At 71.7% G+C, this 55,220-nt stretch carries 50 protein-coding genes, 3 tRNA genes and 1 other RNA gene (1 of these 54 running past the window's edge); 23 read left to right on the forward strand and 31 right to left on the reverse strand.

What is annotated here, in order from left to right:
- Positions 1 to 13 precede the first annotated feature (13 nt).
- Positions 14 to 841, forward strand: a complete 828-nt coding sequence (locus tag G495_RS17230; protein ID WP_051444986.1) for a glycerophosphodiester phosphodiesterase — start codon at positions 14 to 16, stop codon at positions 839 to 841.
- A 65-nt stretch (positions 842 to 906) separates the two neighbouring features.
- On the opposite strand, the gene G495_RS0102630 is transcribed toward G495_RS17230, so the two are convergent.
- The 3 genes from G495_RS0102630 to G495_RS0102640 form a co-directional block, all read right to left on the reverse strand.
- Positions 907 to 2,175, reverse strand: a complete 1,269-nt coding sequence (locus tag G495_RS0102630; protein ID WP_245588347.1) for a murein transglycosylase domain-containing protein — start codon at positions 2,173 to 2,175, stop codon at positions 907 to 909.
- A gap of 130 nt (positions 2,176 to 2,305) precedes the next feature.
- Positions 2,306 to 2,776 carry an HAD family hydrolase gene (locus G495_RS0102635; RefSeq protein ID WP_028586539.1) on the reverse strand — a complete coding sequence of 157 codons (471 nt, stop codon included), beginning with the start codon at positions 2,774 to 2,776 and terminating at the stop codon, positions 2,306 to 2,308.
- A gap of 8 nt (positions 2,777 to 2,784) precedes the next feature.
- Positions 2,785 to 3,099 carry a hypothetical protein gene (locus tag G495_RS0102640; protein ID WP_028586540.1) on the reverse strand — a complete coding sequence of 105 codons (315 nt, stop codon included), beginning with the start codon at positions 3,097 to 3,099 and terminating at the stop codon, positions 2,785 to 2,787.
- A gap of 270 nt (positions 3,100 to 3,369) precedes the next feature.
- On the opposite strand from G495_RS0102640, the gene G495_RS0102645 reads away from it, so the two are divergent.
- The gene (locus G495_RS0102645) at positions 3,370 to 4,596 is read left to right on the forward strand and encodes a M24 family metallopeptidase (protein ID WP_028586541.1); all 1,227 of its coding nucleotides are present in this window, start codon (positions 3,370 to 3,372) and stop codon (positions 4,594 to 4,596) included.
- 108 nt (positions 4,597 to 4,704) lie between these two features.
- Here G495_RS0102645 and G495_RS0102650 read toward each other — a convergent pair whose 3' ends face one another.
- Positions 4,705 to 5,613: a PhzF family phenazine biosynthesis protein gene (locus tag G495_RS0102650; protein ID WP_211234121.1), complete on the reverse strand. Its 909-nt coding sequence runs from the start codon at positions 5,611 to 5,613 to the stop codon at positions 4,705 to 4,707.
- Positions 5,610 to 7,508 (reverse strand): protein-disulfide reductase DsbD family protein, encoded by a 1,899-nt coding sequence (locus tag G495_RS17240; protein ID WP_051444987.1) that lies wholly within the window; start codon positions 7,506 to 7,508, stop codon positions 5,610 to 5,612. Before G495_RS17240 ends, G495_RS0102650 begins: the two co-directional genes overlap by 4 nt.
- Positions 7,509 to 7,595: 87 nt before the next feature.
- On the opposite strand from G495_RS17240, the gene G495_RS0102660 reads away from it, so the two are divergent.
- The 3 genes from G495_RS0102660 (at position 7,596) to G495_RS0102670 (ending at position 9,456) form a co-directional block, all read left to right on the forward strand.
- Positions 7,596 to 7,671 (forward strand) — tRNA-Lys (locus G495_RS0102660).
- A 165-nt stretch (positions 7,672 to 7,836) separates the two neighbouring features.
- Positions 7,837 to 7,912 (forward strand) — tRNA-Lys (locus tag G495_RS0102665).
- A 773-nt stretch (positions 7,913 to 8,685) separates the two neighbouring features.
- Complete coding sequence (locus G495_RS0102670) at positions 8,686 to 9,456, forward strand: hypothetical protein (protein WP_028586543.1); 771 nt, start codon at positions 8,686 to 8,688, stop codon at positions 9,454 to 9,456.
- 102 nt (positions 9,457 to 9,558) lie between these two features.
- Here the strand turns inward: G495_RS0102670 and G495_RS20120 are convergent, their stop codons facing one another.
- The 7 genes from G495_RS20120 to G495_RS20125 form a co-directional block, all read right to left on the reverse strand.
- A complete protein-coding gene (locus G495_RS20120; RefSeq protein ID WP_051444988.1) occupies positions 9,559 to 11,775 on the reverse strand; it encodes a sensor domain-containing diguanylate cyclase in 2,217 nt (738 codons plus the stop codon).
- 119 nt (positions 11,776 to 11,894) lie between these two features.
- Positions 11,895 to 13,739, reverse strand: coding sequence for an SGNH/GDSL hydrolase family protein (locus tag G495_RS22725; protein ID WP_028586544.1), 1,845 nt, complete (start codon positions 13,737 to 13,739; stop codon positions 11,895 to 11,897).
- A gap of 17 nt (positions 13,740 to 13,756) precedes the next feature.
- Entirely contained in the window at positions 13,757 to 13,939 is a 183-nt protein-coding gene (locus G495_RS0102685) for a hypothetical protein (protein ID WP_028586545.1), read from the reverse strand.
- Between the two features lie 2 nt (positions 13,940 to 13,941).
- Positions 13,942 to 15,633, reverse strand: coding sequence for a carbamoyltransferase family protein (locus tag G495_RS17250; protein ID WP_035250521.1), 1,692 nt, complete (start codon positions 15,631 to 15,633; stop codon positions 13,942 to 13,944).
- Between the two features lie 9 nt (positions 15,634 to 15,642).
- Positions 15,643 to 15,795, reverse strand: a complete 153-nt coding sequence (locus G495_RS21550) for a hypothetical protein (RefSeq protein WP_156939548.1) — start codon at positions 15,793 to 15,795, stop codon at positions 15,643 to 15,645.
- A gap of 116 nt (positions 15,796 to 15,911) precedes the next feature.
- On the reverse strand, positions 15,912 to 17,312 hold the full coding sequence (locus tag G495_RS0102700; protein ID WP_028586546.1) for a radical SAM protein: 1,401 nt from the start codon (positions 17,310 to 17,312) through the stop codon (positions 15,912 to 15,914).
- A complete protein-coding gene (locus tag G495_RS20125) occupies positions 17,309 to 18,175 on the reverse strand; it encodes a class I SAM-dependent methyltransferase (RefSeq protein WP_051444989.1) in 867 nt (288 codons plus the stop codon). The genes G495_RS0102700 and G495_RS20125 overlap by 4 nt, the downstream gene beginning before the upstream one ends.
- A gap of 222 nt (positions 18,176 to 18,397) precedes the next feature.
- Here G495_RS20125 and G495_RS0102710 point away from each other — a divergent pair, with 222 nt between their 5' ends.
- A complete protein-coding gene (locus G495_RS0102710; RefSeq protein ID WP_028586547.1) occupies positions 18,398 to 19,246 on the forward strand; it encodes a ribonuclease H-like domain-containing protein in 849 nt (282 codons plus the stop codon).
- 88 nt (positions 19,247 to 19,334) lie between these two features.
- Here G495_RS0102710 and G495_RS20130 read toward each other — a convergent pair whose 3' ends face one another.
- From G495_RS20130 to G495_RS0102730, 4 genes are all read right to left on the reverse strand, one after another.
- Positions 19,335 to 19,823 (reverse strand): MarR family winged helix-turn-helix transcriptional regulator, encoded by a 489-nt coding sequence (locus G495_RS20130; protein WP_051444990.1) that lies wholly within the window; start codon positions 19,821 to 19,823, stop codon positions 19,335 to 19,337.
- 92 nt (positions 19,824 to 19,915) lie between these two features.
- Positions 19,916 to 23,035, reverse strand: a complete 3,120-nt coding sequence (locus G495_RS0102720) for an efflux RND transporter permease subunit (protein WP_028586548.1) — start codon at positions 23,033 to 23,035, stop codon at positions 19,916 to 19,918.
- Positions 23,035 to 24,225, reverse strand: a complete 1,191-nt coding sequence (locus tag G495_RS17265; protein WP_035250524.1) for an efflux RND transporter periplasmic adaptor subunit — start codon at positions 24,223 to 24,225, stop codon at positions 23,035 to 23,037. Before G495_RS17265 ends, G495_RS0102720 begins: the two co-directional genes overlap by 1 nt.
- A gap of 178 nt (positions 24,226 to 24,403) precedes the next feature.
- Positions 24,404 to 25,417: a metal-dependent hydrolase gene (locus G495_RS0102730; protein WP_028586549.1), complete on the reverse strand. Its 1,014-nt coding sequence runs from the start codon at positions 25,415 to 25,417 to the stop codon at positions 24,404 to 24,406.
- A 123-nt stretch (positions 25,418 to 25,540) separates the two neighbouring features.
- On the opposite strand from G495_RS0102730, the gene G495_RS17270 reads away from it, so the two are divergent.
- The 8 genes from G495_RS17270 to abc-f all read left to right on the forward strand — a co-directional run bounded on the left by G495_RS17270 (position 25,541) and on the right by abc-f (position 34,259).
- Positions 25,541 to 26,191 carry an HAD family hydrolase gene (locus G495_RS17270; RefSeq protein WP_051444992.1) on the forward strand — a complete coding sequence of 217 codons (651 nt, stop codon included), beginning with the start codon at positions 25,541 to 25,543 and terminating at the stop codon, positions 26,189 to 26,191.
- 1 nt (position 26,192) lies between these two features.
- Positions 26,193 to 26,852, forward strand: a complete 660-nt coding sequence (locus G495_RS0102740; protein WP_028586550.1) for a phosphatidylserine decarboxylase family protein — start codon at positions 26,193 to 26,195, stop codon at positions 26,850 to 26,852.
- An 8-nt stretch (positions 26,853 to 26,860) separates the two neighbouring features.
- Positions 26,861 to 27,622, forward strand: a complete 762-nt coding sequence (gene pssA / locus G495_RS0102745) for a CDP-diacylglycerol--serine O-phosphatidyltransferase (RefSeq protein ID WP_028586551.1) — start codon at positions 26,861 to 26,863, stop codon at positions 27,620 to 27,622.
- A 184-nt stretch (positions 27,623 to 27,806) separates the two neighbouring features.
- Positions 27,807 to 29,327 carry a 2-isopropylmalate synthase gene (locus G495_RS0102750; protein WP_028586552.1) on the forward strand — a complete coding sequence of 507 codons (1,521 nt, stop codon included), beginning with the start codon at positions 27,807 to 27,809 and terminating at the stop codon, positions 29,325 to 29,327.
- Positions 29,328 to 30,587, forward strand: a complete 1,260-nt coding sequence (locus G495_RS0102755) for a 3-isopropylmalate dehydratase large subunit (protein ID WP_028586553.1) — start codon at positions 29,328 to 29,330, stop codon at positions 30,585 to 30,587.
- 15 nt (positions 30,588 to 30,602) lie between these two features.
- On the forward strand, positions 30,603 to 31,106 hold the full coding sequence (locus G495_RS0102760; protein WP_028586554.1) for a 3-isopropylmalate dehydratase small subunit: 504 nt from the start codon (positions 30,603 to 30,605) through the stop codon (positions 31,104 to 31,106).
- Positions 31,107 to 31,108: 2 nt separating this feature from the next.
- Positions 31,109 to 32,182, forward strand: coding sequence for a 3-isopropylmalate dehydrogenase (gene leuB, locus G495_RS0102765; protein WP_028586555.1), 1,074 nt, complete (start codon positions 31,109 to 31,111; stop codon positions 32,180 to 32,182).
- Between the two features lie 109 nt (positions 32,183 to 32,291).
- A complete protein-coding gene (abc-f, locus tag G495_RS0102770) occupies positions 32,292 to 34,259 on the forward strand; it encodes a ribosomal protection-like ABC-F family protein (RefSeq protein ID WP_028586556.1) in 1,968 nt (655 codons plus the stop codon).
- Between the two features lie 99 nt (positions 34,260 to 34,358).
- Here the strand turns inward: abc-f and G495_RS0102775 are convergent, their stop codons facing one another.
- Entirely contained in the window at positions 34,359 to 35,144 is a 786-nt protein-coding gene (locus G495_RS0102775; RefSeq protein ID WP_028586557.1) for a substrate-binding periplasmic protein, read from the reverse strand.
- Positions 35,145 to 35,327: 183 nt separating this feature from the next.
- Between G495_RS0102775 and G495_RS0102780 the strand changes: the two genes are divergently transcribed.
- From G495_RS0102780 to G495_RS0102800, 5 genes are all read left to right on the forward strand, one after another.
- The gene (locus G495_RS0102780; protein ID WP_169734344.1) at positions 35,328 to 35,747 is read left to right on the forward strand and encodes a (deoxy)nucleoside triphosphate pyrophosphohydrolase; all 420 of its coding nucleotides are present in this window, start codon (positions 35,328 to 35,330) and stop codon (positions 35,745 to 35,747) included.
- A gap of 12 nt (positions 35,748 to 35,759) precedes the next feature.
- On the forward strand, positions 35,760 to 36,632 hold the full coding sequence (locus G495_RS0102785; protein WP_028586559.1) for a methylenetetrahydrofolate reductase: 873 nt from the start codon (positions 35,760 to 35,762) through the stop codon (positions 36,630 to 36,632).
- Positions 36,633 to 36,686: 54 nt separating this feature from the next.
- On the forward strand, positions 36,687 to 37,721 hold the full coding sequence (locus tag G495_RS0102790; RefSeq protein WP_028586560.1) for an aspartate-semialdehyde dehydrogenase: 1,035 nt from the start codon (positions 36,687 to 36,689) through the stop codon (positions 37,719 to 37,721).
- A 23-nt stretch (positions 37,722 to 37,744) separates the two neighbouring features.
- The gene (locus G495_RS0102795) at positions 37,745 to 38,686 is read left to right on the forward strand and encodes an aminotransferase class IV (RefSeq protein WP_028586561.1); all 942 of its coding nucleotides are present in this window, start codon (positions 37,745 to 37,747) and stop codon (positions 38,684 to 38,686) included.
- A 61-nt stretch (positions 38,687 to 38,747) separates the two neighbouring features.
- Positions 38,748 to 39,821, forward strand: coding sequence for a glycosyltransferase family 4 protein (locus G495_RS0102800; RefSeq protein WP_028586562.1), 1,074 nt, complete (start codon positions 38,748 to 38,750; stop codon positions 39,819 to 39,821).
- A 151-nt stretch (positions 39,822 to 39,972) separates the two neighbouring features.
- Here the strand turns inward: G495_RS0102800 and G495_RS0102805 are convergent, their stop codons facing one another.
- Complete coding sequence (locus G495_RS0102805) at positions 39,973 to 40,704, reverse strand: Tim44 domain-containing protein (protein WP_028586563.1); 732 nt, start codon at positions 40,702 to 40,704, stop codon at positions 39,973 to 39,975.
- Between the two features lie 189 nt (positions 40,705 to 40,893).
- Entirely contained in the window at positions 40,894 to 41,292 is a 399-nt protein-coding gene (locus G495_RS0102810; protein ID WP_028586564.1) for a response regulator, read from the reverse strand.
- A 160-nt stretch (positions 41,293 to 41,452) separates the two neighbouring features.
- On the opposite strand from G495_RS0102810, the gene G495_RS0102815 reads away from it, so the two are divergent.
- On the forward strand, positions 41,453 to 42,019 hold the full coding sequence (locus G495_RS0102815) for a hypothetical protein (RefSeq protein WP_028586565.1): 567 nt from the start codon (positions 41,453 to 41,455) through the stop codon (positions 42,017 to 42,019).
- Between the two features lie 88 nt (positions 42,020 to 42,107).
- Here the strand turns inward: G495_RS0102815 and G495_RS0102820 are convergent, their stop codons facing one another.
- Together G495_RS0102820 and ffs are read right to left on the reverse strand one after the other, a co-directional pair.
- Positions 42,108 to 42,890 carry a DUF4198 domain-containing protein gene (locus G495_RS0102820; RefSeq protein ID WP_051444993.1) on the reverse strand — a complete coding sequence of 261 codons (783 nt, stop codon included), beginning with the start codon at positions 42,888 to 42,890 and terminating at the stop codon, positions 42,108 to 42,110.
- 685 nt (positions 42,891 to 43,575) lie between these two features.
- Positions 43,576 to 43,671: signal recognition particle sRNA small type (gene ffs / locus G495_RS20820), an RNA gene on the reverse strand.
- Between the two features lie 152 nt (positions 43,672 to 43,823).
- On the opposite strand from ffs, the gene G495_RS0102825 reads away from it, so the two are divergent.
- On the forward strand, positions 43,824 to 44,174 hold the full coding sequence (locus tag G495_RS0102825; RefSeq protein WP_028586567.1) for a hypothetical protein: 351 nt from the start codon (positions 43,824 to 43,826) through the stop codon (positions 44,172 to 44,174).
- A gap of 193 nt (positions 44,175 to 44,367) precedes the next feature.
- Here G495_RS0102825 and G495_RS17275 read toward each other — a convergent pair whose 3' ends face one another.
- The 3 genes from G495_RS17275 to G495_RS0102840 are packed head-to-tail and all read right to left on the reverse strand — an operon-like array spanning position 44,368 to position 46,482.
- A complete protein-coding gene (locus G495_RS17275) occupies positions 44,368 to 45,144 on the reverse strand; it encodes a sterol desaturase family protein (RefSeq protein WP_035250529.1) in 777 nt (258 codons plus the stop codon).
- The gene (locus G495_RS17280) at positions 45,134 to 45,775 is read right to left on the reverse strand and encodes a TIGR04282 family arsenosugar biosynthesis glycosyltransferase (RefSeq protein ID WP_084457789.1); all 642 of its coding nucleotides are present in this window, start codon (positions 45,773 to 45,775) and stop codon (positions 45,134 to 45,136) included. The genes G495_RS17275 and G495_RS17280 overlap by 11 nt, the downstream gene beginning before the upstream one ends.
- Entirely contained in the window at positions 45,772 to 46,482 is a 711-nt protein-coding gene (locus G495_RS0102840) for a TIGR04283 family arsenosugar biosynthesis glycosyltransferase (protein WP_028586568.1), read from the reverse strand. Before G495_RS0102840 ends, G495_RS17280 begins: the two co-directional genes overlap by 4 nt.
- 128 nt (positions 46,483 to 46,610) lie before the next feature.
- Between G495_RS0102840 and G495_RS0102845 the strand changes: the two genes are divergently transcribed.
- Entirely contained in the window at positions 46,611 to 47,279 is a 669-nt protein-coding gene (locus G495_RS0102845; RefSeq protein WP_245588348.1) for a TVP38/TMEM64 family protein, read from the forward strand.
- A gap of 9 nt (positions 47,280 to 47,288) precedes the next feature.
- The gene (locus G495_RS0102850) at positions 47,289 to 48,752 is read left to right on the forward strand and encodes a dihydrolipoyl dehydrogenase family protein (RefSeq protein WP_028586570.1); all 1,464 of its coding nucleotides are present in this window, start codon (positions 47,289 to 47,291) and stop codon (positions 48,750 to 48,752) included.
- A 4-nt stretch (positions 48,753 to 48,756) separates the two neighbouring features.
- Here the strand turns inward: G495_RS0102850 and G495_RS0102855 are convergent, their stop codons facing one another.
- From G495_RS0102855 to hisD, 7 genes are all read right to left on the reverse strand, one after another.
- Positions 48,757 to 49,764 (reverse strand): biotin synthase BioB, encoded by a 1,008-nt coding sequence (locus G495_RS0102855; protein ID WP_028586571.1) that lies wholly within the window; start codon positions 49,762 to 49,764, stop codon positions 48,757 to 48,759.
- 4 nt (positions 49,765 to 49,768) lie between these two features.
- Positions 49,769 to 50,401: a peptide-methionine (S)-S-oxide reductase MsrA gene (msrA, locus tag G495_RS17285; RefSeq protein WP_245588349.1), complete on the reverse strand. Its 633-nt coding sequence runs from the start codon at positions 50,399 to 50,401 to the stop codon at positions 49,769 to 49,771.
- Positions 50,402 to 50,735: 334 nt separating this feature from the next.
- Positions 50,736 to 50,827: transfer RNA gene (locus G495_RS0102865), tRNA-Ser, on the reverse strand.
- Between the two features lie 522 nt (positions 50,828 to 51,349).
- Entirely contained in the window at positions 51,350 to 52,453 is a 1,104-nt protein-coding gene (locus tag G495_RS17290; protein ID WP_035250533.1) for a DegT/DnrJ/EryC1/StrS family aminotransferase, read from the reverse strand.
- Between the two features lie 105 nt (positions 52,454 to 52,558).
- The gene (locus G495_RS0102880) at positions 52,559 to 53,635 is read right to left on the reverse strand and encodes an NAD(P)H-dependent flavin oxidoreductase (protein ID WP_035250809.1); all 1,077 of its coding nucleotides are present in this window, start codon (positions 53,633 to 53,635) and stop codon (positions 52,559 to 52,561) included.
- A gap of 167 nt (positions 53,636 to 53,802) precedes the next feature.
- The gene (locus G495_RS0102885) at positions 53,803 to 54,702 is read right to left on the reverse strand and encodes a phosphoribosylaminoimidazolesuccinocarboxamide synthase (RefSeq protein ID WP_028586573.1); all 900 of its coding nucleotides are present in this window, start codon (positions 54,700 to 54,702) and stop codon (positions 53,803 to 53,805) included.
- Between the two features lie 123 nt (positions 54,703 to 54,825).
- A protein-coding gene (hisD, locus tag G495_RS0102890; RefSeq protein ID WP_028586574.1) for a histidinol dehydrogenase crosses the window boundary here: on the reverse strand, positions 54,826 to 55,220 show its 3' end. Its footprint extends 910 nt past the window's final position; only the last 395 of its 1,305 coding nucleotides appear in the window; its start codon lies off the right edge, out of view; it ends in the stop codon at positions 54,826 to 54,828.

The following is a 55,220-nucleotide window of genomic DNA, read 5'->3' on the forward strand; positions in this document are numbered from 1 at the left end:
CCCGGGAGCCCCCATGTCCGCCCCGTTTTCCGCTGCCTCCGCCCCCCTGTGCTGGGCCCACCGCGGCCACAGCGCCGCCTTTCCCGAGAACACCCTGCCCGCCTTCGAGGCCGCCGTGGCCGCCGGGGCGGACGGCGTGGAGCTGGATGTGACCCTGTCTGCCGACGGGCGCCTGGTGGTCATCCACGACGCCACCCTGGAGCGGACCACCAACGGCCACGGCCCGGTGAGCGCCCGGCCCTGGGCCGAGTTGGCCGGGCTGGACGCCGGGGCGTGGTTCGGCCCGCAGTTCGCGGGGGTGCGCCTGCCGCTGCTGGAGGAGGTGCTGGAGGCCGTGGGCCGCCGGGTGCTGGTGAACATCGAGATCAAGCCCGAGGCGGCCTGCGTTCCGGCCTGGGCGCCGGGGGTGGAGCCCGTGGAGCGCCAGGTGGCGGCCCTGGTGCGGCGCATGGGCCTTGGGCGGCGGGTGGTGGTCTCCAGCTTCAACTACCAGAGCCTCATCACCCTGCGTTCCCTGGACGCGGAGCTGCCCCTGGGCGTGCTGTGCGAGGGCGAGGCCAATGTGGATTTCCTGGCCCTGCTGGGGGCCATCGGCGCCGCCTCGTTCCACCCCTGGCTGGACGCCCTGGACGCGGACCTGGCCGGGCGGGTGCGCGCGGCGGGCTATGGGCTGTTCCCCTGGGTCTACACCGCCGCCAACACCCCCGAGGGCATGGCCCGGGCCCTGGACCTGGGCGCCACGGGCTTTTTCGCCAACGACCCCGCGCTCTTCCTTGCGGCCAGGGCCACCCGGGCTGCCCGGCCCACCGGGACCGCCCCGGGCACGCGCGCGGGGCGCTGATACGCCGACGAATCCCCGGGCAAGGGGTTGGTTGGTCACCCGGGGCGGGCGCGCCGCGCGCTGACTCAGCCCCGGGCGCCCACGCCCACGAAGAGCTTCTTGGCTTCCATGACCTTGTGCAGGTAGCGCCGCGTCTCCTCGGCGGGCAGGCGGGTGCGCAGGTGCTCGTAGACCTGGGCCGGGCCCAGGGCGTTGATGCGCGCGGTGGCCCGGGCGCGGTCGGCGTCGAAGCTGCGCAGCACGGCGCCGGACCCGCCGTTGTACGCCGCGATGACGCAGTATTCGCGCGACACCGGGTCGGCCACGGCGTCCAGGTGGCGCGTGTCCAGCAGGTGCAGGTAGGCCGTGCCGTAGAGCACGTTGTTCTCCGGCTCGAAGAGGAATTCCTTGCTCGGCTGGCCCTTCTTGCCCGACAGGAACAGGGTCACGTCGGCCCCGGCGGTGCCGGGCACGATCTGCATCAGCCCGAAGGCCGGGGCGGAGCTGACGGCGAACGGGTTGAAGTCGCTCTCGGTCTTCATGATGGCGTAGACGAGGTTCTCGCTGACGCCGAAGCGCCGGGCGCGCTCGCGCACGGTGGCGGCGTAGCGCGCGGCGCGCACGTGCAGGTGGCCGGGCACCAGCTCGAAGCGCACCGCGCGCGCCGTGAGCGGGCCTGCGTCGCCCTGCACCGTGCGCGCGGTCGTGCCCCGGGCCACCAGCTCGCGGGCGAAGGCCTTGGCGCGCCATTCCCAGCGGATGTCCTGGCCCTGGAAGTCCTTGACCTGCCCGTAGAGGAAGGGCTCGTCGCCCAGGGTGATGTCCGAGGCCGAGTAGAGGTCCACGGCGCGCGGGTCCGCCGGGGCGAGGACGGTGGCCGTCACGGCGGCCTCCAGGCTGGCCTGGGGCGCCCGCTGGTCCACGGTCTCCACGGTCACGACCCCGGTGTCGAAGTCCACCATGGCCCGGCTCTTGTAGTCGCCGCTGTATTTGACGTAGCGGCGCGGGGTGGGCTCCTCGCGGTCCTTGGGCCCCCAGATGCCGTCCACGGCCTTGCGGAAGGCCGCCAGGCGGTCCTTGAAGGCCTTGAGGTCCCAGGCCAGGGCCTGGGGGTTGGCCGCGTAGCGCACGGCCTTTTCGGCGGCCAGGACCTGGGCCCCGGCCACGTCGCCCGTGGCCAGGATGCGTGCGGCGCGCACGGTGTCGCCGGCGCTGCATGCGGCCAGCAGCAGACACAGCGAGGCCAGGAGCAGGCGCAGCGGGCGCGGGCGGCCCGGGGGCAATGGCGCGTGGCGCCGGGCGGGGCCGGAGGGCATCGCGCGGCCCGGCGCCCCGGGGCTTTTGGAGCTCGGCATGGCCCGAACCTAGCCCAAAAAGCGGTGAACCGGAAGAGTGCCCCGGCGGGGAGTCCGCGACGGCGGAGGCAGGGCCGCCGGGGCCGACGAGAGGGAGGCGGCGCGGGGCGCGGGCCGGAGCCGCGCGCGTTCAGCTGCGCAGGGTGGCCGTCAGCCGTGCGGGCGTGAGCAGCAGGTCCAGGGCGTCGCAGATGTCGGTGCACACGGCGTCGGCGGCCAGCAGGGCCGCGCCCGCCGCGCCTTCGGCCAGGATCACCGCGATGCCCACCCGGGCCAGGGCCAGCATGGGCGCGTCGATGCGCCCGTTGCCCACGGCCACGCAGCCCGCCGGGCCCAGGCGGCGCACCAGGGCGGCCTTGGCCTCGGCCTGCCCCGTGGCGGGCAGGGGCTCCAGGGCCACGCCCAGCTCGCGGGCCAGCCGGGCGGCGTTGCCGCGCGTGTCGGCGCTGGTCAGATGGATGGACAGCTGCGCGCCCAGGGCCTCCAGGCGCCCGGCCACTCCCGGCAGCAGCGCGCCGTCCACGGTGAGCGTGCCGTTGAGGTCCAGCACCAGGTGGGTCAGCTCCAGGGCGCCGAAGCCCGGGATGTCCGCGCGCAGCATGGCTGTGCTCAGGCCCGGCCCTGTTCCAGGGTCTGTTGCAGGGCGGCCAGGGCGGCCTCGGCCTCGGCCTGCCCGGGGCCGAAGAAGGCGCGGACCTGCTCGTCGGGCAGGACCTGCGGGTCGTAGCGCAGGGTCACGGTCATGGCGAAGACGTTCACGTCCAGGCCCAGCACGCCCCGGGGCAGGGGCGTGGCGCCGCTGGCCAGGCCCTTGAAGCGCGCGTCGCCCAGGATGGCGGGGTTGACCCCCAGGCGCAGGGCGCCGGGGGCGTGGTCCTTGAGGGTCAGGTACTGCCGGGCCTGGAACAGGGTGGCGAGGTCCATGGGGGGTCCGTCCTTGGGGTGGAATGTGCCGCCGGGCGGCGCCCGATGGATAAACCATGCCCGGAGGCTTGGCAACCCGGGGCGCGCGCGTCGTGCACGGCCCCGGGCGGCCGCGCGGGTTGCCAGGTCCGGACAGGTCTCCCCGGCGCTTGCCCGGGGCACGGCCCCGGGCGGTCGCGCGGGTTGCCAAGGGGGGCGGTCTTTTCGTATGACCGTGGGCCCGGGGAATCGATTCCCCTTTCCTCTCCCCACCCGAACCCGGAGCGCCGCATGTTCGCCGCCGTCGAAACCGTTCCCGCCGAAGAACTGGCCCTGCGCTGGGCCCGCTGCCGCACCCTGCTGGACCGGCACCTGCCCGAGGCCGGGGGCCTGCTGGTCTTCTCGCGCGTGGCCATCTACTGGTTCACGGGCCACCTGGGCAACGGCCTGTTCTGGCTGCCCCGCGAGGGCGCGCCGGTGCTGCTCTGCCGCAAGGGCGCGGAGCGCGCGCGGCTGGAATCGCCCCTGGAGACCATTTTCCCCTTCCGCTCCTACCGCGACGTGCGCGGGCTGCTGGAGCAGGCGGGCTCGCCCCTGGCGCCGGTTGCGGCCTGCGAGATGTCCGGGCTGCCCTGGAGTTTCGGGCTCAAGCTGGAGCAGGAGCTGGACCACGGCACGCGCCTGGTGTCCGGCGACACGGTGCTGGCCCTGGGGCGGATGAAGAAGACCGCCTGGGAGCTGGACAAGCTGCGCCTGTGCGGCGAGCGGCACCACCTGGCCCTGCACGAGATGCTGCCCGGGGTGCTGCGCCCGGGCATGAGCGAGCGCGAGGTGGCGCATCTGGCCTGGGAGGCCTTCTTCGCCCTGGGCCACAGCGGGCCGCTGCGCATGGGCGCCTTTGGCGAGGAATGCTTCCTGGGGCATGTGGCGGCGGGCGACAGCGCCAACTACCCCAGCGTGTTCAACGGCCCGGTGGGCCTGCGCGGCGAGCATCCGGCGGTGCCCTTCATGGGCTACGCGGGCAAGCTCTGGCAGCCGGGCGAGCCCCTGGCCTGCGACATCGGCTTCTGCCTGGAGGGCTACCTGACGGACAAGACCCAGGTCTACTGGGCCGGGCCGGCCTCCAGCGTGCCCGACGCCGCGCGCCGGGGCCACGACTTCTGCGTGGAGGTCCAGGCCCTGCTGGCCGGGCGCATGGTGCCCGGGGCGCTGCCCGAGGAGCTCTACCGCGAGGTCATGGAGCTGGCCGCCGCGCGCGGGATGCAGGATGGCTTCATGGGCCTTGGCGCCAACAAGGTGCGCTTTTTGGGCCACGGCATCGGGCTGGTCATCGACGAGTTCCCGGCCATCGCCGCCAAGATCAAGACGCCCCTGGAAGAGGGCATGGTCATGGCCCTGGAGCCCAAGTTCGCCGTGCCCGGCCTGGGCATGGTCGGCGTGGAGAACACCTTCGAGGTCACGCCCACGGGCGCGCGCTGCATCACCGGCGACGAGTTCGACCTGGTGTGCGTGGAGTAGGGCGCGCGGCGCCCGGGCCTGCGGCCCGGCGCATGGGAAAGGGGGCGGCCCGGCGGGCCGCCCCCTTTCGCGTGGCAGACAGTTGCGCCCGGGTCGCAGCCCCGGGGCTCAGTCGAAGACCCCGCGCGCGGCCATGGCCACCTCGCCGCCCATGAGCACGCGCGCCGGGGCCTCGGGCGGCCCCTCCACGCGCACGCGGATTTCGCTGGGCCGGTGCACAAAGCGGCCCTGGCGGATGGTCAGCACGCGGCCCGGGGCGGCCAGGCCGTGGCGGACGAGGTAGGCCCCGGCGGGCCCGGCGGCGCTGCCCGTGGCCGGGTCCTCCAGCAGGCCGTGGTTGTCGAAGCTGCGGCCCTCGCGGGCGGCCACGTCCAGCGGATAGCAGAAATGGGCGCCCACGGCCCCGAGCAGGGCCGCGAAGTCCGCGCTGGCCGGGCGGGCGCGCTCCAGGCCCCGGCGCAGGGGCACCAGCAGATAGGGCAGCCCGGTGGAGACCATCTGCAGGGGCAGCCCGGGCACGAGGTCGTCCGCGTCCAGGCCCTGGGCGCGCAGCAGGGCCCGGGCCGTGTCCGTGTCCGCATCCAGGGGCGGGCCGAACTGCGGCGCGCCCTGGTCCATCTCGGCCTCGTACCAGCCCCCGAGCGGGCTCTGGGCCCGGCGCGTGGTCACGGCCACCGCGCGGGCGTTCAGGGCCAGGGTCCAGGTGGCGTCCTGCGGGGCGGCGGCGCCCAGGGCCTCGTGCAGCACGCAGGCCGCCCCGAGCACCGGGTGCCCGGCGAAGTCCAGCTCCTCCTCCACGGTGAACATGCGCGCGCGAGCGGTGCCCGGGCCCGGGCCCGGGGTCAGGAAGATGGACTCGAACTGGCGCAACTCGCGGGTCAGGGCCAGCATGCGCGGCGCGTCCAGGCTCCGGGCGTCGGGGAAGACCGCCAGCCCGTTGCCGCCCAGGGGCTCGCGGGAGAACACGTCCACCTGCCGCCAGGCGAGCCCCGGGGGCACGGGCGGGGCCGCGCTCACTGGGCGCCCGCTCCGGGTGCCAGCACCCGGGCCAGGGCGTCGTCCATCTGCCCGGCGGTGAACAGGTCGCGCAGCACCAGGGGCCGCAGGCTGTCCTGCCCGGTGGGGAACACGGCCACCACCGGGATGCTCTGGCTGCCCAGGGCGCGCAGCAGCTCCAGGTGGCCCGGGTTCTCGCGGGTCATGTCCACCTGCATCAGGCGCAGGCCCCAGCGCTTCTGCCAGCGGGCCAGATTGGCGGGGGCCAGGGCCGTGTGCTCCAGCAGCTTGCAGTTGGGGCACCAGTCGGCGGTGAAGTCCAGCAGCACGGGCTCGGTGCCCAGGGCGGCCCGGAAGGCGGTTTCGTCGTAGGGCTCCCACTGCGCCTTGGGCCCGGGGGGCGTGAGCAGCAGGAACCACGCCGCCACCACCACGGCCAGGGCCGCCGCGCGCACGACGGCGCGCCGCAGGGGCGGGTCGGACAACCCCGTCCAGCCGCCCCACATCCAGGCCGCCAGCCCCACGGCCCACAGCAGGGCCAGGGCGGGCACGAGCATGGCCCCGGGCAGGGTGGAGAGCAGGTACACGCAGGTGCCCAGCAGGAAGAAGCCCACGCCGCGCTCCAGATGGCGCATCCAGGCCCCGGGCCGGGGCAGCAGCCGCGCCAGCCCGGGCCGCGCGGCCATGACCAGAAACGGGCTGGCCATGCCCAGGCCGATGGCAAGGAACACGGCCAGGATGACCTCGGGCCGCTGGAGCAGCACCCAGCCGAGCACCCCGCCCAGGAAGGGGCCGCTGCACGGCGTGGCCAGCAGGGTGGCCAGCATGCCGGTGAACAGGGCCTGGGCCCGGGGGCTGCCCGGGCGCCCGGCCTTGAGGTCCACCACCGGCAGCGAATACAGCCCGAACAGCGACAGGGCCAGGGCGAAGACCACCAGGGTCAGCCCCAGCACGATGGCCGGGCTCTGGAACAGCTGGCCCCAGGCCAGGCCCAGGGCGGCCAGCACCCCGCCCAGCAGCAGGAAGTAGAGCAGCACGCCCGCCGAGAAGTACAGGTTGTGCTCGCGGAAGGCGCGCGCGCGGGCGCCCTGGTCGGCCTCGGCGGCCCCGGCCAGCAGCGAGGAGAGCTTCAGGCTGACCACGGGCAGCACGCAGGGCATGAAGTTGAGCAGCAGCCCGGCCAGGAAGGCCAGGGCCAGGGCCAGCCCCAGGCCCGAGACCTCCAGCCCGGGGTTGAAGAAGCGCGGCTCGAAGCGGGGCGCGGACGCCTCCTGCCCGGGCTGGCCGGGGCCGGGGGCCAGCTCCTGCACGGCGGCGGCCAGGGGGTCGCGGGCCTTGTCGTCAGCGGCGGCCAGGGTCGAGAACAGGGGAAACCAGAAGGTGAACTGGGCGTCGGGCAGCTCGGCCACGGGGCCGTCGTGGATCAGGGAGACCTCGGCGCGCAGGGGCCAGCAGTTCTTGTCCGAGCAGGCCGCCAGGGAGAGGGTGCCGCGCAGTTGGACGCGCTCGCCGGGTTCGGCGTCCAGCGGTACGAACAGGGGCACCGTGCCGTGGTAGGCGTTGACCGTGAGCTTGGGATCGAAGACGTCGGGCTCCTGGCTCCCCGGGGGGTAGAACACCGTCAGCGGCAGGAGCGATTCGCCCTCGCGCAGGCGCAGGGTGGTGGGCATGCCAGTTTCGCCCGGCGGGTTGGCGTAGGCGTGGAAGCCTTCCTCCAGGGTCAGCCAGAGCACGGCCACCAGCGGGGTGGGCCCGGACTGGGCCGCCTCGCCCACGCGAAAGAGCGCCCATTTGGTGGAGAAGGGTTCTGCGGCCCCCTGGGCCCGGGCGGGCGAGGGCGGCAGCACGGCCAGCGCGGCCAGAACCAGCAGCGCCGCCACGGCGGCGCGCGCAAGGCGGGAGTGGGTGACGGTCATGGCTCCGGGTATAAAGTTGAATTTTGCTGTTGACAAGGGCGGTCAGGATGCATAGGTACTTTTCCGCGCCACGAGCGCCAGGAACGTGGGTCATTAGCTCAATTGGTAGAGCAGTGGACTCTTAATCCATTGGTTCGGGGTTCGAGTCCCTGATGGCCTACCACGATTTCCGAAGCCGCCCTCCCGCCGGGGGCGGCTTCCCTTTTGGGGCGCTGGCGCCGGGAAGGCCCCGGCTGGCGTCGATTTTCAGAAAGTGACGGGACGGCGACTTTTCCTGTTGACTTCCTCGGCCCCGGGGGATATTCAGGGCGTCCCAAACGGGAAACGTGGGTCATTAGCTCAATTGGTAGAGCAGTGGACTCTTAATCCATTGGTTCGGGGTTCGAGTCCCTGATGGCCTACCACGATTTCGTAGCCGCCTCCGCAAGGAGGCGGCTTTTTTCGTGCCCGGCGCGGCGGGGGGCTGGCGATGCGGGCGGCCAGGGGCCACGGGCGAGGCCGGGGGCGCGGGTCGCCAGATGCCATGGGCGCGGGTGCGCGGGCGGCTGGGGCAAACCCAGCCGCGAGAGCCAGGCCGCCGGGGCGGGCGGCTGGCGCGGGTGCGCGGGGCGGCTGGCTGAGGCCATCGACACGGCCAGGAAGACCCTGCTCGGACGGCTGGCGCAGGTGGGCCGGGGCCGGGCGGCCACGCGGGGGCGGTGCGGTCCGCAGTGGCAGGGGCAGGGCGGGGGATGTCGGTGGTGCGGGGCGGCTGGCGCAGCCAGGCCGGGGGCCGTGCGGGCCGCGCGGAGGATGCGTTGCGGGCGCTGCGGGCCGCTGCGGGGTGGAAGGGGAAAACAATTTTTATCCAAAGGAGTTAGAAAGAGTCTAGACATTCTCGATATGCCTTGCTAGGTTCGGAAAACCTGCAAGCTCCACTCCCCGGGGGCCCGGGCCACGGCGCGAACGGCCTGCTTCCGGGCACCGCCCGCCCGGGCACCGCCGGGGCCGTGCCGTCGGCTGCCGGAGGGCCGGGGATGCCGGTGGCCGGGGAGGTGGCGGGGGCGATTGCCGAAGTCGCCAGAGGTGCCGCCGGATGCCGGACGCGGCGCCGATTGCCGGGGATGCCGGATGCTGCGCCAGGGAGACTTCGAAGAGAGCCAAACGCGGGCGGGCGCCGCCCCGGGAGGAACTGCGCATGGACGACCGCACCGTACACGCCGCCCGGGCCGGGCGCGAGGCCGCCGCGCGCTTCGGGCGCCATGCCGGGCCCCCGCGCGAGGGCGCCGCGCCCGCGCCGGGGCTGGACCCGGCCCTGCCCGGCGCCCTGGCCAGCGTCATGGACCGCGTGGCGGGCGTGCTCGAAGGCCAGGCCGTGTACCGCCGCGAGATCGCCGCCTTGCAGGACGAGGTGGCCGGGCTGCGGGCCGCCCTGGCCCGGGCCGACGAGGCCCGCCTCCTGGCGCTGGCCGCCCAGGCCCGGGCCCGCGACGAGGGCGAAGCGGCCCTGCGCGCCGAGGCCCAGGCCCTGCGCGCCGAGAACGCCCGCCTGCGCGAATACGTGCGCCAGCGCATCGAGAAGGACAACCCCCTGCGCGCCCGGCCCGGGGACGCCTTCCTGGACCTGCCCCTGGTCATCCGCAGCGGGCGGGGCGAGTTTTTGGGCGTGGCGGGCCGCCAGCACGGCGCCTTCACCCTGCGGGCCCTGCTGGCGCTCATGCGCTCGAGCCAGCGCGCCGGGCGCGACGTGCAGCTCGGCTGGGAGCGCGAGCAGGAGCACTGGGTCCTGCGCGTGGCCGTGTGCGAGGCCGGGCGCGAGCAGCATCTGGTGCTCATGCTGCGCGGGACCGTGACCCCCAGCGGCAACCGCGTGGCCCGGCTGGAGCACATGATCGTGGACGGCAACGAGGCGCCCGACGGCGTGCTGGTGTCGCTCTTCCGCCAGATCAAGGACAGCTTCGACGCCTGACGGCTCCCGGCGCGGCGCCCCGCCGCAGGAAGGCGCAGGCAGGGCAGGCCCCGGCATACCGCAATGGTATGCCGGGGCCTGTCTTGTCCGCTTCCGGCGGGCTCAGTCCGTCTCTGCCTCCGGGTCTGGTCCGGCCCCGCCCGGCTCCGGGGGGGCGGCCACCACGCGGTTGCGCCCCGTGCGTTTGGCTTCGTACAGGGCGTCGTCGGCCAGCTTGAACAGGTTGTCCAGGGCCAAGCTGCCCCGGGTGGTGGCCATGCCGATGCTGATGGTCAGGCGCAGCTCCAGCTCCTGGTAGCGGACCACGAGGCGCTCCACATCGCTGCGGATGCGCTCGGCGATCTGCCGGGCGCTGTCCTCGCCGGTTTCGGGCAGCAGCACGGCGAATTCCTCGCCGCCCACGCGCCCCAGGACGTCCGTGCCGCGCAGCGCCCCGCCCACGCAGGCCACCAGGGCGCGCAGCACCTCGTCGCCCGCCGGGTGGCCGTGGGTGTCGTTGATGCGCTTGAAGTGGTCGATGTCGAGCATGAGCAGGCTCACGGGGCGGGGGTAGCGCTGCGTACGCAACAACTCGCGCCCGGCCAGCTCCATGAACTGGCGGCGGTTGGCCGCCCCGGTCAGCGAGTCGTGCGTGGCCAGCCGGCGCAGCACCTCTTCCATCTCGCGGCGGCGCGTGGTGTCGTGGGCCACGGCGTAGACCAGGCCCTCGTCCAGCAGGGCCAGGGCGTTCCAGCTCACCCAGCGGAAGGAGCCGTCCTTGCGGCGGAAGCGGCTCTCCTGGCCGAGCATATTCCTGCCCCGGGCCAGCTGGGCGAAGGTCTGGCGCACGGCGTCGGCGTCTTCGGGATGGGCGAAGGCGGCCCAGGGCAGCCCGAGCAGTTCGTTGCGCTCCCAGCCCAGGATGCGCGTCCAGGCGTCGTTGACCTTGCGGAAGCGGCCGTCGAGCCCGGCGACGCAGAGCATGTCCAGGGACACCTCGAAGAAGCGCTGCTGCTCTTGCTCGGCGCGCCTGCGCAGGGTGGCGTCCTGGAGCATGAGCACCAGCCCGGCGACCCCCTCTGCGGTGCGGTGGGGGATGCAGGAGGCGTCGAAGTGGTGCGTCTCGCCCCGGGCCGAGGTGAAGGGCAGCTCGAAGCGCTGGGCCCACCCGGCCAGGGCCCGCTGGCAGTGGGGCAGCACCAGGGCGCTGGTCTGCTCGCCGAGAACGGCGCGCAGGGAGCGCCCGACGATGTCCTCGGGGGTCAGGCGGAAGACCTCGCCGTGGTAGGCGTTGGCGAAGCGGTAGCGCAGGTCCTGGTCCAGGTAGGCGATAAGCGCCGGAGTGTGGTCCATGACCATCTGCACCAGCTCGCGGCGGCGGGCGGGGGCGTCGGCGTGCAGCGGGCAGAGGGTGGCGGCCTGGTCGGTCACGTCGGCCAGCAGCACCAGCGCCCCGCCCACGGGCTCGTCGATGTCCAGCAGCCGAGCCAGGGTCAGGGTGTAGGTCCGCGACCCGGCGGGGTCGCCGGGCCGGATCTGCTGGCGCAGGACGCTGCGCTCTCCGGCCAGGAAGGCCGCCACGGGAGCGGCCAGCCAGGGAATCAGCGCCGCCAGGGGAATGCCCCGCAGGCTGCTGCGGGTGCGCAGGCAATGGGCGCCCTGGCCATCGTCCCGGCCCGGGGCGTCGCCAGCGTGCAGGCTCCCGGGGGCCAGGGGGATGCCCAGGCGGGCGGCGGCGGCCAGGTTCAGGTGGCGCATCCGGCCCTGGCCGTCCACCAGCAGCAGCGGGTCGGGCAGGCTTTCCAGGGCGCTCAGGTACAGGTCGGCCTGGCGGCGCAGCTCGCGGTTGCCCGCGTGCAGTTCGGCCAGGGCCTCGTCGCCGTCCGGGGCGGTCCATTCCGTGCACAGGGCGATTTCGAAGGCGTCGAGGCAGCGGTGGACGAACAGCGCCCCGGGATGGGCGGCGTCCATGGGCAGGGGGCGTTCCTGGAGCAGCTCAAGCAGGGCCTGGCGCAACAGCTTGAGCAGCCCGAGGTACAGGCCCAGGCGGGCGCCGCTCCCGCGGTGCTCGCGGGCCTGGCGCGCGGCCAGGGCTTCCAGGGGCCCGGAGGCCGGGGCGCCGGGCGGGGCCGGGGGCGGGGGTTGGCCGTCGTAGTGCCGCGCCGTTTCCACGAGACAGGTGCAGACCGCGGCCACGGCCCGGCGCCAGGTGTCGGCCAGGGGCGAGACGTGCCGCGCTAAACCCCGTGCTGCGGCGTGGTGCAGCAGGCGCTCCATGATCCAGCCCTGGCTGTCGGCGAGCAGGGCGGGCAGGGTTGTCGGCTCGGGCCGTTCGGGCATGGGCCGCCTCGGGTCTGGCGTCGCCGTGGATGCGCGGCCTGCGCGGGGCGACGCCTTTCCCTTGAGTCTACCATGGTTGCGCAGGAAAGAAAACTGCGCCAGGGGCGGCACCCGGCTGTTCAGACCCGGGCGGGGGGGTGCACCAGGGCCAGGTGGACGAGCATCCTGTCGGGCGACAGGATTTCGGCCTGGCCGGGGGTGATGGCAAGGGCTCCGGGGTGTCCTTCGTTGATGGTCACGCGGGTCAGCACCCCCTGGAGGGTCGCCCCGCCCCGGGTGCCCACCAGCTCCAGCAGCAGCGTGGCGTTGACCAGCAGGGGGAAGGCCCAGCGGCAGGTGTGTTCCCTGCCGTCGGGCACGCCATGGTGGTTGTCGCTCACCGGCTGGCGGAAGGGTTGGCGGTAGCTCACGGTGGCCCGCAGGGTGCCATGGGCGCCCTCGGGCATGACCAGGGTCGCGCTGATCAGGGTCATGGGCGCGGCGGGCAGGGGCGGGCGCATGGCCGCCAGACGCGCCAGGTGGAAGGATTCGCCGATGCCGCCCAGAGCCAGGACCAGCCCGCCCAGGTGTTCGCGCAGCAGGCCCACGCCGCGGCGGTGCTCCGGGCCCAGGCCGCGTCCGCTCCGGGCATGCTGCGCCGCCAGCCGCCGGGCCAGCCGCCGCACCCCCCGGGCGGCGAGGGCGAACTCTTCCAGGAACGCGCGCAGGGGCGCCAGGGTCTCGCCGGGCGGGGCGGGCAGCACCGACCAGGGGCCGGGCGCCGGGGCCGGGGCCCGCAGCGGTTCCAGCGCCCGGAGCGCCCGAGTCAGCAGGGCGTCGGCCCGGGCCAGGATGGCGTCCGGAGCCAGGAGTTCGCCACCGCCCAGGGGCTGCTGGCGCGTCAGCATATCCAGGGGCTCGGCCAGCAGGGGGGATTTTGGGGTGGCCTCCTCCAGCAGCAGGCAGTGCTTGTGCATCTGTTCCAGCCTGCCCAGGCAGGAGTTGAGCCGCAGGAAGGGCGTCTCGTCGATGAGCGCGGCAAAGCCCTCGTGCTGGCGCAGGCGGTACAGGCCCGCGAGTTCGTCCTCCACCCCGGCGACGATGGCCTCCCAGGCAGGGGCGGGCAGGAGCGCCTCGGGGGCCAGACGCAGCCGGGCCCGGCTCTGGCGCTTGGCGCCCAGGGCCAGCAGCAGCCAGGAGCAGGCGGCCTCGGGGGGGCGCCCTGCGGCGGCCATGGCCCGGGCGGCGTCCGCGCAGCGGCGCGCCACGTCGGCCTCGCCGAGCGGGGGGCCGTCGCCCCCGGCCAGGGGCCCTGCGGTGAGCAGGTGGCGCGCCAGGCGCATGGCGGCCAGGCGGTGGGCCTGGGCCGAGGGGTGTTCGTCGGCCTTGGAGACGAACAGCCCCGGGTCCGCGCTGGCCGACTGGGGCCCGGTGAACTCCAGGGACAGGTCCAGGAAATCGATGCCCAGGGCCCGGGCCTCGCCCGCGATCTGGGCGGCCACGCGCCTGTCGGTGGGGCATTCGCCGGTGACGGACCAGAAGCACAGCACCAGGGGCACCCCGGCGGCGTCCAGCCCGGCCTTGAATCCGGCCAGGGCCCGGCGGAACAGGGGGAAGACCGGGCCCTGCGGGTCCCAGTTGCGGTCCAGGTGCTCCAGGTAGCTCCGGCCCTCGGGCGTGCAGTACAGCTCCGCGTCGTTGTTGCACAGGGTCAGGATCACGAGGTCCGGCGCCATGGCCGCCCCGCGCAGATTGAACCCGGACACGCTGTCGTGCAGCGAATGGCCGCAGGCCCCGAGGTTGACCACCTCCACGGCCCGCTCCCAGCAGAAGCGGTTCAGGTGCTCCTCCAGCACCGCCGGGTAGGCCTCGTGGGGCAGCACGCCCTGGCCGAAGGTCAGCGAATCGCCCAGGCACAGGACGCGGGTCACGCCCTCGGGCTTGCGCGCGGTGTTCCAGTAGCTTCGGTGGCCCAGGCTCTGCATGGTGTGGTCCGGCGGCCCTAGTGGGGGTAGATGTACTCGACGACGAACCGCTCGGGGTCGTCCTGCGGGGGCAGCAGGTCGGCGCTGTCGGCCAGCAGGCGCAGGGCCTGGGCCAGCCACGCCGGGGCCGGGGACTGGGCGCTTTCCAGTTCGCGGGCCTTGGCCAGCAGGGCCTCGCGGTCGAAATGGCTTTCGCTCATGGCTAGAACCCCTTGTCTGCCAGGTAGTTGCCCATGACCAGGAAGTCCAGGTCCGTCTTCAGGAAACAGCGGCAGGCGTCCTGCGGGGTGCAGACGATGGGCTCGCCGCGGATGTTGAAGCTGGTGTTCATGACCACCGGCACCCCGGTCAGGGCTTCGAAGGCCGTGATCAGGCGGTGCAGGCGCGGGTTGTCGGCGGGGCTGACGGTCTGCACCCGGGCGCTGTTGTCGCAGTGGGTCACGGCGGGGATGCGCGCGTCCATGCCCGGGCGCACCTGCGGCGCCAGGAGCATGTAGGGGCTCGGGGCGTCGAGGTCGAACCACTGCCCGGCGCGCTCTGCGAGCACCGCCGGGGCGAAGGGCCGGAAGTCCTCGCGGAACTTGATGCGGGAGTTGACGATGTCCTTCATGGCCGGGTTGGTGGCGTTGGCCAGGATGCTGCGGTTGCCCAGGGCCCGGGGGCCGAACTCCATGCGCCCCTGGAACCAGCCCACGATCTGGTCGCGGGCGATGAGCTCCGCCGTGCGCCGCAACAGGGCCTCGTCGTCCAGGCGCTGGAAGGGCAGCCCGGCGGCGCGCAGGGCGGCCTCGATGGCTTCGTTGCCGAAGGCGGGGCCGAGCAGGGGGCTGTGCGGCGCCAGGGGCCGGGCCTCGTCGCGCCCGTGCCAGTAGCAGTACAGGGCCGCGCCCATGCTGCCGCCGCCGTCCGCCGCCGCCGGGGGCACGTGCAGGGCCGTGAAGGGCGACTCGCGCAGCACCCGGGTGTTGGCCACGCAGTTCAGGGCCAGCCCCCCGGCCAGGCACAGGGCGTCCATGCCGCCGCTGGCCTCGTGCAGCGAGGCGGCCAGGGCGACCATGGCCTGTTCCGTGAGCGCCTGCACCGAGGCCGCGAGGTCCATGTGGCGCCGCGTCAGGGGGGCGTCGGGCGTCCGGGGCGGGCCCAGCAGCTCCTCGAAACGCCGGGAATGCATGCGCCGGGTGTCGTGGGTGAAGTCGAAATAGCCGAGGTTCAGGCGGAAGCTGCCGTCGGGGCCCTGGCGGAAGACGCGCGCGAGCTGGTCCATGTACGTCGGCTGGCCGTAGGAGGCCAGGCCCATGACCTTGTACTCGTCGTTGTTGACCTTGACGCCCAGAAACCCCGTGACGGCGCTGTAGAGCATGCCCAGGGAGTGGGGGTAGCGGATCTCGCGCAGGCGGCGGATGGTGTTGCCCTCGGCCACGAACTGGACGGTGGAGGCCCATTCGCCCACGGCGTCCACGGTCATCAGCGCGGCGGCGGGGAAGGGCGAGGTGAAATAGGCGCAGGCCGCGTGGGCGAGGTGGTGGTCGCAGTAGCGCACGGGCCCCGCGTAGCCCAGGCGCGCCGCCAGCACGCGCTCCATGAACAGCCGCTCGTGCAGGAACAAGGAGAGCTGGCGCGCCACGGAGCCTTCGGACAGGCCGCGCCAGGTGCGGCCCGTGGCCAGCAGGCGCTCGAGCTTGCGCAGGGGTTTTTCGTAGAAGCAGACGGCGTCCACCTGGGCGATGTCCAGCCCGCCCGCGTCCAGGCAGTGGCGGATGGCGGCCTCGGGAAAGCGGCTGTCGTGCTTCTTGCGCGTGAAGCGCTCCTCCTCGGCGGCCGCGACGATGGCGCCGTCGCGCACGAGGGTGGCCGAGGCGTCGTGGAAATAGCAGGAGATGCCAAGGACGTTCATGGCCGCGCCCTAGTACTGGCTGTCCAGGTCGCAGGATGGGTCGTCGGCGTCCAGCCACGAGGAGCTGGCGTCGAAGGCCGTGTCCAGCTCCGTGGCGGCGAGGTCGAAGAGTCCTTCGAGCAGGGCGGCCAGGGCCTGGCCGGGGGCATCGTCCTGATGCATGGCGTCCTCCTTCCTGGGGGGCGGATGCGTTGCCGCCGGGCTGGCGGCCTGCCGGAAACATGCACGGAACATGCCGGGCATGTTTCCGGCGCGGGGTCAGCTTGCCCGGGCGGGGCTCATGGCTCGTCCTGGCGCAGCGGCGGCAGGAAGGCCGGGTCGTCCAGGGATACGATCTTCTTGCCTATGGAATTGTAGATGCGCACGTCCTCGTGGGTGCGCTTGAGCCGGTAGGCCCGGCCCTTGATGGCGATGATCTTCTCGTCCTCCAGGGGGATCTTGTCGATCCAGCGCGCGCAGTCGCGGCAGGCGTCCACCTCGTCGAAGCGGCCCTGCTCGTGGCACTCGAAGGTCCGGATGCGCTCCAGGGAGAGGAACATGTCCTCGAAATTCTGAGCGCGCAGGTTGCCCGCCTGGACGAAGCCGCACTGGCAGCCGATGGTGTCGCCGCCGGAATTCACCGCGAAACAGCCCGGCAGCCGCGGGCAGAAGAGCCGCGGCCCGGTGTACCTGCCCTCGTGCTCGGCGCGCGTTTCGCCGTGCACGGGCATGTAGCGCTGGATCCATACGTCGTCGGCCCTGGGGGCCCAGTATTCGCAAAAGGCCTTCCAGTCGTTCCTGTTGAACGGCGAGTGGCACAGCGAGACGGTGATGTGCGGCTTGGGCTTCATCCGCCTGCACTGGACGATGAAATTCTCCACGTTGCGGACCACGCGGTCGTACATGCCCTTCTGGCGGATGGCCGCGTAGGTCTCTTCCGAGGCCGCGTCGATGCTGATGTGCAGCTCGTTCAGGTTGGCCTCCAGCAGGGCCTGAGCCCGCTCGCCGTGGAGCATGGAGCCGTTGGTGGTCAGCCGGGTGCTGTAGCCGAAGCGGGTGATTTCGCGGATCACGGCGTGGAAGTCGGGGTGGATGAGGGGTTCCCCGCCGCCCTGGGGGTGGATGATGATCCGCCGCCGGTCGTAGCGGATGCCGTAGGCCTGCTCCATGATGCGCAGCCCGCGCTCGACCTTGTGGATGTACTCCCTGGCTTCCTCGAAAGGCATGTATTTGCGGATGTCGTGCTCGTCGGTCCAGCGGTGGGCGGCGAACCCGCAGTGGGCGCAGCGGTAGTTGCAGAAGTTGGTGATGTCCAGATAGACCACGCTCAACCGGAAGAAGCGCTCCACGTCGGCCAGCCGGGCCTGGATGAGCTTGCCGCGCTCGATGATGTCCTGCGGGCCCAGGGCCTGGGGCTGGGCATCTGCGGCCGCGCGGGCGGCGGCGTCGGCCTCTTCCAGGGCGCTCAGGCGGGCCTGGCCTTCGCCCTCGGGGTCCAGCTCGATGACGCGGCAGAAGGCGTTGACGGCCTTCTCGCGGTCGCCCAGCTCCTGGTAGAGCAGGCCGAGGTCGAGCCAGACCGGGGCGGGCTTGCTGCGGTCGCTGTAGGCCTGCTCCAGGTACTGCGCGGCCTGGGCCGGGGAGGGCAGGGCCCGGGCCTGCTCCTGTTCGGGATAGGACGGGGCGGTGATGGAATTCATGGGCTTCTCCTGGAAGGATGCTCGGTTGCGGAACCCGGGGCGGCGTGGAAGGTCACGCAGGTGGCCTCCAGGGCGGACGCGGGCAGGTGCCTGTAGGGCGGGGCCAGCAGCGGGCGGATGGCCGCCAGGGCCGCCGGGTCCGTGGCGTGGATTTCCGTGCGCCAGCCGCCGAATCCGGCCCCGGCCAGGGCCTGTTCGTAGTCGGCCACGCGCCAGCGGTTGAGCAGGCAGGGCGCGCGCGGCGACAGGGCGCGTTGCCACAGCCACTCGGGAAAAGTCAGCATGATGAACGGGTTGTGGTCGCGCTCGTGGCTGGTGAGGTCCACGCAGTGGGCCATGGCTCCGCCGGGGCGCAGCCAGGCCCGCAAGGCCAGGAACACGGCGCGCGGATCGGCCACATGCTCCAGCACGGAGCCGCTGTAGATCAGGTCCACCCGGCCATCGGGGCGCGGGACGGGCAGGGTTTCGATGCTGCCGCGCAGCAGGGTCAGGCGTGCCTGGGCCTCGGCCCAGGGCAGGCCCGCGCGCTGGCATTCGGCCCGCAGGCGGCGCTGGTGGCCGGGGTGATCGGCCGGTGCGAGCTGCGGGTCGGCCAGCACGACCCGGGCGAACCCGGCCCCCAGCAGGTGCACGCCCTCCAGGGCGTAGCGCCCGCAGCCCAAAAGCAGCAGGCTCGTTGCGGCGGGCGCGCGGCCCTGGCGCGCGGCCAGGTCGAGCAGCTCCGCCGCCAGGGCCCGGGGCCGGGCCTCGCCCGCGTTGGTCCGCCCGGGGCGCACGAGGTCCAGGGCGCGCAGGGCCGCAGGCGGCAGAAGCCGCCGCAGCAGCGCCTTGGCTGTGAAGCGTATCCGGGCCTGGGGGGGCATGGGCTGGGGTGGTCCTCCTGCGGTCCCGGAGCTTCGGGGCCGGGGTCGTTTGTGCCGGTATGCGGTTTTTCGCAGAAAATGCATGAATCGTTCCAGGCCGGGCAAGCCCGGGCGGGCGCCGCCCGCGCGCACTTCCCCCGGGGGCGGTGTCGGTGCCTTGACGCCGTCCGCCCGGGGCCGTACCCTGCGCCGCGCAGCACTTCATACAGCCACAGGACGGCCATGCTCAAGCACACGTTCTGCCATATCCCGCGCGTGGGCGTGGGCACCGAGGAAAAATACTGGAGCCGGGGCCTGGCCTGCTGGGACGACGCCCTGGCCGCCCCGGAAACGGGCCCGCGCGCCCTGGGCCCCCGCGCGGCCTGGGTCCGCCAGCACCTGGAGCTGTCGCGCCAGCGGCTGGCGGCGGGCGACGCGCTGTGGTTCGCCCGGCAGCTGCCCTCCGGGCAGGACTGGCGGCTGTTCGCCGACTTCCGCCACGGCGCGGCCTACGTGGACATCGAAACCACCGGCCTGTCGCACGACGGAGGGGACCACATCACCACCATCGCCCTGTACGGCGGCGGGCGCGTGCGCACCTACGTCCATGGCCGCGACCTGGAGCGCTTCGCCGATGACATCCAGGCCTTTTCCCTGCTGGTGACCTTCAACGGCAAGAGCTTCGACGTGCCCTTTCTGCGGCGCGAGCTGGGCCTGAAGCTGGACATGGCCCATATCGACCTGCGCCATGTCATGAAGCGCGTGGGCCTGTCGGGCGGGCTCAAGGCCATCGAGCGCCAGCTCGGCCTGTCGCGCGACGGGCTGGACGGCGTGGACGGCTATTTCGCCGTGCTGCTGTGGCACGAATACCAGACCACGGGCAATCCGGCGGCCCTGGAGACCCTTTTGGCCTACAACGCCGCCGACGTGGTCGGCCTGGAGCCGCTCATGGTCCACGCCTGGAACGCCCTGGCGGGAGCGACGCCCCACGGCGTGGCCCTGGCCCTGCCCGCGCCCCCGGCCCCCGCGCCCCTGCCCCATAGGCCGGACCCGGCCCTGGTGGCCGCCCTGCGGCGGCGCTACGGGCTGTAGCCCCGGCGGGGGCGCGAAAAAGGCCGTCCGGGCGTTCCCCTGCGGGAGCCCGGGCGGCCTTTTTCGTCCTGCGGCGCGCGGCGCGGCCTCAGGCCGGGGCGTCTTCGCGCAGGTCCTCGGAGAAGGATTGCAGGTTGCAGCGCAGGCTTTCGAGCAGGGCCACGCTGTCGCGGACCCGGGCCTCGGGGATGCCGCCGTACAGGGCCTTGTTCAGCCGCTGCATGGCGTCCATGAAGATCCGCACGAATTCCTGGGCCTTGGGTTCCATGGACACCAGCTTGATGCGCCGGTCCAGGGGCGAGACCGCGCGGCGCACCCAGCCGTCGCGCTCCAGGGCGTCGATGATGCGCACCAGGGTCGCGCCCTCGATGTCCATGCGCAGGGCCAGTTCCTTCTGGGACAGGGGCTCCAGGGCGTCCTTGAGGATGGCCAGGGCCATCCAGCGCGAGCTGCTCATGCCGTAGGGCTTGAACATCTCGTCCATGGTCTGGCGCAGCTCGCGGGCGAAGAGGATGGCGTTCATGGCGTGGGCCTTGAAAAGCGGGGTGACGCCGGTGGTCGGGGGGCAGGTGTCCATGGTGCTCCTTGGTCGGGGGCGCCGGGCCCCGGGTTTGCCCGCTGCGGCGCCCCGCCCGGAGGAGTGTCGGGCGGGACGCCGGTCGCGGGGGGTCAGCCGTCGCCCTTGGGGCGGCGGCGGAGCCGTTCCGTGAGGCCGATGATGGTCTTGTAGAAGGTCGGGATGAAGAACGGCGCGATGAACGTCGCCGCGAGCATCCCGCCGATGACGCCGGTGCCGATGGCGTGGCGGCTGGCCGCGCCCGCGCCGCTGCTGATGGCCAGGGGCAGGCAGCCCAGGATGAAGGCCAGCGAGGTCATGACGATGGGCCGGAAGCGCAGCTCGGCGGCCTTGGCGGCGGCCTCGGCGATGCCCATGCCCGACTTGTGCTGCTGCACGGCGAACTCCACGATGAGAATGGCGTTCTTGGAAGCCAGGCCGACCAGGGTCACCAGGGCGATCTGCAGGTAGGTGTCGTTGGACAGCCCGCGCAGCAGGGTGGCCCCGGCGGCGCCGAACAGCGCGAAGGGCACCACCAGGATCACCGCCAGGGGCAGGGTCCAGCGCTCGTACTGCGCCGCCAGGATCAGGAAGACCATCAGCAGGCCGAGCAGCAGCACGGTGAGCGAGGTGCCGCCCGTAGCGCGCTCCTGGTAGGCCGAGCCGGTCCAGGCCAGGTGGTAGGTCTCGGGCAGCTCGGCGCGGGTGACCTCCTCCAGGGCGTCCATGGCCTGGCCGGAGCTGTAGCCCGGGGCCGGGCTGGCCATGACCTTGGCCGCCGGGAACACGTTGAAGCGCTCCACCACCTCGGGGCCGGTGGTGCGCTCCACCGTGGCCAGCACCGTCAGGGGGATCATCCGGCCCGTGTCCGAGCGTACGTACACGTCGGCGAGGTCATCGGGGTTGTCGCGGAACTCCCCGCGCGACTGGAGCTGGACCTTGAAGGTCCGGCCCATGCGGTTGAAGTCGTTGATGTAGTAGGCGCCGAAGGTGGCCTGCATGGTCTCGAACACGCGGTCGATGGGCACGCCCATGGCCCGGGCGCGGTCACGGTCGAGCACCACGTTGATCTGCGGCGCGTTGACGCTGAACATGGCCTGCACGCTGCCCAGCTCGGGGCGGGTGCGGGCCTTGGCCACCAGCTCGTTGACCCGCGCGGCCAGCTCGGTCAGGCTGTTGCCGCCGCGGTCCTGCACGTAGCCCTCCACGCCGCCGGTGTTGCTCATGCCCATGATGGGCGGCAGGTTGAAGGCCAGCACGAAGGCGTCGGTGATGGAGGCGCCCGCGCCGAAGGTCATGCCGATGACTTGGTCCACCGTGGGGCCTTTCTTGCGCTCGTCCCAGGGGGCGAGGGTCACGAAGGCCGTGCCGGTGTTGGTCTTCATGGCGCCGGAGAGCAGGTCCAGCCCGGTCAGGGTCATGATGCCGTCCACCCCGGGGGCCTTGAGCATCGTGCCGGCCAGGGCGTCCATGGCGGCCTCGGTGCGCGAGAGCGAGGCGCCCTCGGGCAGCATGGTTACGGACAGGATGTTGCCCTTGTCCTCCTCGGGCACCAGGGCGTGGGGCAGGGCGGCGAACATGCGCCAGGACACCACGCACAGCACGGCGAAGAGGGCGAAGGCCAGCAGCGAGCGCTTGAGCAGCAGGCGCACGCCCGCCGTGTAGCCCGCCGTGAGCCGCGTGAAGAAGCGCTCGAAGAGCAAAAGCGGCAGGATGGGCTGGCGGTGCTCGTTTTTCAGCAAAAGCGCGCACAGGGCCGGGGTCAGGGTCAGGGCCACGATGCCCGAGATGATCACCGACACGGCGATGGTCACCGCGAACTGGCGGTACATCTCGCCCGACAGCCCGCCCATGAAGGCCACGGGAATGAACACCGAGCACAGCACCAGCACGATGGCCACCACCGCGCCGCTGACCTCGCCCATGGCCTTGATGGTCGCTTCCTTGGGCGGCAGGAACTCGGTTTTCATCACCCGTTCCACGTTCTCGATGACCACGATGGCGTCGTCCACCACGATGCCGATGGCCAGCACCAGGCCGAACAGGGTCAGGGTGTTGATGCTGAAGCCCAGGGCGTACATGCCCGCGAAGGTGCCGATGATGGACACCGGCACGGCCAGCAGCGGGATGAGGGTCGCCCGCCAGTTGTGCAGGAAGATGAAGATGATCAGCGACACCAGCAGGAAGGCTTCGATGAGCGTCTGCTGCACCTCCTGCACCGAGATGCGCACGAAGGTCGTGGTGTTGTAGGGCACGGAGTAGCCGATGCCGTCGGGGAACTGGGCCGAGAGGCGCTCCATGGCGGCGATGACGCGGTCGGCGGTTTCCAGGGCGTTGGCGCCCGGGGCGAGGTAGACGCCCATGGCCGCCGCGGCCTTGCCGTCGCGCTTGCTGACCATGTTGTAGCTCTGGGCGCCGAGTTCGACCTCGGCCACATCGCGCAGGCGCAGGAAGCTGCCGTCCTCGTTGGCACGCAGGATGATGTCCGCGAACTGTTCGGGGTCCACCATGCGGCCCTGGGTGGTCACGGTGTAGGTCATCTCCACCGGGGCATCCAGGGGCTCGCTGCCGATGGACCCGGCGGCGAACTGGGCGTTCTGCTCGCCCACGGCGGCGGCCACATCCGAGGGCGTGAGGCCCATGGCGGCCAGCTTGTCGGGGCGCAGCCAGATGCGGATGGAGTAGTCGCGCGAGCCGAAGACCATGGCGTCGCCCACGCCGGGGATGCGCTTGAGCTCATCGATGACGTTGACCAGGGCGTAGTTGCTGACGTCCACCGCGTCGTAGCGCCCGTCGCCGGACTCCATGGCCAGGACCATGAGCATGCTCGACGACTTCTTGCTCACGGTGACGCCCTGGCGGCGGACCTCCTCGGGCAGGGACGACTCGGCGGCCTGCACGCGGTTGTTGACGTTGATGGTGTTCTGGTCGGGGTCGGTGCCGACCTCGAAGCTCACGGTGATGGTCAGGCTGCCGTCGCCCGCGCTCACCGAGCGCATGTAGAGCATGTTGTCCACGCCGTTGATCTTCTGCTCCAGGGGCGCGGCCACGGTCTGGGCGATGGTCTCGGCGCTGGCGCCCGGGTAGCGGGCCGACACCTGCACCTCGGGCGGCACGATGTCGGGGAACTCCGCGATGGGCAGGACGCGCAGGGACAGGGCGCCCGCCAGGACGATGAACAGCGAGACGACCGTCGCGAAGATCGGCCTGTTGATGAAAAAGCGCGAGAACATCAGCCGTTGCCCTGCCCGTTGTTGGCGCCGGGGGCCGCGGGGGTCTCGTCGATGACGGCGACCTTGGCCCCGGGGCGGACCTTGATCACGCCCTCGGCCACGATGGTCTGCCCGGCGCTGAGCCCGCCCTCGACCACGAAGCTGTCGCCCACGGCGCGGCCCAGGGCCACGGGCACGGGCGAGGCGGCGTTTTCGGCGTCGAGCACATAGACCAGGGGCGCGTCCTTGGTAAAGAGCACCGCGCGCTGGGGCACGAGCAGCACGTCCTTGAGCACCATGCCCTCGACCATGACCCGCGCGTAGCCCCCGGGCAGCACGAGCCCGTCGGGGTTGGGCAGGGTGGCGCGGAAGCTCACGGTGCCGGTCTGCGGGTCTTCGCGGCTGTCGGCGAAGCCGATGCGCCCGGTGTGCTCGTAGATGCTGCCGTCGGAGAGCTTCAGGCGCACGGTCATGCCGCCCTCGGGCACGGCCAGCCGGCCCTCGGCCTCCAGGCGCTTGTCGCGCAGCACCTGGCTGCCGGGCACGGAGAAGTTCACGTACAGTGGGTCCACCTGGGTGATGGTGGTCAGCAGGCTGTTGCCGCCCACGCTGACCAGGCTGCCCTCGGACATGGACTCCTTGCTGGTCACGCCCGAGATGGGCGCGCGGACCTCGGTGCGGCCCAGGGTGATGGACGTCTCGCGCACGGCGGCCTCGGCGGCCTCCACGGCGGCGCTGGCCTGGTCGAAGGCGGTCACGGCGTCGTCGCGCTCCTGGGCGCTGACCACGCCCTGGGCGAACAGGGCCTCGGTGCGCTCGCGGTCCACCTGGGCCAGCTCCATGGTCGCGCGCAGGCGCTTGAGCTCGCCCCGGGCCTGCTCGTTGCTGGCGCTGGCGGAGTCGGGCTCGATGCGGAAGAGCAGGTCGCCCTTGCGCACGTAGGCGCCCTCCACATAGGTGCGCTCCAGCAGGATGCCGCCCACCTGGGCATGGACCTCGACATCGCGCGAGCCGGTGATCTGGGCGGCGAATTCGCTGGTCAGGGGCAGGTCGGCGCTGGCCAGGGTCAGGGCGCGGACCCGGGGCGCGGGCGGGGCGGACGCTGCACCCGCCTGGGGCTTGTCGCCGCAGCCAGCCAGGGCGGCGGCCAGGGCGATGGTGAGCAGCAGGGCGGACAGGCGCCGGAGCGCCGGGGAAGCAATGCGCGGCATGGACGGTGACTCCTCTGCGGGGAAGGTTCTCTCGCACGCAAATAGTTAGCGTGCTATTTGATAGGGGTGCAGGTAATCTCTTTTGCGAGCCCTGGCAAGGGGGGAGCGGGGGCTTTTGCCCTGCTGGAACAAGGCAACTAGCTGGAGAGGTTGGAAATATTTTTTGAGGACCTGGCGGTCAGGACCCGGCGGAGCGCAGGGGGTGGCTCTGGCCGCCGTAGAGCACGCGCGTCAGCTCGCCCCCGGGGCCGAACACGGCGGTGATGACGAAGGGCGTCTGCCTGCGGCCCGCCAGCAGGCGCATGGGCGGGGCCGTGGAGTGGAAGCGCACGTCGGAGAAGTGCACGGCGCGTTCGGCGCCCGGGTCCGGCGAGGCGGGGGCGGGCTCCATGGCCGGGTGGCGGGCGAACCAGGCCCAGGTGGCGAACACCGGGGCCTCGCGGGTCAGCCGCTCCAGCAGGGCCGGGTCGGCGCGGGTGAAGGCGTCGAACTCCAGGGGGCGGCTGGCGGCGGGCAGGGCGGTGGTCGTGCCCACCAGCAGCCGGTCGCCGTCCTGCACGGTGACCTTCCAGTAGATGGGCGTCAGGGCGTCGGGGGCGACCTCGAAGGGGCGGCCCTCCAGGCCCTGGGCCGCCAGCACCCCGGGCACGGCTGCGGCCACGGCGGCGCGCACGCCGTGGCAGGCCAGGGGGTAGGCCACCAGCAGCGCGAGCCCGGCCACGGCCAGGCGCCGCCCCGGCTCGCCCCGGGCCCCCCTGCGCAGGGAGAGGCCGAACAGGGCCAGGGCCCCCAGGGTCAGGAAGGGGTCGATGATGAACACGCTGCCCCAGGCAAAGCGCGTGTCGTCAAAGGGCGCCAGGAGCTGGGTGCCGTAGGTGGTGATCACGTCCAGCCACAGGTGCAGCCCCAGCAGGGCCAGGGCCAGCAGGAAGGTCTTAAGCGGCGCGAAGGCCCTGCCGAAAAGTCGGAAGACCCCGGTGAGCAGCAGCGCCTGGACCACGATGCCCGCCAGGGAGTGGGTCACGCCGCGGTGGTGGCGCAGGTAGGCCTCGGGGCCCAGGCCCACGAAGTTGTCGATGTCGGGCAGCCAGGCGGCCAGCACGCACAGGGCGTAGGCCGCGCGGGTGCCCAGGCGGTCCGCCGCGGCGCGCCCGGCCAGCGCGCCGGAGACGATGTGTGTTACCGGATCCATGGCCGGGGTGTATCCCACCCGGCGGGGCCGTGGCAAGACGGCCCGGCGGCGGGCCCCGGGCGTCCTTGACCAGGAGGCGGCGATATGTTCATGAATGCACCTTTGCGGTGGAGGTTTTCGACCATGATGCACAAGGTGCTGGACATGGCGGGCGGCCCGTGCCGGGCCCTGGACGCCGTGATCTTCGACTTCGGCGGCGTGCTGGCCGAGGAGGGCTTCTTCGAGGGCTTCCGGGCCATCGCCGCGCGCCACGGCATGGACCCCGGCGGGCTGGCCGAGACGGCGGTGGACGTGGTGCGCCGGGGCGGCTACGTGGAGGGCCGGGTCAGCGAGGCCGAGTTCTGGGAGGAACTGCGCGCGCGCACGGGCATCGCCGAGCCCGACGCCGCCCTGCGCCGCGAGCTGCTCTCGCGCTTCGTGCCGCGCGACTTCATGTTCACCCGGGTGGACAAGCTGCGTGGCGCCGGGTACAAGGTGGCCATCCTGAGCGACCAGACCAACTGGCTTGAGGAACTGGACGCCGCCCACGGCTTCTACCGCCGCTTCGACCTGGTGCTCAACAGCTACCGCCTGGGCAAGACCAAGAAGGACCCCACGCTGTTCGACGACGTGGTGGCCGCCCTGGGGGTGGAGCCGGGCCGGGCGCTGTTCATCGACGATTTCGAGGGCCACATCCGCCGCGCCCGCGAGCGGGGGCTGCTGGCCATCCACTACACGGGCCGCCAGGATTTCGAGCGTCAGTTCAGGAAATTCTGCCCCGGCCTGGAGGGCTGAGATGAAAAGACCGTCCGTCGGCATCACCCCGGAAGGCATTCCCGCCATAGGCCTCGCGGCCTTCTTCACCCTGGTCCTGGCCATCCTGGACTGCGTGACCGGCACGGCCATCGGCCTGGCGCTCACGGCTTTTGCCGTGAATTTTTTCCGCGACCCCGAGCGCTACCCCTCGCCCGAGCCGGGCGTGGCCGTGTCGCCCGCCGACGGCAAGGTGGTCAAGGCCGGGCTTGCGCGCGACCCCTTCACCGGGCAGGAACGCAAGGTCGTGTGCATCTTCATGAACGTCTTTGACGTGCACGTGAACCGCATGCCCGTGGCGGGCACGGTGGAGCGCCTGAAATACCACCCCGGCAAGTTCCTGAACGCCAGCCTGGACAAGGCCAGCGAGGACAACGAGCGCATGTCCCTGGACATCCGCGGCGCCGAGGGCGGCCAGTGGAGCGTGGTGCAGATCGCGGGGCTCATCGCCCGGCGCATCGTCTGCCGCGTGGAGCCCGGCGACACCCTGGGCCGGGGCGAGCGCTTCGGGATGATCAAGTTCGGCTCCAGGGTTGACCTTTACCTGCCCGATGCCTATGACATAGCAGTGCACGTCGGGGAACGGGTCCTCGCCGGGCAGACCATCATCGCCCGCCGCAAGGGCGGGCGCACGCAAGAGTGACGCGGACCATGAACGAGCCCAAGGACAGACCGTTCCATAAGGGTGTCTACATCCTGCCGAACATGCTCACCACGGCGAGCCTGTTCTCCGGGTTTTTGGGCATCATGTGGGCCATCCAGGGCCAGTTCGAGGCCTGCGCGCTGGCCATCCTGGTCAGCGCCCTGTTCGACGGCATGGACGGCAAGGTCGCCCGGCTCACCGGCTCCACCAGCGAATTCGGCGTACAGTACGACTCCCTGGCCGATCTGGTGGCCTTCGGCGTGACCCCAGCCATCATGATGTACCAGTGGCAGCTGCACGCCTACGGGCGGCTGGGGCTCATGGCCGCCTTCCTGCTGGTGGTCTGCGGGGCGCTGCGGCTGGCGCGCTTCAACGTCAACTCCTCCACCTCGTCCAAGAAGCATTTCATCGGCCTGCCCATCCCGGCCCAGGGCTGCGTCATGGCCACCCTGGTGCTCTTCGAGCCCTTCGCCCCCGGGTTCGTTGCCACGCATCTGCCCGAGGCGGCCCTGGTCCTGGCCTACGGCCTGTCCTTCCTCATGGTCAGCCGCGTGCGCTACGCCGCCTTCAAGGAATACGATTTCGTCAAGGCCCACCCGTTCAGCAGCATGGTCACCGTGATCCTGCTCTTCGTGCTGGTCGCCTCGCAGCCCAAGGCCCTGGGCTTCCTGATCCTGTTCGGCTACGTGCTCTCCGGGCCTATCCACACTTACTATCTGCTCCTACGCCGCCCCCATATCCTACGGGAGCGGACTCGCACGCACTCGTAGCGCCACGGCGCACCTCCTTCCCCTCGGTCCACCACCAGGGCGGCGCGCGCCGGGCGCGGCGCCCGGAACGCCTGTTTTCCCTCCGGGTGCCACCGGCAGATTCCCGACATCGCCACCACCACCAGCGGCGCGCCGCCGGGCCCCGCCCGGGCCGCCCGCCGCAAGGCACATCAAGGAGATACCCATGTCCGACCGCGTCTATTTCTTCGACACCACGTTGCGCGACGGCGAACAGTCCCCGGGCTGCACCATGAACCTGCGCGAGAAGGTCCGCCTGGCGCGCCAGCTCGACACCCTGGGCGTGGACATCATCGAGGCCGGGTTCCCGGCGGCCAGCGAGGGCGATTTCGAGTCCGTGCGGGCCATCGCGGACGCCGTGGAGCGCGCCCAGGTGGCCGGGCTGGCCCGGGCCCTGCCCCAGGACATCGACCGCGCCTTCGACGCCGTGCGCGGCGCGCGCAACCCGCGCATCCACACCTTCATCGCCACCAGCCCGCTGCACATGAAGCACAAGCTGGGCAAGGCCCCGGACCAGGTGCTGGCCATGGCCGAGCGCGCCGTGCGCCACGCCGCGAGCCTCACGCCCAACGTGGAGTTCTCCGCCGAGGACGCCTCGCGCTCCGAGCGGCCCTTCCTGGCCGAGATCTGCCAGCTGGCCATCGAATGCGGCGCCCGGGTCATCAACATTCCCGACACCGTGGGCTACGCCCAGCCCGGCGAATTCGCCGAGCTGATCGCCTTCCTCATGGAAACGGTGCCCAATGCCTCGCAGGCCGTGTTCTCCGTGCATTGCCACAACGACCTCGGGCTGGCCGTGGCCAACACCCTGGCCGCCGTGCGCGCCGGGGCGCGCCAGGTGGAGGTCACCCTCTCGGGTATCGGCGAGCGCGCGGGCAACGCGGCCCTGGAGGAGGTGGTCATGAACATGCGCACCCGGCCCGCGTACTACCCCGTGAGCCACGGCATCATCACCGAGCAGCTCTTCCCGGCCAACCGCATGCTCTCGCGCATCATCGGCCGGCCCATCCCGGCCACCAAGGCCGTGGTCGGCGACAACGCCTTCGCCCACGAGTCGGGCATCCACCAGGACGGCGTGCTCAAGCACCGCGAGACCTACGAGATCATGACCCCCGAGAGCGTCGGGCGCTCGGGCACGGACATGGTCATGGGCAAGCATTCGGGCCGCCACGCCGTGAAATCCAAGGTCGAGGCCATGGGCTTCCGGCTGTCCGACGCCGAGGTGGACGTGGTTGCGGGCGCCGTCAAGAGGCTGGCGGACATCAAGAAAAAGATATACGACGAGGACGTCGAGGCCATCGTGCTCGAAGAGGTCTTCCGCATCCCCGACAAGTACCGCCTCAAGCACCTGCACATCCAGTCCGGCACCATCAGCGTGCCGCCCACGGCGGCGGTGATCATGGAAGTGGACGGGCAGGAGCGGAAGCTCGCGACCTTCGGCGTGGGCCCGGTGGACGCGGTGTTCAACACCATTGCCGAGATCATCGGCAAGCGGCCCACCCTGGAGCAGTACCTCGTCAACGCCATCACCGACGGCACCGACGCCCAGGGCGAAGTGACCGTGAAGATCGAGCACGGCGGCCAGCGCGCCGTGGGCCGCGGCACCGACGCCGACATCATCGTCGCCAGCGCCAAGGCCCTGCTCAACGCCTTGAACCGCCTGGAAAAGAAAAGAGAGGACAAGTAGATGCCCCAGACCCTGGCCCAGAAAATCCTGCAAAACCAATGCGCCGAGGCCGTGGGCGAGGCCGGGAGCATCGCGCGCTGCCGCGTGTCCCTGGTGCTGGCCAACGACATCACCGCGCCCCTGGCCATCAAGAGCTTCGAGGCCATGGGCGCCCGCGCGGTGTTCCACAAGGAGCGGGTCGCCCTGGTCTGCGACCATTTCACGCCCAACAAGGACATCGACTCCGCCGAGCAGGTCAAGGCCGTGCGCGAGTTCGCCCGGCGCATGGGCGTGGTCCACTACTACGAGGGCGGCGATGTGGGCGTGGAGCACGCGCTGCTGCCCGAGCTGGGGCTGGTCGGCCCCGGCGACGTGGTGGTCGGCGCCGACAGCCATACCTGCACCTACGGCGGCCTGGGCGCCTTCGCCACGGGCATGGGCTCCACGGACATCGCTGCGGCCATGGCCCTGGGCGAGACGTGGTTCAAGGTGCCGCCGACCATCCGCGTGCAGATCGACGGCACCCCCGGCGCGTATGTGGGCGGCAAGGACTACATCCTGCGGATCATCGGCGAGATCGGCGTGGCCGGGGCGCTCTACAAGGCCCTGGAATTCGGCGGCGCTGCGGTAGAGGCGCTGACCGTCGAGGGCCGCATGACCATGGCCAACATGGCCATCGAGGCCGGGGGCAAGGTCGGGCTGTTCGAGGCCGACGCCAGGACCCTGGCCTACGCCGCCGCCGCCGGGCGCACGGGCGACGCCGCCCTGGCGCCGGACCCCGGCGCGGCCTACGAGCGCACCGTGCGCCTGGACGTGACGGGCATGGAGCCCCAGGTGGCCTGCCCGCACCTGCCCGAGAACGTGCGCCCCGTGTCCGAGGTGCGCGGCGTGGCCGTCCATCAGTCGGTCATCGGCTCGTGCACCAACGGGCGCATCGAGGACCTGCGCGAGGCCGCCGCCGTGCTGCGCGGCCGCCGGGTGGCCCGGGGCGTGCGGCTCATCGTGCTGCCCGCCACTCCGCGCATCTGGCGCCAGGCCCTGGCCGAAGGCCTGCTGGAAATCTTCATGGACGCCGGGGCCGTGGTCGGCCCGCCCACCTGCGGGCCGTGCCTGGGCGGGCATATGGGCATCCTGGCCAGTGGCGAGCGGACCATCGCCACCACCAACCGCAACTTCAAGGGGCGCATGGGCAGCCTGGAGTCCGAGGTCTACCTCAGCGGGCCCGCCGTGGCCGCCGCCTCGGCCGTTGTCGGCGCCATCGCCAGCCCGGCGGACCTCTAGGACGGAGACGCGACAATGCAATACACCGGCACCGCCCACGCCGTGGGCGCCAATATCGACACCGATGCCATCATCCCGGCGCGCTTTCTGGTTACCACCGACGAGGCGCAGCTCGGGGCCAACTGCATGGAGGGCCTGGAGGCGGGCTGGGTTGCCCGGGTCCGCCCCGGGGACATCATGGTCGCCGGGCCCAACTTCGGCTGCGGCTCCTCGCGCGAGCACGCGCCCATCGCCATCAAGGGCGCGGGCATCCCCGTGGTCGTGGCCCACAGCTTCGCACGCATCTTCTACCGCAACGGCTTCAACATGGGCCTGGTGCTCATCGAGGTCGGCGACGGCTACGCCCAGCTTGGCGACGGCAGCCGCATCGAGGTGGACACCGACGCGGGGGTGGTCCGCAACCTGGACACCGGGGCCGAGGTCCGCTGCCAGCCCGTGCCGCCGTTCATGCAGCAGATCCTCGACGCCGGGGGCCTGGTGGGCTACGTGGGCCAGCGCCTGGCCGGGGAGGCCCGCTAGCCATGCGCAAGACCATCTGCATCCTGCCCGGCGACGGCATCGGCCCGGAGATCATGGCCCAGGCCCGCAAGGTCCTGGACCGCCTGGGCGCGCGCCAGGGCTGCACGTTCGCCTGCACCGAGGCGCTCATCGGCGGCGCGGCCATCGACGCCACGGGCGGCCCCCTGCCCGGGGACACGGTGGCGGCCTGCAAGGCGGCGGACGCCGTGCTGCTGGGCGCCGTGGGCGGCCCCAAATGGGACACCATCGACCCCGCCATCCGCCCCGAGCGCGGCCTTTTGGGCATCCGCAAGGCCCTGGGCCTGTTCGCCAACCTGCGCCCGGCCAAGCTTTTCCCGCAGCTGCGCCGGGCCTGCTTCCTGCGCCCCGACATCGTGGCCGACGGCCTGGACGTGATGGTCGTGCGCGAGCTGACCGGCGGGGCCTACTTCGGCGAGCCCCGGGGCGTGGAGGTGCGCGACGGCGTGCGCGTGGGCTACAATACCATGATCTACGACGAGCACGAGGTGGCGCGCATCGCGCGGGTGGCCTTCGAGGCCGCCATGCGCCGCTCGCGGCGGCTGTGCTCGGTGGACAAGGCCAACGTCCTCGACGTGTCGCGCCTGTGGCGCGAGGTGGTCATCGAGACCGCCCGCGACTACCCCGAGGTCGCGCTCTCGCACATGTATGTGGACAACGCGGCCATGCAGCTGGTGCGCGACCCCGCGCAGTTCGACGTGCTGGTCACCGAGAACCTGTTCGGCGACATCCTCTCCGACGAGGCCGGGTGCATCACCGGGTCCATCGGCATGCTGCCTTCGGCGTCGCTGGGTGCGGACGGGCCGGGGCTCTACGAGCCCATCCACGGCTCGGCGCCGGACATCGCCGGGCAGGACAGGGCCAACCCCCTGGCGACCATCCTCTCGGTGGCCATGATGCTGCGCCACTCCCTGGACATGCCCGCCGCCGCCGACGCCGTGGAGGCCGCCGTGTCCGCCGTGCTCGACGCGGGCTGGCGCACGGGCGATATCCGCGAGGAGGGCTGCCGCATGGCCGGGTGCGAGAAAATGGGTGACCTTGTGGCCGAAAAGCTGTAGAAGCGGTGCGGCGCGAGCCCGCATATTGCCAGCAAACCCGAGACCCGGGAGGCCGCGCGGCCTCCCGGGTCCTTCTTCGTCAGCCGCCCCAGCCGGGCGCATGTGAGCCATGTCCAGAATCAGCATCCAGTCCCTGTCCAAGTCCTTTGGCGGGCGCGACCTGTTCCAGGCCTTTTCCCTGGAGGTCACGCCCGGCATGCGGCTGGCCGTGGTCGGCCCCAACGGCTGCGGCAAGTCCACCTTCCTGCGCATCCTGGCCGGCGTCGAGGACCCCGACTCCGGAACGGTGTCCATGCCCAAGGACGCGCAGCTCGGCTACTCCAAGCAGGAGCTGGCCGAGCGCGACCTGGGCGAGTCCGTGACCAGCTGGGTCATGGAGGGGCTGCCCTCGTGGGGCGACTTCTGGGAGCGCTGGGAGGCCGCCACCCGCGCCGGGGACAAGCCCGCCCTGGGCGCCCTGGCCCAGGAGCAGGCCCACCTGGAGCACGTGTGCGGCTACAACCCCGAGCACAAGGCCCGGGCCGTGCTCTCGGGCCTGGGCTTCACCGCCGCGCAGCTGGGCAGCCCGCTGCGCGAGCTGTCCGGCGGCTGGCGCGAGCGGGCCAAGCTGGCGCGCATCCTGGTGGAGGGCGCGGGCGTGCTGCTGCTCGACGAACCCACCAACCACCTGGACCTGGAGGCCGTGGAGTGGCTCGAGGACTACCTCAAGGCCTTCGAGGGCGCCCTGGTCTTCGTGGCCCACGACCGCATGCTCCTGGACCGCGTGTCCACCCACGTGCTGTTCCTGGGCGGGGTCAAGCCCGTGGTGCGCAAGGGCACCTTCACCCAGTTCTGGGCCTGGATGGACGAGACCGAGGAGCAGCGCCGCCGCGCCGAGCAGCGCGTGCAGGACGACATCGCCAAGAAGATGGACTTCGTGCGCCGCTTCCAGGTCAAGGCCACCAAGGCCCGCCAGGCCAACAGCATGAAGAAGCAGGTGGCCAAGCTGGAAAAAGAGCTCGAAGGCGTGCGCGCCGAGCCCAAGGCCAAGGAACTGAAGTTCGCCTGGCCCGCGCCCGAGCGCGGCAACAAGACCGTGCTCTCGGCCATCGGCGTGCAGGTGGCCTATTCCGGCGGCACGAGCCTGTGGCGGCCCCTGGATTTCCACATCTACGCGGGCCAGAAGATCGCCCTGGCCGGGCCCAACGGCTGCGGCAAGACCACGCTCCTGCGGGCCATCACCGGCCAGCTGGCGCCCAGCGCCGGGGCCATCGAGGTCGGCTCCAAGATGCGCGTGGGCTATTTTTCTCAGCACCAGGCCGAGACCCTGAACCTCGACCGCACCGTGCTCGGCGAGATCCGCCGCCTGTCCGACCCGCGCACCACCGAGGAGGAGCTGCGCAGCGTGCTCGGCCTGTTCATGCTGCCCGAATCGTTCTGGGACCGTGAGGTCCGCGAGCTGTCCGGCGGCGAGAAGAACCGGCTGATCCTGGCCACGCTGTTCCTCAAGCGGGCCAACTTCCTGGTGCTGGACGAACCCACCAACCACCTGGACCTGGAAAGCCGCGACGCGCTCATCAAGGCCCTGTGCGACTACGAGGGCACCATCCTCATGGTCGCCCACGACCGGCACCTGATGAGCGCCGTGGCCCGCGAGGTCTGGTGGCTGAAGCCTGAGGGCATCGAGACCTTCCCCGACGGCTTCGAGGGCTATGACCGCGCCCGGCGCGCGGCCCTGGAGCCCGCCTGCGCGCCCCAGGCCGAGGCCGTGCGCCGGGGCAACCGCGCCGACGCCAAAGAGGCCAAGCGCCGCCAGGCCGAGGCCCGCAACGCGCTGTACAAGAAGCTGCGCCCGCTCCAGGAGCGCTACGCCGCCAAGGAGGCCGAGCTGGAAACGCTGCTGGCCGAGCAGGGCGAGGTGGAGCAGACCCTGGCCGACCCCGAGGTCTACGCCGACGCGGGGCGCTCCGCAGGGCTCATGAAGCGTTTCGCGGAGTTGCAGGGGCTGACGGAAAAGCTCGTGGAGGCCATGGACGCGCTGGAAGGGCAGATCGCGGCCCTGGAGACCGAGCGCGAAGCCCTGGGCGAGGGCTGCTAGCGCGCCGCGCCCGCGAAAGACGGGCATGTTTGTTCTGCAACGCCTTGGGTCAAAGGCTTTTGGTGCTCAACCCCCTGGCGTCATTGTGCGGGCGTGGCGCTAGCGGTAGGCGTCCAGGATGGCCTGGAGCCGTCCGTCGGCGCGCATGCGCTCGATCTCGGCGTCCAGGCGGGCGATGAAGGGCTCCCAGTCGCGGGCGCGAGTGAAGGCGAAGCGCAGCCAGGCCAGGCCCACGGCGCCGCGCGAGAAGCGCAGGGCGTCGGCTCCGTTCTCGCCCTGGTCGCGCAGCACCCAGCGCGCCACCAGCTCGTTGACCACTGCGGCGTCGGTCCTGCCGTGCAGCAGCTTGCGCAGCTGGGAGGCGGTGTCGGGGGCGTCGTCGCGCGTCACGGCGCCGCTGGCCAGGGCCTCTTCCAGCGCGGGGTAGCTGTAGCCGAGCACCGTGCCCAGGCGCAGCCCCGCGAGGTCCGCGGGGCCGTCGATGGCCCGGGGGCAGTCCGCCGGGACCGCCAGCACGTCGCGCGAGGGCAGCACCGGCGTGGACCAGGCGAAGCGCTCCGGGTCGGTCACCCACTGCTTGGCCTTGCTGTACACGTCCACCCGGCCCTCCTCCAGCAGCAGCAGGCTGCGCTTTTCCGGGAAGTTGCGGATGACCACCTCCGCGCCCAGGGCCCGCGCGGCCTCCAGGAAGATGTCGGGCATGATGCCGCAGCCGGGGCCGCTGGCGCAGGGAACGTTATAGGGCGGCCAGCCCGCCTCCGGGCAGCAGAGCACGAGGGTGACGCCCGGCGCGTCCGTCGGCCCCTGGGCGGACGCCGGGGCGGGCGGCAGGGCCGCGGCCAGGGTCGAGGCCAGGGCGAGCAGGAGCAGGACAACGCGGCGCATGGACCCTCGCGGCAAGTGGTTGTCGAAAGATAATCTTTTCCGTACAAGGGCTTCGGGTGGCCTGTCAACGTCGTGGCGATATTTTGTCGCCACCGGGCCGCCCTGCGTCGCGCTTGCCTTCGGCGGGCATCGGGAATAAGGTCTGCGGTTGCCGCAAGGGCTTGGCCCAGGGAGGGCGCACAGGTGCAGACGTCCGGAAACACGCCGCCCGGAGCGGAGATCGACGTGGTGGCCGCCGTGATCTGGCGGGGCAGCCGGTTCCTGGCCGTGCGCCGCCCGCCGGGCAGGCCCCAGGCCGGGTTCTGGGAGTTCCCCGGCGGCAAGGTCGAGCCCGGGGAGACCCTGGAGCAGGCCCTGGCCCGCGAGCTGGACGAGGAGTTGGGCATCGCCCCCACCACCTGGGCCTTCTGGCGCGAGAAGCGCCACGCCTACCCGCATCTGCGGGTGCGGCTGCATTTCTTTCACGTCTACCAGTACGCCGGCCTGGCAGCCCCGCGCGAGGGGCACGAGCTGCGCTGGCTGGCCCCACAGGCGGCGGACGTGCCGTTCCTGGAGGCCGACACCGAGATCGTCGCCCTGCTGGCCCAGGGCCCGGCCCGCTGAGGAGAGAGCATCGTGCGCATCATCGATATGATCCGGACCGGGGGCAAGTTCGTGTCCCTGGAATTTTTCCCGCCCAAGGACCCGCAGGAGTGGCCGGGGTTCTTCCAGACCGTGGAGCGCCTGGCGGCGGTGGACCCGCTGTTCGTCTCCGTGACCTACGGCGCCGGGGGCGGCACCCAGGGCAACACCCTGGAGATCGTGCGCCGCCTGCGCCGTGACATGGGCCTGACGCCCATGGCTCACCTGACCTGCGTGGGCGCCAGCGCCGAGCGGGTGGACGGCTTTTTGTCCGCCCTGGAAGAGGCCGACGTGCACAACGTGCTGGCCCTGCGCGGCGACCCGCCCAAGGGCGACGCCCAGTTCGTGCCCGATTCCGATCAGTTCCGCCACGCCTCGGACCTGGTGACGCACATCCGCCGCCATTACCCCGACATGGGCGTGGGCGTGGCCGGATACCCCGAGGGGCACCCCGAGTGCTCCACCTTCCGCGAGGATTTCGAGTTCCTGAAATTCAAGCTGGACCGGGGCGGCGATTTCGCCATCACCCAGCTGTTTTTCGACGCGCGGCTGTACTGGAACTTCACCGAGCGCCTGGGCGAGATGGGCGTGAAAAAGCCCATCATCCCCGGGGTCTTGCCGGTGATGAGCGTCAAGTCGGCCAAGCGCGTGCTGGGCTTTTGCGGCGCGAGCATCCCGGGGCGGCTGCTGCTCGACCTGGAGGAGGCCGACGCCCGGGGCGGCGCCGAGGCGGCCTGCCGCGTGGGCCTGGAATGGGCCAAGCGCCAGTGCCGCGAGCTGCTGGAAGGCGGCGCGCCCGGTGTCCACCTGTATACGCTCAACCGGCCCGAAGCCTGCCTGGAAATCGTCGGGGGCCTGGACCTGTAACCCGTCCGGCGCCCTGCACGGGGCGCGCCGGGCCATCGCCACAGAGAGGTCGCAATGAAGAAGGACGGATACGTCGTCGCCGTGTGCGGCGCCACAGGGGCCGTGGGCCGCGTGATGCTCGAAGTGCTCGCCGAGCGCGATTTCCCCGCCGCCGAGGTGATTCCCTTCGCCTCCAGCCGCAGCGCGGGCAGCACCGTGGAATACAAGGGCCGCGAACTGACCGTGCGCGAGCTGAAGGAAGACTCCTTCGCGGGCATCGACCTGGCCCTGTTCTCCGCCGGGGGCAGCACCTCCGAGAAGTTCGCCCCCCTGGCCGCCAAGGCCGGGTGCGTGGTGGTGGACAACTCCAGCGCCTGGCGCATGGACCCGGGCTGCCCGCTGGTCGTGCCCGAGGTCAACCCCCACGACCTGGCCTGGCACAAGGGCATCATCGCCAACCCCAACTGCTCGACCATCCAGATGGTGGTGGCCCTCAAGCCCATCCACGACGCCGCGGGCATCCGGCGCATCGTGGTCTCCACCTATCAGGCCGTGTCCGGCACCGGGCAGAAGGCCATCGAGGAGCTGGCCAACCAGGTGCAGCTCATGTTCAACGGCCGCGTGGAGGAAATCGAGCCCAAGGTCTACCCGCACCGCATCGCCTTCAACTGCCTGCCGCAGATCGACGTCTTCCTGGACAACGACTACACCAAGGAAGAGATGAAGATGGTCAACGAGACCAAGAAGATCATGGGCGACGAGTCCATCCGCGTCACGGCCACGGCGGTGCGCGTGCCGGTCTTCTTCGGCCACAGCGAGGCGGTGAACATCGAGACGGCCAAGAAGCTCACGGCCCGGGACTGCCGGGCGCTGCTCTCCCAGGCCCCGGGCGTGCGCGTGCTGGACAACCCCAGCGAGCGCATCTACCCCATGCCCATCGAGGCCCAGGGTCAGGACGCGACCTTCGTGGGCCGCATCCGCGAGGACGAGACCATCGACAACGGCCTGAACCTGTGGGTCGTCTCGGACAACATCCGCAAGGGCGCGGCCCTCAACGCCGTGCAGATCGCCGAGAAGCTCATCGAGATGAACCTGCTGCGCGTGGCCTGACGCGCGGCAAGGAGAGCACCGGAATGATAAGTGTTTTGGATTCCGAGGAGTACCTCAAGCGCATGCTGGCCGTGAAGCGGCCCGGCACCGGCGAGGTGTTGGCCTTCTACGAGCACCGCATCGGCGCCGTGTGCAAGGACCCGCGCCTGATGCTCATCCCCCTGGACGACCATATCGTCCACCGCGGGGACGGCATCTTCGAGACCATGAAATACCTCGGGCGCAAGGTCTACCAGCTCGACGCGCACCTGGCGCGCATGAAGCGCGGGGCCGAGGCCATCGGCCTGACCCCGCCCTGCACCTGGGAGCGCCTGCGCGAGATCGTGCTTGAGGTCTGTGCGGCGGGCGGCGAGGACGACGGGCTGGTGCGCATCCTGCTCGGGCGCGGCCCGGGCGGCTTCGGCATCGACCCGCGCGAATGCCCGCTGCCCAGCCTCTATGTGGTGGCCTACCGCTTCACGCCCAAGCCCTCGCAATGGTTCGAGAAAGGCGTGACGGCCTTTCGCGCCTCCATCCCGGCCAAGCAGGACTGGATCGCCCAGATCAAGTCCGTGAACTACCTGCCCAACGTGCTGATGAAGAGCGAGGCCACGGCCAAGGGCTACGACTACCCCATCTGCTTCGACGAGCACGGCTTCGTGGCCGAGGGCGCCACGGAAAACATGGCCATCGTGGACGCGGCGGGCACCCTGGTCATCCCCGAGTTCACCAACGCCCTGCCGGGCACGACCCTCATCCGCGCCGTGGAGCTGCTGGCCGGGCAGGTCAAGGCCTTCTTCCGCAAGGTCACGGAGGAGGACCTCTACCAGGCCCGCGAGGTGCTGGTTTTCGGCACCACCGGGGACTGCCTGGCCATCGTGCGCTACAACGGCAAGCCCATCCACGACGTGCGCCCCGGCCCCGTGTGCCGTCTGGCGCGCGAGCTGATCGTCAAGGACATCGCCGCAAGCGGCGTGCCCTTCTAGGAACCCCGGGCCCCGGCGGCGCATGCCCCGGGGCCCTTTGCCCCCGTCCGGAGGCGCGCGCGTGAAGATCCTGCACCTCGACCTGGGCCGCGAGATGCGCGGCGGGCAGCGCCAGGTTCTGTACCTCATGCGCCGCTTGCACGCGGCCCCCGGGTTCTCCACCCTGCTGGCCGCGCCCCGGGGCTGCCCCCTGGGCGCGGCGGCCCGCGAGGCGGGGCTCACCGTGTGCGACCTGCCCGGGCGCCTGGGCTGGGACCCGCGCTCCCTGTGGGCCCTGCGCGCCCTGGTCCTGCGCCAGGGGGTGGACGTGCTCCACACCCACTGCGCGGCCAGCGCGCTGCTCGGCGCCCTGCTCAAGGGGCTGACCGGCGCGCGGCTGGTGCATTCGCGCCGCGTGTCCTACCCCCTGCGCCCCGGCCCGGGCCGTGCCAAGTATCTGGCCGGGGACGCCGTGGCCTGCGTGAGCCGCGAGATCGCCCAGGTCATGGCCCGGGGCGGCGTGCCGGGGGCGCGCCTGAGCGTGATCCACAGCGGCATCGACCCGGCGCTGTACGCCCGGGCGGCGGCCACGCCGCTGCCGGAGCGCCCGGTGCTGGGCGTCGTCGGCGCCCTGACGCCGCAAAAGGGCGTGGGCGTGTTCCTGGAGGCCCTGGCCGCGCTGGCGCGGCGCGCCCCGGGGCTGGGCTGGCGGGCCCTGGTGGTGGGCGACGGGCCGCTGGGGCCCGGGCTGCGCGCCCGGGCCGAGGCCCTGGGCCTGGGGGGCCGGGTGGAGTTCACGGGCTGGCGCGAGAGCGCGGCCGTGCTGGGCGAGCTGTCCGTGCTGGCCGTGCCCAGCGTGGACGGCGAGGGCTCGAGCGCGACCATCAAGGAGGGCTGGGCCGCCCGGCGCCCGGTGGTCTGCTCGGACCTGCCCTCCAACCTGGAGCTGGTGGAGCCCGGGGTGAGCGGACTGGCCTGCCCCCGGGGCGACGCCCCGGCCCTGGCCGCGGCCCTGGAGCGGCTGTGCGCCCCCGGGGCGGACGGCGCGGCCCTGGCGGCAGGGCTGGTGCGCGGCGGGGCCCGGCGCCTGGAGGCCTTCACCGAGGCCGCCATGGCCCAGGCCTACATGGACCTCTACGCCCGCCTCGCGGGCTGAGGCCCGCCCGGCGCAGGCGCGGCCCGCAGGCGGGCCAGGACGCAGGCGCCCGTGCTCTCCGGGGCACTTCGCCGCCAGCGCCGCAACGCAAGGACGCCCGCCTTCCATCAGGAAGGCGGGCGTCCTTGCTTCGGCGCGGGGCAGGGGGTGGCTATTGCCGCGTGCCTTCCTCGGCGCTCACGGGGCGCACCTCGTCCAGCAGCCAGCTGCCGCCCGGGGTGCGCGCGAAGCGCCACAGCTCGCGGACCTTGCCCACGCGGTTGGAGGAGAGGTCCTTCTCGGTAATCACATAGTAGACCGTGGCCTCGCGGCGGCCGTCGGGCAGATCGGCGACCCCGGCCAGCCCGGCGTCCAGGCGCTGGATTTCGTGGCGCGGGGGGCGGGGCTCCAGCTGGGCCCTGCGGCGGAAGTCCTCCATGCACGGCTCGGTGCAGAAGGCGCGCAGGTCGTTCAGGTCGCGGGCGTTCCAGGCGCTGCGGATGCGCGAGCAGAAGGCCTTGGCTCCGCGCATGAAATCGTCGGTGTCGAAGTCGGCGGGCACGGGCCCGGGGGCGGGCAGGGCCGGGGGCAGGTCTTCGGCGCCCAGGGTGGCCGAGGGCACCTCGCCGGAGGGCGCCCCCTGCCCGGGCACATAGGCCACGTCGGGCACCGGGCCGGACGCGCCGGGCCGGTCGGGGTCCTCGGAGCGCAGCATGTCCCAGGCCTGCTGGGCGCGGGTGTAGGCGTCGCTGGCCTGGCGCCGCTGGTCGTCGTGGGGCGCGGAGCCGTCGTGCGGGGTGCGCGGGCCGTCCTGCCGTCCGCCGCCCGAGCGGCGGCGGAACCAGCTGACGGCCACGTAGATCAGGATGCCGATGAGCAGCAGGTCCAGGGGATTGAAATGCATGGCGTGTCCTTGTCTTGTGCGTCCCCGGCGTCCGGCAGGGGCGGCCCTGCGGGGCGGGACGCGGTGGGGCGTCGTTGCGCCGTGCCCAGGCTACCCCGCCGGGGCCCGGCGCGCAAGCCCCCAGGCACCCCCGGCGCGAAAAGGCCGGGGCTGGACGCCCCGGCCCTGGCCGTGCCGCGGCAGCCGTGGCTACTTGATGATGCCGATGTTGCGCAGGAGCTGCAAAAAGAGCTGGCGGTCGATGGGCTTGGGCACGTAGGAGGTCGCCCCGCCCTTGTAGTAGGCCTCGACCACGTTCTTGGGGTCGTCCAGGGCCGTGGTCATGATGACCTTGGCCTCGTCGGGCCCGGAGCGCTCGCTCAGGCGTTCGATCTGGCGGATGCGCTTCAGGGCCTCCTGGCCGTCCATCTCGGGCATCATGATGTCCATGCAGATCAGTTCATAGGGCTTGGCGTCGCGCAGGGCGGCCTCGAAGGCTTCCACGGCCTCCTGGCCGTTCACCGCCACGTCCACCTCGCCGTAGGGAGCAAGCATCCGCTGCATGAGCTTGCGGCTGGTGAAGTCGTCCTCCACAACCAGGAAACGCATCTTTCCCTCCGAAGGCTGAAGGTGTATTCTCGTGAACCATGGGGCCCGCCGCGGGCGGAGCGCCCGGGGTGCGGGGCCAGGGGCCACTGTACCAGAGAGCAAGAGGAAAGCAACACCTGTTCGCGCCCCGCGTGGGGCTCTTGCGGGCCTGTGGAGGGCCATGGCGACTTCCCGACATGCGGTTCTGGGCAGGGTCCGGGCCAAGGCCTTCCTGGGTGCGCTGGCCGTGGGCCTGGCCTCCGGGCTCGTGGCCGCGCACGCCGCCGGGGGCGGCTGGCTGAAGGCCGGGGCCTCGGGCGTGCTGCTGGTGGCCCTGGGGGGCAATGTGGGCGGCTTCGCGGGCATGTTCGCCCGCGGGCTGTGGCTGCGCCTGCGCGGCGCCGGGCCCGACGAGCGGGCCTACAGCACCGAGGGCGTGCTGGTGCTCTCGACCTATGGCGGGTTCCTGGGGCTGGTGGCGGCCCTGGTGGCCGGGGCGGGCGGGGCGGCGCATCTGCTGGCCGGGGCCGGAGCCCTGGCCGGGGGGGCCGGGGCCTCGCTGCTGGGCCGGGGCATGTTCCTGCTGCTGGACATGCTGGCCCTGGACGGCATGGACGATGCCTCGCGGGACCGGGCCGTGCGCCGCGCCGTGGAGGACAGCCGGGCCGCCATGCTGCCGCCCGACGGGGACGGCCCGGATGGCCCGACGGGCGCGGGCGGCGGCGGTGGCGGGAGCGGCGCGCCCTGAGCGCCGCGCAGGCCCGCCCCACGGCGGCGAAGGGCCCGCCCGGAGGATGCTCCGGGCGGGCCCTTTGGCGTTGCGCCGGGGCGCGGAGCTACTGCCAGGGGGCCATGTAGGTCCAGAACACGGCGCCCAGCTCCACGCCTTTGTCCTTGCCCTTGTCCGGGCCGCTGGCGGCGGGCAGGGTGTAGTCGGCCTCGGACAGGGCCGCGAAGCCCCACCACCCGGGCTGCGGGCAGGTGAAGGCGAACACGCCCTGGGCGTCGGCCTTGACCACCTGGGTCTCGTGGTATTCGTTGGGCAGGGCGAAGCGGCCCTGGTTGTACAGCTCCACTTCCACCTCGGCGCCGGGCACGGGCTTGCCGTCCAGCAGCACCTGCCCGACGAAGGTGTTGCCCGCCCAGTTGCCGAAGGGGCGCAGCATGGGCACGATCTCGGTCTTCAGGCCCACGGGCTCGTCCCAGCCCTCGTCGCCGCCGAAAGCCGCCACGCTGACCTTGGTGTAGTGGATGATGGACACGTCTTCGGCGGGCTCCCAGTAGGGCTGGGGCTCCATGAAGAAGGTGTACACGCCCGGGCGCTTGAAGGCGTAGTCCAGGGTGAAGGCGTCGTGGTCCATGACCTTGGCCGGGGCCAGGGCGCCCAGCAGGTCGGTGATCTGGCCCTCGAAGGCCACCCCGGCGGCCTTGGGCCGCACCAGGTTCATGCCCACGCCGCCGAAGGGGTGCGAGAAGGAGAACTCCAGGGCGATGGTTTTCTGGTCCATGTCGGCCACGGGGGCCTTGGGGATGATCATGCCGAAATGGGCCCAGGCCGGTGCGGCCAGGGCGACCACCAGGGCCGCCGTGGCGGCCAGGCGGGGCAGGAAGCTGGTCATGGGGAACTCCTCTGGTTTGGGATTGGTGAACGGCAATTTCATACTAAATTGATTTTCGTGTGTAAATAGGGAGAGTGTGATTTTGATTGATATTCGTTTAAATCATATTGGATAGAAGAGAGTATTGGATTTGAAGGGTGTGAGGGGGTGCGTGGCGGGGAGCCAGCGGGGCAGGATCGCCTGCGTTTCTGCACCGGCTGGCGAATGTGCGCCGCCTTGCAACGCTGTTGCGCAAAGGCCGGAGCCGCCCGATGCACATGCGCGCGCAGGGCCGAATGCCCTCCGGCAGGTCCGTGCGCGACAACCCGGTGGCAGGCACGCGCGCCGGAACGGGAGAGGCGGAGCACCGTTGGGGTTTGTCCGTCAGCGTGGCACGCATGCGCCCGGAGCCCGGGGACTTGCCCGGCGTGGCCAGCGTGGCATGGGCCGCAGGAGCGGACCCGCGCCGGGGCGGCGGCGGGCAGGGCGGTCTTGGTGAGGATGCGGGCGTGGACGCGGGGCCGGGTCGCGGGGCTGCGGGCGTGGCGGCGCGGGCGGAAGGCGGCGGCTTTGGCCGGAGCGCAGGCGCGTGGCGGCGCGCGCGGGCGCGGCAAACCCGACGCCCGGCAGTTGGGGGAGCGGGGCAACGCTGCCCGGCCCGGCCCGTCGCGGCCCAAAAGGAAAGCGCCGACCCGAAGGTCGGCGCTTTGAGAGGAGGCCGGGCACCCAGCGAAAACCGTTACCGTTGCTCCCTTTCGGGCCTGGCGGGGTTGGCGGCGCCACTGCCGCCCGGCCTCCCTCGCGGGCGGTCTTTATGACCCGCCGGGAGGATTCTGTCAAGGGCGGCGCCGGGCCGGGGCCGGGCCCGGGCCCGGGGCTTGCCCGGTTGCGGGTGCGGGCGTATCGTGGCCTTGCGTATGCCAACAAGGGGCCAGACGCCCCGGGGAGTCCGCCATGAAAGCCATCGTCGTGTCCGTCCTCGCCGTCGCGCTGCTCGCCTGCACGGGCTGCGCGCCCCGCGCCATGACCCTGCCCGAGGCGCGCGGGCTGTGCTTCACCTATTCCACCGGCGGGGGCCACTCGCCGAACAACCCCGACGGCGGCGGTGGCAGCTGCGGCGAGATGACGGTCATCTGCGAAGCCTTCCTGGACGAGGGGCGCCTGCCGCCCCTGGACCGCGAGGCTTGCCTGAGCGACTGCCGCGCCACGCGCCAGGTGCGCTACTCCAAGCATCTGACCGACGGCTGCTGGGCCTACGCCAAGCGCGCCTTCGACCTGTGCGAGCGCTACTGCCGGGGCAAGTAGCCCTGCGCAGGGCCTCGGCGCAGGCGCGCATCGGCAGGGCGCGCGGCTGATCGGCCCCCCGGCACCGCATCCCGCGATGCCCCCGCCCAAGCCTTTTCCGCCCCCGTGCCCAGGCACGAAACGCAAAAAGCCCCGGGATTGCTCCCGGGGCCTTGCTGCCTTGTGGCGGGGGGACGGCCGACCTGTGCTCCCCTCAGGCGAAGGGCATCCGCAACAGCCCCCAGAGTCTGGCCCAGGCGCGGTCGCGGAAGATGGCCAGCCCGATGGCCATGCCTTCGTGCCCCTTGCCCGGTTGGGCGCGGTAGGTGCCGAACATCCGGTCCCACCAGGGGAAGCAGAAGCCGTAGTTGGTGTTGGCCTCGCGCAGGTTCGTGCTGTGATGCACGCGGTGCATGTCCGGAGTGACCAGCGCAAGGCGCACGAAGCCGTCCGCCGGGAGCCGGATATTGGCGTGATTGAACATGGGCAAGGCGTTGAGCAGGATCTCGAAGGCCAGCACCGCCTGGGCCGGGGGGCCGAGAAGAAGCACCAGGGCCAGCTTCCAGCCCAGGGAGAGCAGCATTTCCAGCGGATGGAACCGCACTGCGGTGGTGAGGTCGAGCACGGTGTCCGCGTGGTGCACCCGGTGCAGCCGCCAGAACCAGCGCAGCCGGTGCGATGCCACATGCTGGCCCCAGATGGCCAGATCCAGCAGCAGGACGGCCAGGGGCGCGGCCAGCCAGGCAGGAAGGGCCAGGGCGTTCATGAGGCCCCAGCCGTGCTGCGCTGCCAGGGTCGCCAGGCCCACCGGGAGCACCGGGGCCGCCAGCCGGATGAGCCCCGTGGACAAGGCCACCAGGCCCAGGTTGCCGGGCCAGCGCAGCAGGCGCAGGGCCGGGCGGTCCAGGCGGGGGGCCAGCACTTCCCAGGCGGCCAGGGCGAGCCCCGTGCCCGCAAAGGCCGCCAGCCGCAGCGTATTCTCAGCGTCCATGCGCAGCCTCCAGCAGCCGCGCGGCGTCCGGGCATCGCCCCAGGTAGTCGCGCAGTGCGGCTTCGTCGTCGATGTCCGGCCAGGGCGGCAGCACCCATACGCTCCTGCCGGCGCGGCGCAGGGCGTCCATGGTCTGGGCCAGCACCTTGGGAGTTCCCCAATCCATGCTCCGGAAGGTTTCCGACGCGAAGCGATCCCGGCGCATGGCGATGAGGGTGTAGCCGCCGTCCGTGGCGGGGCCGATGACCACGTCGTGGTCGTCCAGCCGGTCCAGGGCTTCGGCGAGCATGGCGGCAGGCCGGTCGGGCGCGTCCGCGCCCGTGAGGGACACGCGCTCCGCCCCGTGGGCGAAGGCGCGGGCAAAGGCGGCTTCCATGCGCTCTCCAAGGTCTGCACCGGACTGGGCGTGGTAGGCCCGGTCCGGCCCCAGCCAGGCCTTCATGTCCGCTTCGCGCTCGGGCGGGAAAAAGGAGATGTCCGCTGCCAAGCCCAGCGAATCGACAGCGGCGAGGGTGTCCTCGGCGAAGCGCCGGGCGAGGCGGGCGGCGCGCTCCGGCCCCACGGCCCTGGCCAGGCGCGTCTTCACCCGGCCCGGCTCCGGGTATTTGAGCAGCAGCACCACGCGTCTCATTTGTACAGCCCGGCAAGCCGTTCCGGCCGCACTCCCAGGTGGTAGAGCCCGCGCAGCAGCAGGTTGCGCCCCGTGCAGCGCGCAAGCCCCTCGGCCTCCCAGCGCCGGGCCGAGGTGCGCACGGCTTGCGGCAGGATGCGGATGGCCAGCCCCCTGCGGCGAAGGCGGGTCATGAGCTCCAGGTCTTCCATGACCGGAATGTCGGCGTAGCCATGCATCGACTCGAACACGGCCCGGCGCAGGAAAATGGCCTGATCCCCGTATGGGGCGCGGGTGAGCCGCGACCGCATGTTGGCTGCCCGGGCGATGCAGGCCAGCCCCGGCCCGGCCCGGCCCGCATCGGGCTGGATGTCCAGGGAGAAGGCTCCGCCCGCCACGCCGGAGTCGGTCAGGGCCTCGCGGATCAGGGCGAAAGCGTCTTCGGGCAGGCGGGTGTCGGCGTGCAGGAAGAGCAGCACCTCGCCCCGGGCGGCGGCGGCGCCCGCATTCATCTGCCGGGCGCGGCCCTGTTGCGTCGCCAGGGGCAGGACAGGCAGGCCGCAGTTCTCCGGCAGGGCCGCCAGGGTCGAGCGCTCTGGCTCGCCATCTGCCACAATGGCCTGCGCGCCGCCAGGAGGCGCAATGGCCGCCACATGGTCCAGCAGCGCGGCGATGCGCGCCGCCTCCCGGTACACGGGGATGATGACGGAGAGCCAGGGCCTGTCCATACGCCAAGTGTAGCAGCGCCGGAACAAGAATGAAAGGGTGGCGCGTTGCGCAGGCCCAGCCGATGGGGTAGGGTTGCGGCATGCTCCGGACGAGGACCCCGAGCCCCTTGCGGGGGGCGGCCCCCCGAGTGGCCGTTGCCGCCCTCATGGCCCTGGCCGTGGCGGCGTTTTTCGTCATGGACCTGGACCGGCACCTGACCCTGGGGGCGCTCAAGGCTTCGCTGGAGGCCCTGCGCCGCGAGGTGGCTGCGCATCCGGTGGCGGCGGCGTCGGCCTTTTTCGGGCTGTATGTCACGGCCACCGGGTTGGGCGTGCCCGGCGCCGTGGTGCTGACGCTGGCCGCTGGGGCGCTGTTCGGGTTCTGGCGCGGCCTTGTCCTGGTGAGCTTTGCCAGCACCATCGGGGCCACGATCTCTTGCCTGGCGGCGCGCTATGTGCTGCGCGACTGGGTGCAGGCGCGTTTCGGCGCGAGGCTGGGCCACGTCAACGAGGGCATGGAGCGCGAGGGCGCGCTCTACCTCTTCACCATGCGCATGATCCCGGCCCTGCCCTTTTTCGTGATCAATCTGGTCATGGGCCTGACGCCCATGCCCGCCCGCACCTTCGCCTGGGTTTCGCAGCTGGGCATGCTTCCGGCCACGGCGGTGTTTGTCCTCGCGGGCACCAGCCTGGGGCGGGTGGAATCCCCGGCGGACGTGCTGTCGCCCGGGCTGCTGGCCGCGCTGGTCTTCATGGGCCTGCTGCCCCTTGCCGCCCGGCGGCTTGTCGTCTGGCTGCGCCATCGCCGAAACCGCTAAGGAGACGCCATGCCCGCCTTCGACTACGACATTGCAATTATCGGGGGAGGGGCCGCCGGCCTTTCCGTGGCCGCGGGGGCCTCGCGCCTGGGCGCACGCACGCTGCTCGTCGAGCGCGAGCCCAAGCTCGGCGGAGACTGTCTGCACTATGGCTGCGTGCCCAGCAAGACGCTCATCGCCACGGCGCAGGCCCGGCAGGTCATGGCCGGGGCGGAGCGCTACGGCCTTGCGCCGGTGGCGCTGCCGCCGGTGGATTTCGCCCGCGTCCGGGAGCGCATTGCCTCCGTGGTGGCCGACATCCAGCGCCACGATTCGGTGGAGCGCTTCTGCAGCCTTGGCGCCGAGGTGCGCTTTGGCCAGGCGCAGTTCATCGACGAACACACCGCCGAGGTGGACGACCGCCGTGTGAGCGCGGCCAAGTGGGTCATCGCCACGGGGTCGCGGGCGAAGATTCCGCCCGTGCCTGGCCTGGCCCTGACCCCGCACCTGACCAACCGCGAGATATTTTCCCTGGAGCGCCTGCCGGAGCGCCTGGTCGTCCTGGGTGGCGGGCCCGTCGCCGTGGAGCTTGCCCAGGCCTTCCGCCGTCTGGGGTCCCAGGTGGAGGTCGTCCAGCGCTCCGGGCGCATCCTCACCCGCGACGACGCGGACATGGCCGCCGTGGTGCAGGCCGCCCTGGAGACCGAGGGCGTGCGCCTGCACCTTGGCACGGAACTCGTCCGGGTGCAGGTAGAGGGCGGGAGCGTGGGTGTTGCGTTCACCCAGGCCGGGCAGGAGCGCACGGTGTCCGGTGACGCCCTGCTGGTGGCCCTGGGCCGGACGCCCAACGTGGAGGGCCTGGGCCTGGAGGCGGCGGGGGTGGCATACGACGCCAAGGGCATCAAGGTGGACGCGCGCCTGCGCGCCACGCAGAAGCACATCTTCGCGTGCGGCGACGTGACCGGGGCCTGGCAGTTCACCCATGCCGCCGGGTACGAGGCGGGGGTGGTGGTGGCCAACGCCGTTCTGCGGCTGCCCCGCAAGGCCGACTACACCTGGATGCCCTGGTGCACCTACACCGATCCGGCCCTGGGCGGCGTGGGGCTTACCGAAACCCAGGCCCGCAAGGCGGGGGTGGCGTTCCGGGTGGTGGAGGAGCACTTCGCGGACAACGACAAGGCCCGGGCCGAGGGCCGCCCCGAGGGCCGGGTGAAGCTGCTGCTGGGCTCCGGGGGCAAGCCTCTGGGCGTGCATGTCGCTGGCGCTGGCGCTGGCGAGCTCCTGTCCGAGTGGGCCGTGGCGCTGGCGGGCGGGGTGTCTCTGGCACGGCTGGCGGGCATCGTCCACCCCTATCCGTCACGGGGTGAAACGGCCAAGACGCTGGCCGGGCGGCTCATGGGCGAGACGCTTTTCTCGCCCACGGTGAAGAAGGCCCTGCACTATGTGTTCGGCCTCAAGGGCCGGGCCTGCGGCCAGGAAGGGGACGGCAACTAGGCGGTCAGCTGTAGTAGACCGATGGCCCCAGCAGGTGGCCGAGGCCTGCCTCCCAGAAAATCTGGCGGCACCTGTCAACGGTGAAGCCCCTGCCCTCTTCGGTCCGCTCCTTCGTATCGCGGGGGTTGGCGCCGATCTCCGCCCAGAAGAGGTTGGCGCCAGCGGCCGCGCCGATGACGCAGGGCTCGTGGGTGCAATTGCCCCGCACCGAGAGCGGCGTGGCCAGCCGGGTCACGGCCACGATCTGGGCCATGCGCAGCTCGGTGATCATGCCATGCCGCTTCGCCAACTCCGTGCCGGGGATGGAAATACGCCGCGCCGCCCCGCTGTAGGCAGGCTCCAGCGACGCCGCCAACAGGATCATGGCGGCCAGCTCCTCGTGGGAATGTTCCGGCCCGACGGGCTCCACGCAGGTGCCAAGCAGCAAGCCCGCCTCCCGGAACGCGCGCATGCTCTTCAGGCGTTTTTCCGGCGGGATGCGCGTCACGCTGCCCTCGCCCAGCCGGAGGGCATGGTACACGCCCTGGAAGCCTGCATCCTTGAGCTGGCGGGCTTCGCTGGCGGTCCGGTCGCCCGTGTTGGCGATGAGAAGCGTCTGGGGGGCGAGGTGGCGGCGCACCTCGCGCCCCATCTCAAGCAACGCCCCGAAAGGATAGTCCGCCGTGGTCATCATGTACACGGCGTTGGCCCCTGCCTGCTCCAGGGTCAGCGCGGACGCCACCGCCTGTTCCGCATCGAGGCGGCTGGACTCCTTGAAGATGCCGTTGACGGCGGCGAAGGAGCAGTAGAGGCAGTTCATAGGGCAGGGGCCAAGATTCAGTGCGAACTGGGCGTGTATCTCCGGCTTGCCGGCGCAGGATTTTTCGGAAAGCGCCCGCGCGGCGTGCATGATGCGATAGCTCTGCTCAGAGTCCGGAGGGCATTCCAGCAGCCGGACGACCTGCTCCTGGTCAAGACGCTCTCCGCCCGCCGCGCGGCTGATGATGTCCTCGATGCTGCGCCCCGTTGGCATGCGCTTACTCCTTTTGATGGTCCTGGTAGTATGAGAAGGGCTTGTCCGCCTGTTCGCCCCAGAGTGCCCGAAGGGTGGCTTCCCGCTCGCAGTTGAAGCGGTAGAACTGGTAGCGCAGGGGGTTTTTCTTGGAATAGCGCTGGTGGTATTCCTCCGCCGGGAAAAAGGCGGCGAAATCCACTATGGGCGTTCGCACGGGCCCGGGCAGGACCTTCGACTCCACCAGCCGCCGCCTGGATTCCTCGGCCACGCGGCGCTGCTCCTTGTCGTGCACGAAGATGGCCGGCCCGTACTGCCTGCCCCGGTCGCAGAACTGGCCGTCGGCATCCGTGGGGTCGTGGTGCCGCCAGAACCACTCCACCAGCTGGGCGTAGCTTACCCTGGCCGGGTCGAACGTGACCTGCACCGCTTCCAGGTGGCCGGTCAGTCCGGCGCTGACCTGTTTGTACGTGGGATCGGGTTCGCTGCCGCCCGAAAAGCCGGAAACGGCCTCGACCACGCCGGGAACGGAGAGGAAGTCAGCTTCCACGCACCAGAAGCAGCCGCCCGCGAAGGTGGCCGTGGACAGGCCGGGCTGCGCGGCCAGGGCCGGAAGGGTCAGCAGCGTCATGGCGAAGGCAAAAAGGTATCGGGACACATGGGGCCTCCTGGTTTCCGTGACCATCCTTCAAATCTATGGTGTTTTCTGGAACTGTCAACCGAATCCGGGTTGGGGGGCGTCCTGCGCAAGGCGGGCAGGCGTGCGGCACGGGGGCGCCCTGGCTCACCGGGCGGTTTTGCCGGGGTTCACCCCGGGGCAACCGGGCGGCCAGTCCTTTTGCCCACCCCCGGGGCGCCGCCGCGCCCCCCGCGAAGCCAAGGCCGGCAGGTCCGGGCATGCCGAGGAACGGCCGCAAGCTGTGCCAGGAGCGGCAGGGGCAGAAAGGACAACAAAAAAGCCCCGGGATTGCTCCCGGGGCCTTGCTGCCTTGTGGCGGAGAGGAGAGGATTTGAACCTCCGACTGAGTTTCCCCAGTACACGCTTTCCAGGCGTGCTCCTTAAACCTGGCTCGGACACCTCTCCGCGAGGGAGTGCCTATGTAGTAAAAAGTCGGGCGCTTTTCAAGGCTTGGGGGGCTGAAAAATGAAGAAATCCGCAGAGCGGCGGATTTCTTCATTTTTCGGCGCGTTGGGGCTGGGGCTGGCTCAGTTTTCCTTGGGACGCTCCGGGGGTTCGGGGGCGTCGGGCTTGCCGGGGGCCTTGTCCTTGGGGTGCCAACTGCACTCCGTGGCCGGGCCTCAGCCCCGGATGCCGAGCTTGGGGAAGACGAATTTCGCCAGCACAAAATAGACGGCGAATGCCACGAGCAGGGGCAGCAGGGTGTCCATGGGGCCTCCTTGCGGCCGTGCGGGCCGCATCCCTTTGAAGGTAACGCTTCCGGGCGGCATGTCAACGCCGGGCCGTCGCCGCGCGGCAGCGGCGCGGGGCCGGGCGCGCAGCGGCCTTTGCACCGCCCCGCGCCTCGCGCGGCGCCCGCCCGCCTCAGGACGCGCGGGGCCCGGCGGGCTTGGGCCAGGCGGCAGGGCGCTATGCGGCGGTGGACTGCTAGGCGTAGAACGCGCGGATGGCCGCGCAGACCTCCTGCACCTGCTCCGGCTCCAGGCCCGGGTACAGCGGCAGGGAGAGCACCTCGGCGGCCAGGCGTTCGCTCAGGGCCAGGTCGTCGGCGCGCATGGGCGCGCGGCCCTGGGTGAACAGCGGCTGGCGATGCCCGGGCACGGGGTAGTGGATGGCCGTGCCGATGCCGCGCGCGCGCAGGTGCTCCATCAGCGCCTCGCGGCGCGGGGCGCGCACCACGTAGAGATGGAAGACATGCTCGCGGTCCGGCGCCGTGGCGGGCAGGATGAGCGGCGTGTCCGCCAGCAGGGCGGTGTAGTGCGCGGCCAGGGTGCGGCGCGCGGCGTTGTCGGCATCCAGGCGCCCCAGGCGCAGGCGCAAAAAGGCCGCCTGCAGCTCGTCCATGCGGCTGTTCACCCCGGGCACGGCGCTGTGGTAGCGGCTGGATTCGCCGTACTGCCGCGCCAGGCGCAGGGCGCCTTCCACCTCGCCCGCGTTGCAGCACACGGCGCCGCCGTCGCCCAGGGCGCCGAGGTTCTTGGTGGGGTAGAAGCTGAAGGCCGCCAGGGCGCCGAAGGTGCCCGCCATGCGGCCCTTGTAGGTGGCGCCGTGGCTCTGGGCGCAGTCCTCGATGAGCGGCAGGTCGCGCGCGGCGCACAGCGCGCCCAGCTCGTCCAGGTCGCAGGGCTGGCCGTAGAGGTGCACGGCGATGACGGCGCGGGTGTCCGGGCCGATCATGCGCGCGGCGCTGGCCGGGTCCAGGGTGCAGGTGTCCTCGCGGACCTCGGCGAACACCGGGGTGCACCCGGCGGCCAGCACCGCGTGGTAGCAGGGCAGGGCCGTGTGCGCGGGCAGCACCACCTCGCCGCCCTGGCAGCCCAGGGCCCGCAGGGCCAGGATCAGCGCATCGGTGCCGCTGTTCATGGTCACGCAGGCGCTGCGCCCGAGCCAGGCGGCGAACTCGGCCTCGAAGGCCGCGACCTCGGGGCCCATGAGGAACCAGCCGCTTGCGAGCACGCGCTCGAAGGCCGCGCGCAGGTCGGCTTCGCAGGGGGTGAGCTGGACCTTGAGGCTGTTGAAGGGCACGGGCACGGGAGCCTCCGGGCGTTGCGGGTGGCGGGTGTCGATACGGCGCGCGCCCCGGGCGGGCCGGTGGTCCGGCTGCCGCCCGGGGCGCGCTGGCGCGGCCAGGGAGCCCTAGGCCTTGGCGCCCATGGCCTTGGCGTATTCGGCCTTGAGCGAACCGATGAGCTCGCTCACGGAGACGATCTCCTTGACGCGGTGCACGTTGGCCCCGGCAAAGGCGAAGCCGTTCTCCAGCTTGCCCTTGACGGCGTTGGTCAGGGCGGCGGCGATGCAATACGGGCTCTTGGTGATGTCGCAGGTCTTGATGCAGTGGAACGGGCAGCGGAACGGGCGGCGGCGCCCCTCGCGCACGGCGTCCAGGAACTTGCTGTGCACCGCGCGGCCCGGCAGGCCCACGGGGCTCTTGATGATCTCCACATCGGCCTCGGTGGCGTTGACGAAGGACTCCTTGAAGCGGATGTCCGCGTCGCACTCGTGGGTGGCCACGAAGCGGGTGCCCATCTGGACCCCGGCGGCGCCCAGGTCGAGCATCTTGCGGATGTCGCCGCCGTCGTAGACCCCGCCCGCCGCGACCACCGGGATGCGCCGCCCCTTCTGCTCCTCGAAGGGCCGCACGGACTCGATGACATCGGCCACGAGCTTTTCCAGCTCGAACGCGGGGTTGTCGATCTCCTCGGACTTGAAGCCCAGGTGCCCGCCCGCCTTGGGGCCCTCGACCACGAAGGCGTCGGGCAGGTAGTCGAAGCGCGAGAGCCATTTCTTGCAGATGATGGACGCGGCGCGGCCCGAGCTGACGATGGGCGCCAGCTTGGTGCGCGCGCCCTCGGTCAGGTAGCCGGGCAGGTCCAGCGGCAGGCCCGCGCCGGAGAAGATGATGTCCGCGCGCTCGCGCACGGAGGTGCGCACCATGTCGGCGAAGTTGGTCAGCGCGACCATGATGTTCACGCCGATGATGCCGTCGGTCTTTTCGCGGGCGGCGCGCAGCTCTTTTTCCAGGGCCCGGACGTGGGCCTCGGAGTCCTTGGCGGCGGCGTTGTCCTTGAAGCCGATCATGGCGGCGGCGATGACGCCGATGCCGCCCTCGTTGGCCACGGCGCTGGCCAGGCCGGACAGGGAGATGCCCACGCCCATGCCGCCCTGGATGATGGGCACCCTGGCCACCAGGTCGCCGATGCGCAGCTCGGGCATCTTGAATTCCGGTACCGCGAACTGCGGCATCCGCAACTCCGGCATCTTGAACTCCGGCATTTTCAGCTCGGGCATCTTGAACTCGGGTATCTTCACGGGCGTGTCCTCGCTTGCGCGCCCCGGGTGCGGGGCGGGGGTATGAGATCCGGCGCGGGTCGCGCCGGGGGTCATTTCAGCGGAAAGCTCGCGCCGGTCAGGCGCTCGTAGGCCTCCACGTATTTGGCGCGCGTGCGCTGCACCACCTCGGGGGTCAGGGCCGGGGGCGGGGGCGTCTTGTCCCAGGGCTGGGCCGAGAGCCAGTCGCGCAGGTACTGCTTGTCGAAGCTGGGCTGGCCCTGGCCCGGGGCGTAGCCGTCCATGGGCCAGAAGCGCGAGGAGTCGGGGGTCAGCACCTCGTCGATGAGGATCAGCCCCGCGCTGGTCAGGCCGAATTCGAACTTGGTGTCGGCGATGATGATGCCGCGCCCGGCGGCGTAGTCGCGCCCGGCCTTGTAGATGGCCAGGGCCGCAGCCTGGGCCTGGCGCACCACGTCCTGCCCCGCCGTGGCCATGGCCTGCTCGATGGTGATGTTCTCGTCGTGGCTGCCCAGCTCGGCCTTGGTGGACGGCGTGAACAGCGGCTCGGCCAGCTTGTCGGACTCGCGCAGCCCCTGGGGCAGCGCGTGCCCGCAGACCATGCCGCTGGCCTTGTAGTCCTTCCAGCCCGAGCCGGTGATGTAGCCGCGCACGATGCATTCCACGGGCAGGGGCCGGGCGCGGCGCACGATGACCGCGCGGCCCTCCAGGGCGTCCGCATGGCGGGCCAGGGGCGCGGGGAAGCGCGCCACGTCGGATTCCAGCAGGTGGTTGGCGATGATGCCGCTGAATTTGTCCATCCAGAACAGGGTGATCAGGTTGAGCACCACGCCTTTGTGCGGGATGGGCTCGTTCATGACCACATCGAAGGCGCTCATGCGGTCGGTGGTGACGATGAGCAGACGGTCGGCGTCGATCTCGTAGATGTCGCGGACCTTGCCGCGCGACAGCAGCGGGTATTCGGTGATCTCTGTCCTGGTGACGACTTGCATTGCGGCTCCTTGCTTGCGGGAAATTGTTGCAGCATACGCCAAAACCGCGCCCATTGGAAGAGGCGCGGGAAGCGGCGGCCCGGGCCCGCTCCCGGGCACGGGGGGCGGGCCGCAGGGCCGGGGCTAGCCCCGGCGGGCCTCCACGGACCGGGCGTGGGCTTCCAGGCCCTCCATGCGCGCCAGGCGCGCGATCTTGGGCGCGTTGGCGGCGGTGAAGGTCGGGCTGGTGGCTACCACGCTGGATTTCTTGATGAACGTCTGCACCGACAGGGCCGAGGAGAAGCGCGCCGTGGACAGGGTCGGCAGCACATGGTTCGGCCCGGCGAAATAGTCGCCCACGGGCTCGGGGCTGGTGTGGCCCATGAAGATGGCCCCGGCGTGGCGCACGCGGCCCACCAGCGCCCAGGGGTCGGCCACGGCCAGCTCCAGGTGCTCGGGGGCCAGGTGGTTCACCAGGTCCAGGGCGGCGTCCAGGTCGGGCGTCAGGATGGTCGCGCCCCAGGCGGCCAGGGCGCGGG

It is taken from the genome of Desulfocurvus vexinensis DSM 17965 (assembly GCF_000519125.1).
GTDB lineage: Bacteria > Desulfobacterota > Desulfovibrionia > Desulfovibrionales > Desulfovibrionaceae > Desulfocurvus > Desulfocurvus vexinensis.

Excerpts from the sequence above, each read along its gene's own strand:
- G495_RS0102760 (WP_028586554.1), top strand. The coding sequence starts at position 30,603 with ATGCAATACACCGGCACCGCCCACGCCGTGGGCGCCAATATCGACACC.
- G495_RS0102640 (WP_028586540.1), bottom strand. The coding sequence starts at position 3,099 with ATGGACCTCGCCACCCTGTTCCAGGCCCGGCAGTACCTGACCCTCAAG.
- G495_RS17250 (WP_035250521.1), bottom strand. The coding sequence starts at position 15,633 with ATGAACGTCCTTGGCATCTCCTGCTATTTCCACGACGCCTCGGCCACC.
- G495_RS0102635 (WP_028586539.1), bottom strand. The coding sequence starts at position 2,776 with ATGCTGCGCGCGGACATCCCGGGCTTCGGCGCCCTGGAGCTGACCCAC.
- G495_RS0102730 (WP_028586549.1), bottom strand. The coding sequence starts at position 25,417 with ATGGATCCGGTAACACACATCGTCTCCGGCGCGCTGGCCGGGCGCGCC.
- G495_RS0102850 (WP_028586570.1), top strand. The coding sequence starts at position 47,289 with ATGCCCGCCTTCGACTACGACATTGCAATTATCGGGGGAGGGGCCGCC.
- G495_RS0102805 (WP_028586563.1), bottom strand. The coding sequence starts at position 40,704 with ATGCATTTCAATCCCCTGGACCTGCTGCTCATCGGCATCCTGATCTAC.
- G495_RS0102645 (WP_028586541.1), top strand. The coding sequence starts at position 3,370 with ATGTTCGCCGCCGTCGAAACCGTTCCCGCCGAAGAACTGGCCCTGCGC.
- G495_RS20130 (WP_051444990.1), bottom strand. The coding sequence starts at position 19,823 with ATGGACACCTGCCCCCCGACCACCGGCGTCACCCCGCTTTTCAAGGCC.
- abc-f (WP_028586556.1), top strand. The coding sequence starts at position 32,292 with ATGTCCAGAATCAGCATCCAGTCCCTGTCCAAGTCCTTTGGCGGGCGC.
- G495_RS17275 (WP_035250529.1), bottom strand. The coding sequence starts at position 45,144 with ATGGACGCTGAGAATACGCTGCGGCTGGCGGCCTTTGCGGGCACGGGG.
- G495_RS0102880 (WP_035250809.1), bottom strand. The coding sequence starts at position 53,635 with ATGCCCGAGCTGCGCATCGGCGACCTGGTGGCCAGGGTGCCCATCATC.
- G495_RS0102740 (WP_028586550.1), top strand. The coding sequence starts at position 26,193 with ATGAAAAGACCGTCCGTCGGCATCACCCCGGAAGGCATTCCCGCCATA.
- G495_RS20120 (WP_051444988.1), bottom strand. The coding sequence starts at position 11,775 with ATGCCCGAACGGCCCGAGCCGACAACCCTGCCCGCCCTGCTCGCCGAC.
- G495_RS17265 (WP_035250524.1), bottom strand. The coding sequence starts at position 24,225 with ATGCCGCGCATTGCTTCCCCGGCGCTCCGGCGCCTGTCCGCCCTGCTG.
- G495_RS17270 (WP_051444992.1), top strand. The coding sequence starts at position 25,541 with ATGATGCACAAGGTGCTGGACATGGCGGGCGGCCCGTGCCGGGCCCTG.
- G495_RS0102820 (WP_051444993.1), bottom strand. The coding sequence starts at position 42,890 with ATGACCAGCTTCCTGCCCCGCCTGGCCGCCACGGCGGCCCTGGTGGTC.
- G495_RS0102840 (WP_028586568.1), bottom strand. The coding sequence starts at position 46,482 with ATGGACAGGCCCTGGCTCTCCGTCATCATCCCCGTGTACCGGGAGGCG.
- G495_RS22725 (WP_028586544.1), bottom strand. The coding sequence starts at position 13,739 with ATGCAGAGCCTGGGCCACCGAAGCTACTGGAACACCGCGCGCAAGCCC.
- G495_RS0102775 (WP_028586557.1), bottom strand. The coding sequence starts at position 35,144 with ATGCGCCGCGTTGTCCTGCTCCTGCTCGCCCTGGCCTCGACCCTGGCC.
- G495_RS0102670 (WP_028586543.1), top strand. The coding sequence starts at position 8,686 with ATGGACGACCGCACCGTACACGCCGCCCGGGCCGGGCGCGAGGCCGCC.
- G495_RS0102815 (WP_028586565.1), top strand. The coding sequence starts at position 41,453 with ATGGCGACTTCCCGACATGCGGTTCTGGGCAGGGTCCGGGCCAAGGCC.
- G495_RS20125 (WP_051444989.1), bottom strand. The coding sequence starts at position 18,175 with ATGCCCCCCCAGGCCCGGATACGCTTCACAGCCAAGGCGCTGCTGCGG.
- G495_RS0102630 (WP_245588347.1), bottom strand. The coding sequence starts at position 2,175 with ATGCCGAGCTCCAAAAGCCCCGGGGCGCCGGGCCGCGCGATGCCCTCC.
- G495_RS17280 (WP_084457789.1), bottom strand. The coding sequence starts at position 45,775 with ATGAGACGCGTGGTGCTGCTGCTCAAATACCCGGAGCCGGGCCGGGTG.
- G495_RS0102810 (WP_028586564.1), bottom strand. The coding sequence starts at position 41,292 with ATGCGTTTCCTGGTTGTGGAGGACGACTTCACCAGCCGCAAGCTCATG.
- G495_RS17240 (WP_051444987.1), bottom strand. The coding sequence starts at position 7,508 with ATGACCGTCACCCACTCCCGCCTTGCGCGCGCCGCCGTGGCGGCGCTG.
- G495_RS0102685 (WP_028586545.1), bottom strand. The coding sequence starts at position 13,939 with ATGAGCGAAAGCCATTTCGACCGCGAGGCCCTGCTGGCCAAGGCCCGC.
- G495_RS0102825 (WP_028586567.1), top strand. The coding sequence starts at position 43,824 with ATGAAAGCCATCGTCGTGTCCGTCCTCGCCGTCGCGCTGCTCGCCTGC.
- G495_RS0102710 (WP_028586547.1), top strand. The coding sequence starts at position 18,398 with ATGCTCAAGCACACGTTCTGCCATATCCCGCGCGTGGGCGTGGGCACC.
- G495_RS0102750 (WP_028586552.1), top strand. The coding sequence starts at position 27,807 with ATGTCCGACCGCGTCTATTTCTTCGACACCACGTTGCGCGACGGCGAA.
- pssA (WP_028586551.1), top strand. The coding sequence starts at position 26,861 with ATGAACGAGCCCAAGGACAGACCGTTCCATAAGGGTGTCTACATCCTG.
- G495_RS0102795 (WP_028586561.1), top strand. The coding sequence starts at position 37,745 with ATGATAAGTGTTTTGGATTCCGAGGAGTACCTCAAGCGCATGCTGGCC.
- G495_RS21550 (WP_156939548.1), bottom strand. The coding sequence starts at position 15,795 with ATGCATCAGGACGATGCCCCCGGCCAGGCCCTGGCCGCCCTGCTCGAA.
- G495_RS0102855 (WP_028586571.1), bottom strand. The coding sequence starts at position 49,764 with ATGCCAACGGGGCGCAGCATCGAGGACATCATCAGCCGCGCGGCGGGC.
- G495_RS0102720 (WP_028586548.1), bottom strand. The coding sequence starts at position 23,035 with ATGTTCTCGCGCTTTTTCATCAACAGGCCGATCTTCGCGACGGTCGTC.
- G495_RS17230 (WP_051444986.1), top strand. The coding sequence starts at position 14 with ATGTCCGCCCCGTTTTCCGCTGCCTCCGCCCCCCTGTGCTGGGCCCAC.
- G495_RS0102755 (WP_028586553.1), top strand. The coding sequence starts at position 29,328 with ATGCCCCAGACCCTGGCCCAGAAAATCCTGCAAAACCAATGCGCCGAG.
- G495_RS0102885 (WP_028586573.1), bottom strand. The coding sequence starts at position 54,702 with ATGCAAGTCGTCACCAGGACAGAGATCACCGAATACCCGCTGCTGTCG.
- leuB (WP_028586555.1), top strand. The coding sequence starts at position 31,109 with ATGCGCAAGACCATCTGCATCCTGCCCGGCGACGGCATCGGCCCGGAG.
- G495_RS0102790 (WP_028586560.1), top strand. The coding sequence starts at position 36,687 with ATGAAGAAGGACGGATACGTCGTCGCCGTGTGCGGCGCCACAGGGGCC.
- G495_RS0102700 (WP_028586546.1), bottom strand. The coding sequence starts at position 17,312 with ATGAATTCCATCACCGCCCCGTCCTATCCCGAACAGGAGCAGGCCCGG.